The 56,533-nt window shown below is 63.2% G+C and carries 55 protein-coding genes (2 of these 55 only partly in view); 32 read left to right on the forward strand and 23 right to left on the reverse strand.

Annotated elements, in window-relative coordinates; genetic code table 11:
• Positions 1-817, reverse strand: partial view of a VCBS domain-containing protein gene (locus tag XH98_RS08610; protein WP_442868559.1) — the 5' end (the start) only. Its footprint begins 7,946 nt before the window's first position; only the first 817 of its 8,763 coding nucleotides appear in the window; it begins with the start codon at positions 815-817; its stop codon lies off the left edge, out of view.
• A gap of 614 nt (positions 818-1,431) precedes the next feature.
• Between XH98_RS08610 and XH98_RS08615 the strand changes: the two genes are divergently transcribed.
• The 7 genes from XH98_RS08615 (at position 1,432) to XH98_RS08645 (ending at position 8,374) form a co-directional block, all read left to right on the forward strand.
• Complete coding sequence (locus XH98_RS08615) at positions 1,432-2,178, forward strand: transglutaminase-like cysteine peptidase (protein WP_271618361.1); 747 nt, start codon at positions 1,432-1,434, stop codon at positions 2,176-2,178.
• A 226-nt stretch (positions 2,179-2,404) separates the two neighbouring features.
• On the forward strand, positions 2,405-3,154 hold the full coding sequence (locus XH98_RS08620; protein WP_271599188.1) for an ABC transporter ATP-binding protein: 750 nt from the start codon (positions 2,405-2,407) through the stop codon (positions 3,152-3,154).
• The gene (locus tag XH98_RS08625) at positions 3,151-4,677 is read left to right on the forward strand and encodes a permease (RefSeq protein ID WP_271618362.1); all 1,527 of its coding nucleotides are present in this window, start codon (positions 3,151-3,153) and stop codon (positions 4,675-4,677) included. The genes XH98_RS08620 and XH98_RS08625 overlap by 4 nt, the downstream gene beginning before the upstream one ends.
• Positions 4,678-4,784: 107 nt before the next feature.
• On the forward strand, positions 4,785-5,600 hold the full coding sequence (locus tag XH98_RS08630) for an MBL fold metallo-hydrolase (protein WP_271618363.1): 816 nt from the start codon (positions 4,785-4,787) through the stop codon (positions 5,598-5,600).
• A 69-nt stretch (positions 5,601-5,669) separates the two neighbouring features.
• Complete coding sequence (locus XH98_RS08635) at positions 5,670-6,614, forward strand: EamA family transporter (protein WP_271618364.1); 945 nt, start codon at positions 5,670-5,672, stop codon at positions 6,612-6,614.
• A gap of 74 nt (positions 6,615-6,688) precedes the next feature.
• Positions 6,689-7,210 (forward strand): hypothetical protein, encoded by a 522-nt coding sequence (locus XH98_RS08640; protein ID WP_271618365.1) that lies wholly within the window; start codon positions 6,689-6,691, stop codon positions 7,208-7,210.
• Positions 7,211-7,321: 111 nt separating this feature from the next.
• A complete protein-coding gene (locus tag XH98_RS08645) occupies positions 7,322-8,374 on the forward strand; it encodes an amidohydrolase family protein (protein WP_271599119.1) in 1,053 nt (350 codons plus the stop codon).
• 80 nt (positions 8,375-8,454) lie between these two features.
• Here XH98_RS08645 and XH98_RS08650 read toward each other — a convergent pair whose 3' ends face one another.
• Positions 8,455-8,910 (reverse strand): cupin domain-containing protein, encoded by a 456-nt coding sequence (locus tag XH98_RS08650; protein WP_271618366.1) that lies wholly within the window; start codon positions 8,908-8,910, stop codon positions 8,455-8,457.
• 232 nt (positions 8,911-9,142) lie between these two features.
• Between XH98_RS08650 and XH98_RS08655 the strand changes: the two genes are divergently transcribed.
• Complete coding sequence (locus XH98_RS08655) at positions 9,143-9,697, forward strand: hypothetical protein (RefSeq protein ID WP_271618367.1); 555 nt, start codon at positions 9,143-9,145, stop codon at positions 9,695-9,697.
• A gap of 162 nt (positions 9,698-9,859) precedes the next feature.
• Here the strand turns inward: XH98_RS08655 and XH98_RS08660 are convergent, their stop codons facing one another.
• Both XH98_RS08660 and pcaB read right to left on the reverse strand, forming a co-directional pair.
• Positions 9,860-11,116 (reverse strand): aminopeptidase, encoded by a 1,257-nt coding sequence (locus XH98_RS08660; RefSeq protein WP_271618368.1) that lies wholly within the window; start codon positions 11,114-11,116, stop codon positions 9,860-9,862.
• A gap of 112 nt (positions 11,117-11,228) precedes the next feature.
• Positions 11,229-12,590, reverse strand: coding sequence for a 3-carboxy-cis,cis-muconate cycloisomerase (gene pcaB, locus XH98_RS08665; RefSeq protein WP_271618369.1), 1,362 nt, complete (start codon positions 12,588-12,590; stop codon positions 11,229-11,231).
• Positions 12,591-12,899: 309 nt separating this feature from the next.
• On the opposite strand from pcaB, the gene XH98_RS08670 reads away from it, so the two are divergent.
• Complete coding sequence (locus XH98_RS08670) at positions 12,900-14,459, forward strand: winged helix-turn-helix domain-containing tetratricopeptide repeat protein (RefSeq protein WP_271618370.1); 1,560 nt, start codon at positions 12,900-12,902, stop codon at positions 14,457-14,459.
• 51 nt (positions 14,460-14,510) lie between these two features.
• On the opposite strand, the gene XH98_RS08675 is transcribed toward XH98_RS08670, so the two are convergent.
• Entirely contained in the window at positions 14,511-14,933 is a 423-nt protein-coding gene (locus XH98_RS08675; protein WP_271618371.1) for a GFA family protein, read from the reverse strand.
• A gap of 101 nt (positions 14,934-15,034) precedes the next feature.
• The gene (gene mddA, locus XH98_RS08680; RefSeq protein WP_271618372.1) at positions 15,035-15,823 is read right to left on the reverse strand and encodes a methanethiol S-methyltransferase; all 789 of its coding nucleotides are present in this window, start codon (positions 15,821-15,823) and stop codon (positions 15,035-15,037) included.
• Between the two features lie 134 nt (positions 15,824-15,957).
• Here mddA and XH98_RS08685 point away from each other — a divergent pair, with 134 nt between their 5' ends.
• The 7 genes from XH98_RS08685 to XH98_RS08715 all read left to right on the forward strand — a co-directional run bounded on the left by XH98_RS08685 (position 15,958) and on the right by XH98_RS08715 (position 23,529).
• Positions 15,958-17,508, forward strand: coding sequence for a winged helix-turn-helix domain-containing tetratricopeptide repeat protein (locus tag XH98_RS08685; RefSeq protein WP_271618373.1), 1,551 nt, complete (start codon positions 15,958-15,960; stop codon positions 17,506-17,508).
• Positions 17,509-17,710: 202 nt separating this feature from the next.
• Positions 17,711-19,261, forward strand: coding sequence for an ABC transporter substrate-binding protein (locus tag XH98_RS08690; RefSeq protein WP_271618374.1), 1,551 nt, complete (start codon positions 17,711-17,713; stop codon positions 19,259-19,261).
• A 200-nt stretch (positions 19,262-19,461) separates the two neighbouring features.
• Positions 19,462-20,433 carry an ABC transporter permease gene (locus tag XH98_RS08695; RefSeq protein WP_271618375.1) on the forward strand — a complete coding sequence of 324 codons (972 nt, stop codon included), beginning with the start codon at positions 19,462-19,464 and terminating at the stop codon, positions 20,431-20,433.
• The gene (locus tag XH98_RS08700; protein ID WP_271618376.1) at positions 20,430-21,269 is read left to right on the forward strand and encodes an ABC transporter permease; all 840 of its coding nucleotides are present in this window, start codon (positions 20,430-20,432) and stop codon (positions 21,267-21,269) included. The genes XH98_RS08695 and XH98_RS08700 overlap by 4 nt, the downstream gene beginning before the upstream one ends.
• A 2-nt stretch (positions 21,270-21,271) precedes the next feature.
• Entirely contained in the window at positions 21,272-22,891 is a 1,620-nt protein-coding gene (locus tag XH98_RS08705) for an ABC transporter ATP-binding protein (RefSeq protein ID WP_271618561.1), read from the forward strand.
• Positions 22,892-23,158: 267 nt separating this feature from the next.
• Complete coding sequence (locus XH98_RS08710; protein ID WP_271599107.1) at positions 23,159-23,323, forward strand: hypothetical protein; 165 nt, start codon at positions 23,159-23,161, stop codon at positions 23,321-23,323.
• Positions 23,320-23,529 (forward strand): hypothetical protein, encoded by a 210-nt coding sequence (locus XH98_RS08715; RefSeq protein WP_057746117.1) that lies wholly within the window; start codon positions 23,320-23,322, stop codon positions 23,527-23,529. Before XH98_RS08710 ends, XH98_RS08715 begins: the two co-directional genes overlap by 4 nt.
• 20 nt (positions 23,530-23,549) lie before the next feature.
• Here XH98_RS08715 and XH98_RS08720 read toward each other — a convergent pair whose 3' ends face one another.
• The gene (locus XH98_RS08720) at positions 23,550-23,837 is read right to left on the reverse strand and encodes a hypothetical protein (RefSeq protein WP_271618377.1); all 288 of its coding nucleotides are present in this window, start codon (positions 23,835-23,837) and stop codon (positions 23,550-23,552) included.
• 202 nt (positions 23,838-24,039) lie between these two features.
• Here XH98_RS08720 and XH98_RS08725 point away from each other — a divergent pair, with 202 nt between their 5' ends.
• The 3 genes from XH98_RS08725 to XH98_RS08735 all read left to right on the forward strand — a co-directional run bounded on the left by XH98_RS08725 (position 24,040) and on the right by XH98_RS08735 (position 27,619).
• The gene (locus XH98_RS08725; RefSeq protein WP_057746824.1) at positions 24,040-24,360 is read left to right on the forward strand and encodes a hypothetical protein; all 321 of its coding nucleotides are present in this window, start codon (positions 24,040-24,042) and stop codon (positions 24,358-24,360) included.
• 224 nt (positions 24,361-24,584) lie between these two features.
• The gene (locus tag XH98_RS08730) at positions 24,585-25,310 is read left to right on the forward strand and encodes an outer membrane protein (protein WP_271618378.1); all 726 of its coding nucleotides are present in this window, start codon (positions 24,585-24,587) and stop codon (positions 25,308-25,310) included.
• Between the two features lie 167 nt (positions 25,311-25,477).
• Positions 25,478-27,619 (forward strand): methyl-accepting chemotaxis protein, encoded by a 2,142-nt coding sequence (locus XH98_RS08735; RefSeq protein ID WP_271599104.1) that lies wholly within the window; start codon positions 25,478-25,480, stop codon positions 27,617-27,619.
• A 402-nt stretch (positions 27,620-28,021) separates the two neighbouring features.
• Here the strand turns inward: XH98_RS08735 and XH98_RS08740 are convergent, their stop codons facing one another.
• From XH98_RS08740 to XH98_RS08750, 5 genes are all read right to left on the reverse strand, one after another.
• Positions 28,022-28,384 carry a hypothetical protein gene (locus XH98_RS08740; protein WP_271618379.1) on the reverse strand — a complete coding sequence of 121 codons (363 nt, stop codon included), beginning with the start codon at positions 28,382-28,384 and terminating at the stop codon, positions 28,022-28,024.
• Complete coding sequence (locus tag XH98_RS41025; RefSeq protein ID WP_220005567.1) at positions 28,348-28,878, reverse strand: GNAT family N-acetyltransferase; 531 nt, start codon at positions 28,876-28,878, stop codon at positions 28,348-28,350. Before XH98_RS41025 ends, XH98_RS08740 begins: the two co-directional genes overlap by 37 nt.
• A gap of 128 nt (positions 28,879-29,006) precedes the next feature.
• Positions 29,007-30,716 carry a peptidase domain-containing ABC transporter gene (locus tag XH98_RS08745; protein WP_220005568.1) on the reverse strand — a complete coding sequence of 570 codons (1,710 nt, stop codon included), beginning with the start codon at positions 30,714-30,716 and terminating at the stop codon, positions 29,007-29,009.
• 93 nt (positions 30,717-30,809) lie between these two features.
• Positions 30,810-31,568, reverse strand: a complete 759-nt coding sequence (locus XH98_RS41030; RefSeq protein ID WP_220005569.1) for a helix-turn-helix transcriptional regulator — start codon at positions 31,566-31,568, stop codon at positions 30,810-30,812.
• A gap of 92 nt (positions 31,569-31,660) precedes the next feature.
• Complete coding sequence (locus tag XH98_RS08750) at positions 31,661-32,014, reverse strand: hypothetical protein (protein WP_271618380.1); 354 nt, start codon at positions 32,012-32,014, stop codon at positions 31,661-31,663.
• Positions 32,015-32,259: 245 nt separating this feature from the next.
• Between XH98_RS08750 and XH98_RS08755 the strand changes: the two genes are divergently transcribed.
• The 5 genes from XH98_RS08755 to XH98_RS08770 all read left to right on the forward strand — a co-directional run bounded on the left by XH98_RS08755 (position 32,260) and on the right by XH98_RS08770 (position 37,030).
• Positions 32,260-32,403: a hypothetical protein gene (locus tag XH98_RS08755; RefSeq protein WP_220005571.1), complete on the forward strand. Its 144-nt coding sequence runs from the start codon at positions 32,260-32,262 to the stop codon at positions 32,401-32,403.
• 62 nt (positions 32,404-32,465) lie between these two features.
• The gene (locus XH98_RS08760; RefSeq protein WP_220005572.1) at positions 32,466-34,058 is read left to right on the forward strand and encodes a hypothetical protein; all 1,593 of its coding nucleotides are present in this window, start codon (positions 32,466-32,468) and stop codon (positions 34,056-34,058) included.
• A 47-nt stretch (positions 34,059-34,105) separates the two neighbouring features.
• Positions 34,106-35,068 carry a phosphotransferase enzyme family protein gene (locus XH98_RS08765; RefSeq protein WP_271618381.1) on the forward strand — a complete coding sequence of 321 codons (963 nt, stop codon included), beginning with the start codon at positions 34,106-34,108 and terminating at the stop codon, positions 35,066-35,068.
• Positions 35,068-35,592: a GNAT family N-acetyltransferase gene (locus XH98_RS41035; protein ID WP_442868560.1), complete on the forward strand. Its 525-nt coding sequence runs from the start codon at positions 35,068-35,070 to the stop codon at positions 35,590-35,592. The genes XH98_RS08765 and XH98_RS41035 overlap by 1 nt, the downstream gene beginning before the upstream one ends.
• Positions 35,593-35,968: 376 nt before the next feature.
• Positions 35,969-37,030: an MBL fold metallo-hydrolase gene (locus XH98_RS08770; protein WP_271618382.1), complete on the forward strand. Its 1,062-nt coding sequence runs from the start codon at positions 35,969-35,971 to the stop codon at positions 37,028-37,030.
• 149 nt (positions 37,031-37,179) lie between these two features.
• Here XH98_RS08770 and aroQ read toward each other — a convergent pair whose 3' ends face one another.
• The gene (gene aroQ, locus XH98_RS08775; RefSeq protein WP_271599096.1) at positions 37,180-37,611 is read right to left on the reverse strand and encodes a type II 3-dehydroquinate dehydratase; all 432 of its coding nucleotides are present in this window, start codon (positions 37,609-37,611) and stop codon (positions 37,180-37,182) included.
• 339 nt (positions 37,612-37,950) lie between these two features.
• On the opposite strand from aroQ, the gene hemA reads away from it, so the two are divergent.
• Both hemA and XH98_RS08785 read left to right on the forward strand, forming a co-directional pair.
• Positions 37,951-39,180, forward strand: a complete 1,230-nt coding sequence (hemA, locus tag XH98_RS08780; RefSeq protein ID WP_271599095.1) for a 5-aminolevulinate synthase — start codon at positions 37,951-37,953, stop codon at positions 39,178-39,180.
• Positions 39,181-39,335: 155 nt separating this feature from the next.
• Complete coding sequence (locus XH98_RS08785; RefSeq protein ID WP_271618383.1) at positions 39,336-42,845, forward strand: PAS domain-containing hybrid sensor histidine kinase/response regulator; 3,510 nt, start codon at positions 39,336-39,338, stop codon at positions 42,843-42,845.
• A gap of 25 nt (positions 42,846-42,870) precedes the next feature.
• Here the strand turns inward: XH98_RS08785 and XH98_RS08790 are convergent, their stop codons facing one another.
• A complete protein-coding gene (locus tag XH98_RS08790; protein ID WP_271618384.1) occupies positions 42,871-43,902 on the reverse strand; it encodes an alpha/beta fold hydrolase in 1,032 nt (343 codons plus the stop codon).
• A 508-nt stretch (positions 43,903-44,410) separates the two neighbouring features.
• Positions 44,411-45,082 carry a response regulator gene (locus XH98_RS08795; protein ID WP_057746103.1) on the reverse strand — a complete coding sequence of 224 codons (672 nt, stop codon included), beginning with the start codon at positions 45,080-45,082 and terminating at the stop codon, positions 44,411-44,413.
• Between the two features lie 303 nt (positions 45,083-45,385).
• Between XH98_RS08795 and XH98_RS08800 the strand changes: the two genes are divergently transcribed.
• Positions 45,386-47,089, forward strand: coding sequence for an MFS transporter (locus XH98_RS08800; protein WP_271618385.1), 1,704 nt, complete (start codon positions 45,386-45,388; stop codon positions 47,087-47,089).
• Positions 47,090-47,155: 66 nt separating this feature from the next.
• On the opposite strand, the gene XH98_RS08805 is transcribed toward XH98_RS08800, so the two are convergent.
• The 3 genes from XH98_RS08805 to XH98_RS08815 all read right to left on the reverse strand — a co-directional run bounded on the left by XH98_RS08805 (position 47,156) and on the right by XH98_RS08815 (position 48,793).
• Complete coding sequence (locus tag XH98_RS08805; RefSeq protein ID WP_271599091.1) at positions 47,156-47,629, reverse strand: secondary thiamine-phosphate synthase enzyme YjbQ; 474 nt, start codon at positions 47,627-47,629, stop codon at positions 47,156-47,158.
• Positions 47,630-47,770: 141 nt separating this feature from the next.
• Positions 47,771-48,289, reverse strand: coding sequence for a hypothetical protein (locus XH98_RS08810; protein WP_271618386.1), 519 nt, complete (start codon positions 48,287-48,289; stop codon positions 47,771-47,773).
• 42 nt (positions 48,290-48,331) lie between these two features.
• A complete protein-coding gene (locus XH98_RS08815; protein WP_271599192.1) occupies positions 48,332-48,793 on the reverse strand; it encodes a hypothetical protein in 462 nt (153 codons plus the stop codon).
• On the opposite strand from XH98_RS08815, the gene XH98_RS08820 reads away from it, so the two are divergent.
• From XH98_RS08820 to XH98_RS08840, 5 genes are all read left to right on the forward strand, one after another.
• A complete protein-coding gene (locus tag XH98_RS08820) occupies positions 48,674-49,048 on the forward strand; it encodes an AtpZ/AtpI family protein (protein ID WP_220006779.1) in 375 nt (124 codons plus the stop codon). The two genes, XH98_RS08815 and XH98_RS08820, sit on opposite strands and share 120 nt — an antisense overlap.
• Before the next feature lie 114 nt (positions 49,049-49,162).
• Positions 49,163-49,912: a F0F1 ATP synthase subunit A gene (locus tag XH98_RS08825; protein ID WP_271599089.1), complete on the forward strand. Its 750-nt coding sequence runs from the start codon at positions 49,163-49,165 to the stop codon at positions 49,910-49,912.
• A 53-nt stretch (positions 49,913-49,965) separates the two neighbouring features.
• Entirely contained in the window at positions 49,966-50,193 is a 228-nt protein-coding gene (locus tag XH98_RS08830) for a F0F1 ATP synthase subunit C (protein ID WP_018643436.1), read from the forward strand.
• A 61-nt stretch (positions 50,194-50,254) separates the two neighbouring features.
• Positions 50,255-50,821 (forward strand): F0F1 ATP synthase subunit B family protein, encoded by a 567-nt coding sequence (locus XH98_RS08835; protein ID WP_271599088.1) that lies wholly within the window; start codon positions 50,255-50,257, stop codon positions 50,819-50,821.
• Positions 50,822-50,826: 5 nt separating this feature from the next.
• Positions 50,827-51,312, forward strand: a complete 486-nt coding sequence (locus XH98_RS08840) for a F0F1 ATP synthase subunit B family protein (protein WP_271618387.1) — start codon at positions 50,827-50,829, stop codon at positions 51,310-51,312.
• A gap of 263 nt (positions 51,313-51,575) precedes the next feature.
• Here the strand turns inward: XH98_RS08840 and XH98_RS08845 are convergent, their stop codons facing one another.
• From XH98_RS08845 to XH98_RS08865, 5 genes are all read right to left on the reverse strand, one after another.
• A complete protein-coding gene (locus tag XH98_RS08845; RefSeq protein ID WP_271599086.1) occupies positions 51,576-52,226 on the reverse strand; it encodes a hypothetical protein in 651 nt (216 codons plus the stop codon).
• A gap of 134 nt (positions 52,227-52,360) precedes the next feature.
• The gene (locus XH98_RS08850) at positions 52,361-52,948 is read right to left on the reverse strand and encodes a GNAT family N-acetyltransferase (RefSeq protein ID WP_018316343.1); all 588 of its coding nucleotides are present in this window, start codon (positions 52,946-52,948) and stop codon (positions 52,361-52,363) included.
• Between the two features lie 57 nt (positions 52,949-53,005).
• Positions 53,006-54,295, reverse strand: a complete 1,290-nt coding sequence (locus tag XH98_RS08855) for a M16 family metallopeptidase (protein ID WP_057746075.1) — start codon at positions 54,293-54,295, stop codon at positions 53,006-53,008.
• Entirely contained in the window at positions 54,292-55,710 is a 1,419-nt protein-coding gene (gene thrC / locus XH98_RS08860; RefSeq protein WP_271618388.1) for a threonine synthase, read from the reverse strand. Before thrC ends, XH98_RS08855 begins: the two co-directional genes overlap by 4 nt.
• Before the next feature lie 438 nt (positions 55,711-56,148).
• On the reverse strand, positions 56,149-56,533 hold the 3' portion of the coding sequence (locus XH98_RS08865; RefSeq protein WP_057746069.1) for a response regulator transcription factor. 275 nt of this gene lie beyond the right edge of the window; only the last 385 of its 660 coding nucleotides appear in the window; the start codon falls outside the window, past its right edge — the gene reads right to left on this strand; the stop codon is at positions 56,149-56,151.

A 56,533-nucleotide genomic window follows, 5' to 3' on the forward strand; every position in this document is an offset into this window, starting at 1 on the left:
GCTTGTCGAACAGGATGTAGGAGCCGGTGGTGCCGTTCGGCTCGACCAGCACCTGGAAGTTCGCCTGCGGCTGCGGGTCGCCGCCACCTGAGGGCACGACGAACGCGATCTCGGTCAGCACCGCCGTGCCGCGAATGCCCATGGTGGCGACCGGCGTGTCGACCTTCATGTCGCCGTGCTTGGCGGTCTCGCCGGCGACGAAGGTGATGGTGCCCGCGACCAGGCTGAGCAGCGAGGAATTGTTCGACCCGTTGGGGTCGTAGACCATCTCGTTCAGCACCATCCGCGCGTTGGCGGACAGGCCGAACACGGTGCCGTCGATGAAGGTGATGCCGAGCGTCGAGTCCGAGCCGGTCGAGACCACGTCGCCCTTCTCGACGTTATCGCCATTGTTGAGGATGACCGAGACGCCGTTGCGGACCACGGTCGCACTGCCGGTCAGCTTGGTGACGTGACCGATGACCTGCGCCGCGGCGGCGCCGGGCGCAGCCTGCGCGACCTGAACGTAGCCGGTGAGCGCGCTGACGATGTCGCCGGTAAGATGGGCGCCGTCGGGCGAGGCGATCGCCGCGCGCTTGTCGCCCCTGAAATAGTCGTGAACGACGAAGTCGTGACCGTCGTGCGAGAGCACGAGATCACTGCCGGTGCGTTTGAACTCGCCATGGAAGATCAGATTGGGGTCGGCAATGACCACCGCGCCGTCAGGCACGTGGCCATGCGCCGTGGCGGTAAAGGATTCAACATGGCTATCGGCGGACGAACGGGAACCCTGGCCATCCAAGGTGAGCCCGGCGCCAAATTTGCCAGCGTAATTCAACCGGGCACCATGAAAAGGGTTAAAATCTAAGTAAGTATCGACCGCTTAAGCTTGCATAGCATTACCAAGTCCTTAGCGAAACCATCTATTGCTTGTGTGGTTTCGTGTCACTTGGCGGCGGAGGCCTATGCCTACGGCGACATCCAAAGATAAAATGAAGTAAGACTTACAGAGATTTCGAGTAAATCGTCGCACGCCCAAGTCCATCTTCCACTAGATTACGTATTCGATGGTATTAACCATACATCGGATACTTATGTCATCTTTTCTTCGCGGCACCCCGGGCCATACTGTGGCAAATACGGAGCTAAATCTGTGACCTAACTAACAGAACCCGTAAAATAGCTGGTCATTAGCCATGGAAGCAGAGAATCGCTTCCCGCAACTTCCGACTGCACTCCTGTTGATTTCGCGGCGGCGTCTCTCGTTGCCCGGGCCTGTAAGATTTTACGGAGTCCGGGAAGGAGCGGTTGAGCGTGCTCCCCGCCAGTCGGCCCCCTGCCGCGCGCGTTAAGCAGAACAAAACGCCCCGTCTCGCACCATCTTCGCGAAAGCAACAAAGCCCGGCGCGTCCAGGTCAAGAGGGACCCGTCGAAGCCGGACAGGGATGTCAGATGAAGACCGCTGCTCGCTCGCGCGCCTGGCGCGCTATCCTTATGCTGTGCGGATTGATCCTGCTCGGATCGGCCGCCGATCTTCGCGCAGCCAATTTGCTGTCGCCGGGCGCGGGCGCGCTCATACGCAAATCAGCCGAGCCGTTCGGCGTGTTCGCCTTCGCCATTTCGAGCGGAGGCATGCGGCAGAAATGGCTTGGACTGAAGGAGAAGCTCGACGACGACATGGTGCAGCTGGTGCTGTGCGACGGCGATCGCGACAATTGCGCTTCGCCCGCGGCGCTGAAGCTGCTCGCCATCGTCGACGAAGCCCGCACCCGCGACGGCCGCGCGCGGCTCGGCGAGACCAACCGCGCCATCAACCTCGCCATCCACGCCGAGAGTGACGGCGCCGAAGATATCTGGAGCTCGCCGCTGGAGACCTTCCAGCGCGGCGCCGGCGATTGCGAGGATTACGCCATCGCCAAGCTGGCCGCGTTGCGGCTTGCCGGCGTCGCCGCCGAGGACCTCCGCCTCGTCGTGGTGCGCGATATCAGGAGCGGCGAAGGCCATGCCATTGCCTCCGCAAGGCTCGACGGCCACTGGCTGATGCTGGACAACCGCCGCATGGCGATGGTCGAGGATGACGACGCGCGCAACTATCAGCCGCTGTTCGTGCTCTATCAGTCCGCCGTGCTGAGATATGTCGGCGAGCCCGTGCGGCTCGCGGGCGTCGACAGCCAGCACGTCTCGACCGAGGCACATTGATCCAGCTCGCAGTCCGGTAACTACATCCAAGGCCTGCCCGCTCAAGGTGACCGAGGAAGGTGCAGCGATCCTGCGGGATCCGGTAGGCCCTCTTTACGGATCGCTGCCGCGCTCCCATTTGCAGATGACCTCGCAAGTGACCGCATTTGCGGCAGCGCGATTCAGGAGGCCGAAACATGTTCGGGTCATGGTCGCGACCGATGCAAAACCTGTTGGTGTGGCCGTCATGAAGCCGGACAGCTCGGCGCTCGAAGTCCGAGGGTTAACGAAGCGTTTTGACCGCTTGGCGGTCGACAACCTCGATCTCACCATTCATGCCGGCGAATTCTATGCGCTGGTCGGCCCTAACGGTGCCGGCAAGACCACCACGTTGCGCATGGTCGCGGGCCTGCTCAGGCCCGATGAGGGCGGCGTTTCGATCTTCGGCATTGATGCGCTCGCGAATCCCGTCGCGGCCAAGCAGGTGATGGCATGGGTCTCGGACGAGCCGATGATCTATGACAAGCTCACACCGCTTGAGTACCTCGAATTCGTCGCCGGCCTCTGGGGCATTGCGCCTTCAGCGTCGAAACCGGTCGCCGAGGAGCTGGTGAGCTCGCTCGGGCTTGAGCCGCACCGGCACGAGCGCTGCGAAGGTTTCTCCAAGGGCATGCGCCAGAAGGTGGCGCTTGCCGGCGCACTGGTGCACGATCCCCGCCTCATCATTCTCGACGAGCCGCTGACGGGCCTCGACGCCGTCTCGGCCCGCAATGTGAAGGGGCTGCTCGGGATGCGCGTCCGGGCCGGCTGCACCGTGATCATGACGACGCATATTCTCGAGGTCGCCGAGCGCATGGCCGACCGCATCGGCGTGATTGCCGCGGGCCGTCTCGTCGCGGAGGGCACGCTGACCGAGCTGCGCCAGCAGAACGGCCATGCCGACACCAGTCTCGAAGATCTCTTCATCGCCCTGGTGACGCTGCAGGACGCGGCATGAGCTCGGCGACCGCGCTCTCCTGGTTTGCCCGTCACGAGCTCCGCCTCGCCTGGCGCGAATGGTTCGCCATGATGACCGGTGGCCGGCGCCGGCGCGCCCGCGCCGCCATGATCGGGCTGTTGTTCTTCGCCGCACTGCTGCATGTCCCGGCCTGGGCGGTGATCGGCCGCTTCGCCAATCTGCAATTGCCGCTCGACAAATCCTCGCTGATCGTGATCTCGGCGACGATCTTCCTCGCCTGGACCCTGATGGTCTCGCAGGCGATCGAATCGGTGACGCGGGTGTTTTACGCCCGCGCCGATCTCGATCTCATCATGTCCTCGCCGGCAACGCTCGCCAATCTGTTCTCGGTGCGCATCGCCGCAATCGCACTCACCGTCACGATGATGGCGCTGCTGTTCTCGACGCCGTTCATCGACGTGCTGTTGATCGGTGGCGGTGTGCGCTGGCTTGCCGCCTTCGGCGTGGTCATCGCGATGGGCCTCTCGGCCGCGGCGATCGCGATCGCCGTCACGATTCTCCTGTTCCGCCTGATCGGTCCGGCGCGAACGCGCTTCGTCGCCCAGATCCTGGCTGCGATCATCGGTGCGGGCTTCGTGATCGCGCTCCAGGTCGCGGCGATCGTCTCCTACGGCACGCTGTCGCGCTTCACCATCCTGACCTCAGGCGCCCTCGCCGCCCACGCGCCCGACATCGACAGTATCTGGTGGTGGCCGGCGCGAGCCACCATGGGCGATGTCAAGGCGCTGCTGCTGCTTCTCGCGCTGGGGCTGATGTTGCTCGGATGCGTGATGGCGATCTTCTCGGGCCGCTTCGCCGACACCGCAATCGACGCTGCCGCTTACGGCACGTCCGGCCGCAAGCGCGCGAAGGAACGTCCGTTCCGCGGCGGCTCGCGGCAACAGGCGCTGCGGCGCAAGGAGTTCGTGCTGCTCTGTCGCGATCCCTGGCTGATCTCGCAGACCCTGATGCAGCTGCTCTATCTGGTGCCGCCGGCGCTGTTGCTCTGGCGTAGCTTTGGCGACAGCTCCGCGGCGCTGACGCTGATCACGCCCGTGATCGTGATGGCCGCGGGTCAGCTCGCCGGCGGGCTCGCCTGGCTGACGATCTCGGGCGAGGACGCGCCGGACCTGGTCGCGACCGCGCCGCTGACGCCCTCAAGCGTCATCCGCGCCAAGATCGAAGTGGTGCTGATCGCGATCGCAATCATCTTCTGCCCGCTGGTGGCCGCGCTGGTTTTTGCTTCACCATTCCAGGCGGCCATCACGGCCACCATGATCATCATCGGCGCGGCCTCCGCCACCGCGATCCAGCTCTGGTTCCGGGTCCAGGCCCGGCGCAGCCAGTTCCGTCGCCGCCAGACCTCGTCGCGGCTTGCGACCTTTGCCGAAGCCTTCTCCTCGATCGGCTGGGCCGCCACCGCCGCGCTGCTGCTGACGCTGCCGACCGCCGGCATCGTCAGCGGCCTGATCACCGCGGGCCTGGTGGCGATGACCTGGAAGTTCAGTCCGAGGCGCGATTAAAGGCAGGGGCTGACGGTGCGACACTGACGCGCTGTTGATTGCGTCCTGTTGGCGACCCGCTGCGTTGCACGCTAGACTTTCCCCCGAGGTCATCGGGGATGCATTTCATGCGGCGACTTATTTCGGCGGCGATTGCGCTGTTGAGCGCGTGTCTCTCACCGGCCCTGGCCCAGCAGCCGCCTCAGCGCAGCGAATGCCTGGCGATGGCGAATGCTGCGCCCCGCGCCTTACCCGTCGCTTTCAGGCAGGCCGCCGCCGCGCCTGAGGTCGAGATCACCTATGCCGGTCACTCCACCTATTTCATCGACACGCCGGGCGGCGTGCGCATCGCGACCGATTACAGCGGCGCATATCAAGTGGGCCGGCTGCCCGATGTCGTCACCATGAACCGGGCGCACAGCACCCACTATTCGCTCAATCCGGACAAGCGCATTCCCCACGTGCTGCATGGCTGGGGCGAGGACGGCAAGCCGGCGGTCATTTCGGAGCGCATCGGCGATAGCTTCATCCGCAACGTCACGACCGACATCCGCCGCTATTTCGGCGACGATTCCGGCATCGACATGATCCGCGACGGCAATTCGATCTTCATCTTCGAGGTCGCGGGCCTGTGCATCGGGCACCTCGGCCATCTCCACCACAAGCTCGACGACAGCCATTTTGCCCAGATCGGCCGGCTCGACATCGTAATGGTGCCGATCGACGGCACCTACACCATGTCGCTCGATGGTGTTTCGGAGATCACCAAGCGGCTGCGTGCCTCGGTGGTGTTGCCGATGCACCGCTTCGCCACCCCGCTCGACGAGTTCATGCAACGCATCGGCCGGCAATTCGAGATCGACCGCCGCCCCGAGCGCTCCTTGCGGATCTCACGGGATACGCTGCCGACGACGCCGACGGTGATCATCCTCGACGGGGTCTGAGGCCGACACCGGAACGCATGACCCCGCTCCGACTTGGTTGCGTCGAGATCATCCTCGATCGGAGCAATCATGAGCAGAAGGTTCCTGGTCATCGGCGCGTTTGGCGCCATCTATTTGCTTTGGGGTTCCACCTATTTCGCCATCACGTTGGGATTGAAATCGATCCCGCCGTTCTTGCTGATGGCGCTTCGCTCGTTCTGCGGCGGCATCGTGTTGCTGGCCATGAGCGGCAGGCAGGTCGCGACTGTGCCGTTGCGGACGTGGATCAATGCGAGTCTGTGCGGGCTGCTCTTTTTCGTGGGCTGCCATGGCGTGCTCGCCTTCGCGCAGCAGTCGGTTCCTTCCGGCGTGGCGGCGATCGTGCTCGCCACAATCCCGTTCTGGATCCTGTTGATCGACGTCCTGTTTCCCGACGATCAGCGACCAAGGCCCCTTGCTCTGCTCGCACTAGTACCGGGCTTCTTCGGCGTTGGACTCGTCGCATGGCAGCACGTCGAGCAGGCCGGCATCAGCATGCTTCCCATCGTCTGGCTGCTGCTTGCGGCGCTGTCGTGGTCAACAGGGACGGTTCTGTCCCGACGCATGTCGAGCCAGGCGTCCGCCATTCTGCTGTCGGGGATGCAGCTTTCGGTCGGAGGCATGGTGTTGTTCGCAATCAGCTGGCTGTCGGGCGAGATCGGCGGCTTCAGACCGGGCGACGTCTCGCCGACGTCGCTTGCGGCCGCGCTTTGGCTGATCATCTCGGGCAGCGTGATCGGATTCGTTGCCTACAACTGGCTATTGGAGAATGTCTCGACCTCGCTGGTATCGACCTACACGTTCGTCAATCCTGTCATCGCCGTGCTGCTCGGCACTCTCGTGCTCGGCGAGCCGTTCTCTCGCATGATGCTGCTTGGCGCGGGGCTCGTCATTATCTCGGTGATCGTCATCTGGTGCGCGGAACGCCCAGAGAGTCATCGGACGAGCGACAAGGCTGGCCGGGGCGTCGGAGATCTGTCCTTGCACAAGACCTGAGCCATCGACGGCAATTTTCTCCAAGTCGGTTCTCGGCCGGTCGTGCTGATCTCCCTGGCCAACAGGAGATCGACATGACCGGCCTTGCCAGATTATTGCACGCGGATGGTCCCAACCCCGAACACGCGGCGGCGCTTCAGCTCTATGGCCGCTTCGTCGGCGATTGGGACGCCGAGATCACGGCCCACGGCGCTGATGGAACGGAGCACACCGCGCCCGGCGAGATCCGTTTCGGCTGGGTGCTGGAAGGACGGGCCGTGCAGGATGTCTGGATCATTCCCCGTCCCGCTGATGGCCCCGCCTTTCCGGTCGCCGGCAATTGGTACGGCACGACGCTGCGGATCTACGATCCCACCATTTCCGCGTGGCGGATTTCCTGGTTCGATCCCGGGCGCTGTGTGTTCCGACAGCAGATCGGCCGCCCGCGCGGCGAAGACATCGTGCAGGAGGGCACGACCGAAGCCGGTGACCTGACGCGCTGGAGTTTTACCGAGATCACCACGGACTCCTTCCACTGGCTCGGCGAGGTCAAGCCCGCGGCGGAGGCCGATTGGCGGCTGGTGGTCGATGTGAGGGCGAGGCGGCGCAAGGGCTGAGCGGAACATTGCTGCGCTCGCCACGGAGGGCGCGGTTGCACAAGCCGCGCTGCCGCGCAGTCAAATGAGGTGGTAGGCTCCCGTCACAAAAACATGAGGGAGCGAATGTCGATGGCTGCAAGCGGTCTGCCCGCCAACACCAGCGGGCTCTTCGTCGAACCGCGCGAGGACTGGCTCGCGCAGCATCAGGAAGAGATCATCGATCCCGCCAGGCCGATCGTCGATCCGCATCATCATCTCTGGAATCGCGGCCATCGCTACCTGATCGAGGAGATGGCCGCCGACATCTCTTCCGGCCACAACATCATCGCCACCGTCTATGTCGATTGCCGCTCGATGTACCGCGCGTACGGGCCCGAGGCGTTCCGACCCGTCGGCGAGGTCGAGTTCGCCAACGGCGTCGCGGCGATGAGCGCGAGCGGCGGTTACGGCAGGGCGGCGATCTGCGCCGGCATCGTCAGCCATGTGAACCTGCTGCTCGGCGATGCGGCAAGGCCCGTGCTGGAGGCGGAGATCGCCGCCGGCAATGGCCGCTTCCGCGGTATCAGGCATTCGTCCGCCTGGGACCAGGACCCGGTCGTCGCCGGCATGTATGCGAACCGGCCGAAGGGATTGTTGCAGGATCCGGCCTTCCGCAGGGGCTTTGCCTGCCTTGCGCCGCTTGGCCTCAGCTTCGATGCCTGGCTGTTTCATCCGCAGATCGGCGAGCTCACCGAGCTGGCGCGCGCCTTCCCCGACACCAGGATCGTGCTCGACCATTGCGGCGGCCCGGCCGGCGTCGGCCGCTTTGCCGGACGGCGTGAAGAGGTGTTTCCAGAGTGGCGCGCTTCGATCCGGGAGATCGCCCGTTGCGAGAACGTGGTGGTGAAGCTTGGCGGGCTCGCGATGTGCCTGCTCGGCTACGACTTCCATCTGCGCGAGAGGCCGCCGTCATCGGAAGAGCTTGCCGCGGCGTGGAAGCCTTATGTCGAGACCTGCATTGAGGCGTTCGGGCCGACGCGCGCGATGTTCGAAAGCAATTTCCCGCCCGATAAAGGCCAGTGCAGCTACCAAGTGATCTTTAACGCTTTCAAGCGCATTGCGGCACCGATGAGCGAGGCGGAAAAGACGGCGCTGTTCTCGCGGACCGCGACCGACTTTTACCGGCTCGAACTGCCGTCATGACGCGAAAGAGGGGCCGGGATGTTGGTCCCGTCCCCTCTTCCGTCGTGGTCGCTGGGAAGCGTCCTTGAATTTGATGAAGACTAGCCGGCACCCATGAGCGTCGCCGGACGGCGTTCGCCGGGCGAGAGGAACATGCGCTTCAACTTGTTGACGACGCGGATCATGAAGCCGATGACGGCCGGGTTGGTCTTGCGGCAGAAGGCGATCTTCTTGACGTGGCCCTCGACATGCCATTTGGCATGCGCGCCGTCGCGGAAGAAGATGACGTCGCCGACGCCATAGCGCTTCGGCGGCAAGCCATCGCTTTCGAGCACGATCGATCCTTCCAGGATCATGATCGTCTCGTCGAAATCATAGTACCAATTGAAGCGGCCTTCGGTGCAGGACCAGATGATGGTCGAGGAGGTGCCATCCGAGCTGGTCGAGAGGATGTGCGAGCGCGACACCGGGTTGCCTTCGATGATCCAGGCCGGCTCGATCGGCCGCAGCTCGAGATCGACATTGCAACTACCAATTTCAATCGATGCCTGCGACATCCGTTTCCCAAGGTACAATATGATTAACCGGGTTTAATCCCGGATTGTTTCGAAAGATGATGGGAACGCTAGTCCCCGGTTTTTAATTCTTCCTTACGCGCGCACCGACAATCCACCGCAAGTTGCAGAGGCGAACCTGTTAACGTCCGGATTCCCCTGCAAATTCGCGCACATGAACCGGTCTTTTGCGGGGTGCGACAAAATGCGCGGAAAGAGCGAATAGGAGCCCATGATGCCCCTGACCCCGGAGGTTCTGACAGCCCAAGGCGAGGTCGCCGCCTGGCTCGAGAGCCTTGATGTCTCGTTCGCAGCAGACGAAGAGCTCTGGTTCAGCATCGACGGCATCGAAAGCCCCCGGCAGATCGGCAGTGACGCCTCAGGCGGCGCCTTCGTGCTGCTGCCGTCGCAACATGTGCTCTACGTCTCATCGGACGGTCGCGCGGGTATCATCGCCGAGAGCTTCGAGGCGTTCATCCAGCTCGTCGTTGCCCGCCCCTATTGGCTCGACATCCTCAAATTCTCCGCCGGCGGCGATCTCCAGCAGATGCGGCGCGCGGCGGATGCGCTCGAGGCGACACTCGAGGACGAGGACGACGTCAACGAGGCGAGAGAGGAAATCCGGGGGCGCCTCGGTCTGCCGGAGGCGAATGATCCGGTCGGCGCGCTCTACGAGGCGGTCGCGGCGTCCGACGCCATCGTGCGCGCCACCGACGGCAGCCCGTTCACGACATTGTTCAACCGCTTCACCATCGACAACAACCCGATGCTGCGCAACGCGGCAGCGTGAGACGCTTGATGCTTGTGTTTGGGCGTGAACCTTCCACGACCGTCATGGCCGGGCTTGTCCCGGCCATCCACGCCTAGCGGTACGAAGAACGCGGATGCCCGGGCGTAGGCAAGCGGAAGCGACGCCGTCCTTCGGACGGCTATGCCCGGGCATGACGAGCCGCTACTTCGCCCACTCGCCCTTGCGGAATACCGGCACCTTGCTGCCGTCGGCCAGGATGCCGTCGATGTCGGTCTCGGCCGAGCCGATCATCCAGTCGATATGGATCAGGCTCTGATTGCCGCCTTGCGCGGCGATCTGCTGCGGCGTCAGCTGGGCACCGTTGATGAAGCACTTCGAATAGCACTGGCCGAGCGCGATGTGGGATGCCGCGTTCTCGTCGAACAGCGTGTTGTAGAACAACAGGCCGCTCTGCGAGATCGGCGAGGAATGCGGCACCAGCGCCACTTCGCCGAGCCGGCGCGCGCCCTCATCGGTGTCGAGCACCTTGTTCAGCACCTCCGCGCCGCGTGAAGCCTTGGCATCGACGATCTTGCCATCCTCGAAGCGCACCGCGATGTTGTCGATCAACGTGCCCTGGTAGGACAGCGGCTTCGAGCTCATGACATGGCCATAGACCCGCCGGCAATGCGGCGTGGTGAAGACCTCTTCGGTCGGAATGTTGGCATTGCAGCTGATGCCGTTCTTGGACAGCGAGGCGCCGCCTTCCCATTCGTGGCCATCGGCGAGACCGATGGTGAGGTCGGTGCCGGGACCGGAATATTGCAGCGCCCGAAAACGCTGGCCGTTGAGCCAGTTGGTGCGCTCGCGCAGCACCGCATTGTGGCTCGCCCAATTCGCCATGGCGTCCTCGCGATCGACGCGGGACGCCGCGAAGATCGCATCCGCGAGCTTGCCGATCGCAACCTCTTCGGGATCATTGGGGAAGACCTGCTTCGCCCAGGACGGGCTCGGATAGGCGATGATATTCCAGTTGGTGTCGAAATTGACGATCTTTTCTAGCGCCGGCTGATAGGCCATGGAATTGGCCTTGCTGGCGCGCGCGACCTTGGAAGGATCCTCCCCCGACAACAGCATCGGATTGTCGCCGACGATGGCGAGCCGCGCGGTGTTGTCTGAGAACGCCTTCGCCATGCCCTCGTAGAGCCAGTTGGCGGCGCGATCAAAGCTGTTGTCCTGGCCGTAGCGGTAGCGCGCCAGCGTCATCTCTTCGTCGGAGAGGATCGGCGTCACGATACCGGCACCGGCCTTGTAGGCGTGGACGGCGATGCGCCGCACCAGCGGCAGCGCGATCGCAGGCGCCGTCAGAAGAAGATCCTGTCCCGGCCGCAAGCCCAGTCCCACCTTCACCGCCACCTCGGCCAGCCGGTCGAGTTTCACGGGATCGATGGAAGTGGCGGAATTGCGTTGATCGGTCATGCCGGGCCCTCTGTCGGAATCTCTCATTCAATCTAAGTCTAGCATCACGAGACACAAGTGTGCGAGCGCCTTGCGAGGCCTTAAAGATACGCAGTTTCACGCATCTTGGTTTTCAACGCGTTGCCGATCGCAGCACCCGATCGACCATTTCAGGCGCAAGGCCGAGGTAATTTTTCGGTGAAGTGAGGGCCTCGATTGTGGCACGATCGATCCTGACGGAGACGCGGGGATCGGACGACAGCGCGTCCGCAAGGGTCAGACCGTTCTCATTGGCCAACCGGCAGGCATCGTAGACCACGTCATGCGCCTCCTGCCGTCCCATCTGCGGCGCCAACCCCATCATGGCCGCTTCGGCCACAATCAGACCGCGACTAAGGGCGAGGTTGTCGTTCATCCTGGCCTCGTCCACGATGAGGCCGGCGAGCGCGAACTTCGCCTGGTGCAGGGCGCCTGCGGTGAGCACGAAGCCTTCGGGGATCGCCATCCATTCGGCGTGCCAGGGACCTGTGGCGCGTTCGAAATCCTGTACCATGGCATCCAGCATCAGGCCCGCCTGCTGGCGCACGGCCTTGCTTGCTGCCAGCATCAGCTCCGACGAGATCGGGTTGCGCTTCTGCGGCATGGTCGAGGAGGCGCCGCGCCCCTTGACGAAGGGCTCGTAGACCTCGGCGAACTCGGTCGAGGCCATGATCATGATATCGAGCGCGATCTTGCCGAGCGAGCCGGTGACCAGCGCGAGGAAATTCACCGCTTCCGCAAAACCGTCGCGGGCGACGTGCCAGGTCGAGGCGGGAACACCGAGCTTGAGCTCGGCGCAGAGCGCCTCCTGCACCTCGAACCCCTTGGCGCCGAGCGAGGCCAGCGTGCCGGCCGCGCCGGCGAACTGGCCGACCAGCACGCGCGGCTTCAGTTGAACGAGACGTTCGGCATGGCGGTCGAACATCGCAAGCCAGATCGCGGTCTTGTAGCCGAAGGTCACCGGCAGCGCCTGCTGGAGATGGGTGCGGCCAGCCATCGGCGTGTCGCGATGGCGCTGCGAGAGGTCCGCGAGGATCCTTCGCAGCTCGGCGATGTCGCGCTCGATGATCTCCAATCCGGCGCGCAGCTGCAGCACCACGGCGGTGTCCATGATGTCCTGCGTGGTCGCGCCCCAATGCACGTAACGGCCGGCCTCGCCGCACTGCTTCACCATCTGATGCACCAGAGGCAGGATCGGATAGCCGACGATGTCGGTCTCCTGCCGCAACAGATCGAAGTCGAGCGCCGTGACGTCGGTCCGCGCCGCGATCTGGTCGGCGGCAGCTTGCGGGATCACGCCGCATCGCGCCTCCGCCTTGGCCAGCGCCACCTCGACCTCGGCGTAACGCGCGACGAGCGCGACGTCGGAAAATACCTCACGCATCGCAGGCGTGCCGAAGGCATCGCGGAACAGCATGGAATCGAGCACGGTGGTCGAGGCGGGAAAAGCGGGCATGGGCGTTTCTTTGCAGCTGTCGTTGTGAGTGGGAGGTAGCTTACGCGGCCGGCGCTGCCCGGCAATGGACATTCACGGTTTGACATGCACCAGAGCCGGGTCGGCGAAGCCGGGACGACCATCTCGAGATTGTGCGCCGCCGCCTCGATCACCTCTCGTTCAAGCTGTATTCCTCCGCGCAAATGGCATAGCAGCCATCCGGTGTCGCGGTGAACCTGATCGACCTCCCGGCCGACTCACAGGCTTCAAGTCGAAATCCATTTTGATTCATCATTGCCCTGAAGTCGCCGTGAGGTCCGAGTTTTCGACGTGCAGTTTCTGTTCCGGGACCATCTTCTCGACACCGACTTGCGCGAACTGAGCCGCGAGCAGGTCCCCGTTGCCGTGGAACCGCAGGTTTTCGATCTCGTGGTCCACCTCATGGAGAACCGCGACCGGGTCGTCAGCAAGGACGAGCTGATCGACAAGATCTGGCACGGCCGCAGCGTCTCCGAATCGACCTTGACGAGCCGGATCAATGCCGCGCGCAAGGCGATCGGCGACACCGGGGCGAACCAGGCGCTGATCCGCACCATTGCGCGAAAGGGCTTTCGCTTCGTCGGCAGCGTCGAGACCAAGTCCAGAGGCGCGACGGTGGAATCGCGCGGCAGCGTCACGCCGTCGCACGCGGCTCCTGCGCTGCCCGATCGCCCCGCGATCGCCGTGCTGCCCTTCACCAATATGAGCGACGACCGCGAGCAGGACTATTTCTCCGACGGCATCAGCGAAGACATCATCACCGCGCTGTCGAAACTACGCTGGTTCTTCGTCGTCGCCCGCAACTCGTCCTTCGTCTACAAGGGCCGGTCCGTGCATCTCGACGAGATCGCGCGCGAGCTCGGCGTGCGTTACGTGGTCGAGGGCAGCGTGCGGCGAAGCGGTGGCCGCGTCCGCATCTCCGCCCAGCTCAACGATGTGTCGACCGGCGGTCATCTCTGGGCCGAGCGCTACGACCGCGAGCTTGCCGACATCTTTGCCGTGCAGGACGAGATCACTGACGCCATCGTCGCCGCGATCGAGCCGCAGCTTTACGCCGCGGAAAATTTTCGCGCGCAGCAGAAGCCGCCGGGCAGCCTCGATGCCTGGGACTTCGTGATGCGCGCGCTGTCGCATTACTGGCGCGTCACGCGCGAGGACAATGCATCGGCGCAGAGGCTGCTCGAGCAGGCGATCGCGATCGACCCGGCCTATGGCAAGGCGCTGGGCCTGCTCGCGACCAGCCACATTTTTGGTGCGCATATGGGTTGGGCCGATATGGCCGCGACCGTGCCGGTCGCCGAACGCGCGGCGCTTGCCGCGGTAGAGGCCGATCGCGAGGACGCCTTTGCCCATCTCGGCCTCGCCTATACTTATCTGTTCCGCCGCCGCTTCGACGACGCGCTGGCCGAGTTCGAGCTTGCCTTGCGGCTCAATCCGAACTGCGCGATGGCGCACGCCTTCTACGGCGTGACGCTGTGCTACGCGGGACGATGGCAGGACGGCGATGCGGCCGCGCGCCGCGCGCTGCGGCTGAGCCCGCGCGATCCGCTCGCGGCGACCTATTGCGGTGTCGCCGCCTATGCCCAGTTCATCGGCCGCAACTACGAGGGCGCCATGCAGATGGCGCGGGAATCAATGCGACAGCGGCCCGATTTCGTCGGCGCGCACCGCGTGCTGACGGCCGCCGCCGGCATGTCAGGCGATCCCCTCCTGGCCGCCGCTGCGCTGGAAGGATTGCACCGCGCCCAGCCCGGCATCTCGCTCGCCTGGATCACGCGGGAGCTGCCGATGCTGCGCGAAGAGGACCGCGCGCATTATCTGGAAGGTTTTCGGCGCGCGGGGATGAGGTAGCGAAGGTCTCTCCCCGCTTGCGGGGGAGATCTAGCGTGAGGCGGGAGCCCCCTACTCCTGCATCATCTCGCCGCTGCCGCCGAACTCAGCGGGAAAATCCTTCAGCTTGGGCAGGCCGTCGCGCATCGGCAGCACCGTCTCGGAATAGTTGACGTGGACGCCGGGAGCAAAGGCGAGCGTCGGGACAGTTGCCGTGAACACGTCGATCAAATCGAGCGGCGGGTGATTGGTCATCAGATGCCCGCCGCACTTCCTGCAATATTTGCGCTGGCTGAGCGGGGTCTTGGCGAAGGTCTCGACATTCTGTGCGCCTTCGGTGATGCGCACGGCTTCGGGCTTCCACAGGCTGAAGGCGTTCACCGGCCCGCCCGACCAGGCGCGGCAGGAGCGGCAATGGCAATAGCCCATCGCGGCCGGCTCGCCCGTGACCTCGATGGTGACCGCGCCGCAGAAGCAGTGTCCGACATGTTTCATCTTGGTTCTCCTGAGATGGATTGGGATAGAAATTCTTGGCTTACAAATGAACCGCTGCCACGCATCCTCCGTTCGGCGGACACGTGGCAGAGGACGCACGGCTAAACCGACCGGTGCCAGGGAATAAGCATCGACACCCGTTGTTTGTACTGCCGGTATTCGTCGCCGAAGAGGTCGACGAGATCGTGCTCCTCCAGCGCGATGCCGACGAAGATGTAGGCCGTGGTCACGGCTGCGAACAGCAGATGGCCAGCAGTCATGGTCGGTGCCGCCCAGAAGGCGATGATGAAGCCGAGATAGATCGGATGACGGACGAATTTGTAGAACAGCGGCGTCTTGAATCGCGGCGGCTCCACCTCCTTGCCGACGAGATGATTGGTCACCTGATGCAGTCCGAACAATTCGAAATGATTGATGACGAAGGTCGAGGCGAACACCAGCGCCCAGCCCGCGAAGGACAGCGTGACCAGCGTCACGGCAAGATCGGGGCTTGCGACGTCCCATACGACCGACGGCAACGGACGCCACAGCCAGAACAGCAGGAGCAATGACAGGCTCGCGAGCAGCACATAGGTCGAGCGCTCGACCGGCTTGGGGACGAATTGCGTCCACCACGCCTTGAAGCGCGGGCGCGCCATCACGCTGTGTTGAACGGCGAACAGCATCATCAGCACGAGATTGATGATCACTGCTTCGGCGGTCGGCGTATCGGTACCGGTGTCGATGGTCTTCGGCACCACCAGCCCCATCACAAAGCCGATGGCATAGAGAATGGTGACGAAAAACACGAGATACGCCGCAATTCCGTAAAGAAAGGCCGTGAACTTGAAAATGCGTGAGCCCGCAATCTCCGGGCCGATGGAATGAACCTGATGATCGAGTTGGGTCATAGAAAGCTCCGTTGTGCCGAGGCATCGGCACGGTTTGGTCTCTGCACCATGCCGGACCGGACTGCGGAAGACTTTCGCGGAGGGTTGATTTTCGCCTGAGACGACTTTGATTTTTGCTTGAGACGACCAAAAACGTGCGATTTTTCTTTGAAAACAACGTGCTCGACGGCGACCTGCGCGAACTGACCTGCGCCGGGACGACCGTGCCGTTGCAGCCGCAGGTGTTTGACCTCTTGCTTTACCTCGTTGCGGAGCGCGCCCGCGTCGTCAGCAAGGATGACCTAATCAGCCAGATCTGGAGCGACCGCATCGTCTCGGATTCGGCGCTGAACAGCCGGATCAACGCCGCACGCAGGGCGCTCGGCGACGACGGCGCGACGCAGCGGCTGATCAAGACGATTCCGCGGAAGGGCTTTCGTTTCGTCGGCGATGTCCGGGAAGAAGTGGTAACCAGGCCCGTACCAGCCGAGGCAGGGCCAGTTTCCCCCCGCGTCGCGACCGACCGTCCGGGCATCGCCGTCCTCGCCTTCGAGAACATGAGCGGCGATCCCGCCCAGGATTATTTCGGCGACGGCATCAGCGAGGACATCCTCACCGCGCTGTCGAAGCAGCGCTGGTTCATCGTGATCGCCCGCAACTCGTCTTTCACCTACAAGGGGCGTGCGGTCCACATCAAGCAGATCGCCGAGGAGCTCGGCGTCCGTTACATCGTCGAGGGCAGCGTGCGCAAAGTGGACAACCGCGTGCGTATCACCGCGCAGCTCAACGACGCCAGCAGCGGCGGTCATCTCTGGGCCGAGCGCTACGACCGCGAGCTGGTCGACGTGTTCGCCGTGCAGGACGAGATCACCGAGCGGATCGTCGCGGCGATCGAGCCGCAGATCCACGCCGCGGAGAATTTTCGCACGCAGCGCAAGCCGCCAGCGAGCCTGGATGCCTGGGACCTGCTGATGCAGGCGCTCTCGCACTACTGGCGGATCACGCCGCAGGACCACGCCGCGGCACAGAAGCTGCTCGAGCGCGCGCTCGCTATCGATCCTGATTACGGCCAGGCGCTGGCGGTGCTGGCGGCAAGCCACATGTTCGGCGTGCATCTCGGCTGGGCGGAGCTTGCCGCGACGGCGCCGATCGCGGAGAACGCCGCGCTCGCGGCGATGCGCTGCGACCATGAGAATGCCTGGGCCCATGCCGCGCTCGGCAGCGTCTGCTTCTCGACCCGGCGGCTGGCGGACGCGCTGTCAGAGTTCGAGCAGGCGCTCGCGCTCAATCCCAACTTCTCGCTCGCGCAAGGCTACTACGCGCTTGCGCTGTCCTATGCAGGGCGATCCTCCGACTCGTTCGAGGCGGCGCAGAAGGCGATCAGGCTCTCACCGCGCGATCCATCGTTGGCGATCTATTACGGCATTGCCGGCTATGCGCGCTTCACCGAGCGGCGCTATGACGAGGCCATTGCACTGGCGCGCGAGGCGATCCGCCACCGTGGCGAACTTACCGGCGCCTATCGCGTGCTCGCGGTCTCCGCCGGCATGACCGGCGACAGCGCGCTGGCGGACGTGGCGCTGGGCGAGCTCCGCCGCACCCAGCCCAATATCTCACTGGACTGGATCGCGACGCAGCTGCCCTGGGCCAACGATGCCGATCGCCAGCACTATCTGGAAGGATTTCGGCGCGCGGGACTGAGGTGACCAAGGCAAGGCTCCCGACGCGAATATCAGGACGCGCTGTACATTTTTTGTGCTGACACTGTCGAGACTTTCATCTTGCGGCGGGGAACGGGACCGTGGGAGCCTCGCGCCCGGATGGGGACTTGGGAAGGGCCGGCCGTCGCTTAGTGCGCGAAGATGTCGCGAAGCGTTTGCGGCCGGTCGCGCTTGAGAAAGATACGACATGTCGAAACGAGTGTTGCTTGGTCTCCTCCTGGCCTGTGGCCTCACGGCCTCGGCGCTGGCTCAGGAGCCGAAGGCGGGCGGCGTGATCAATGCCGTGATCCAGCCGGAGCCGCCCGGCCTGATGCTGGCGATGGTTCAGAACGGTCCGGTCCAGATGGTGTCGGGCAACATCTTCGAGGGACTGTTGCGCTACAGCCCCAAGCTCGAACCGCTGCCGGAACTCGCCGAAAGCTGGAACGTCAGCGAAGACGCCAAGACCTATACGTTCAAGCTCCGGAAGGGCGTCACCTGGCACGACGGCAAGCCCTTCACCTCCGCCGACGTGCTGTTCTCGATCGAGATGCTGAAGCAGACCCACGCACGCGCCCGCGCCAATCTGGTGCAGGTCGACAAGGTCGAGGCGCCCGACGACACCACCGTCGTCTTCACGTTGAAGCAGCCGTTCGGCCCGTTCCTCGGCATCTTCGAGGTCGGCTCGATGCCGATGGTGCCGAAGCATCTCTATGAAGGCACCGACTGGAAGACCAATCCTTACAACAACGCGCCCGTCGGCACCGGCCCCTTCATGTTCAAGGAATGGCAGAAGGGCTCGTTCATTCGCCTGGTCAAGAACCCGAACTATTACGAGAAGGGCAAGCCCTATCTCGACGAGATCTACTGGCAGGTCATTCCCGACGCCGCCGCGCGCTCGGTGGCCTATGAGACCGGCAAGGTCGACGTGCTGCCCGGCGGCTCGGTTGAGAATTTCGACGTGCCGCGGCTGTCCAAGCTGAAGGACACCTGCGTGACCGGTGCCGGCTGGGAGTTCTTCTCGCCGCTGGCCTGGCTGTGGCTGAACAATCGCCAGGGCCCGCTCGCGGACAAGCGGGTGCGGCAGGCGATCATGTATGCGATCGACCGCGACTTCGCCAAGGACGTGATCTGGAACGGGCTCGGCAAGGTCGCGACCGGCCCGTCGGCCTCGACCATCAAGTTCTACACCGGCGACGTGCCGAAATACCCCTACGACCCGGCCAAGGCCAAGGCGCTGCTGAAGGAAGCCGGCTACAAGGGCGAGAAGATCCGCCTGCTGCCGCTCGCCTATGGCGAGACCTGGCAGCGCTGGGGCGAAGCGGTGAAGCAGAACCTCCAGGACGTCGGCATCAACATCGAGACCATCGCCACCGATGTCGCCGGCGGCAACCAGAAGATCATGGACTGGGATTTCGATATCGCCTTCACCTATCTCTACCAGTATGGCGATCCCGCGCTCGGGGTGGGGCGCAACTACGTCTCCAGCAACATCGCCAAGGGCCAAGTCTTCAACAACGCCGAGGGCTACGTCAATCCCGAGATCGACAAGCTGTTTGCCGACGGCGCGGTCGCAACACCTGATAGCAAGCGCAAGGAGATCTACGACAAGGCCCAGAAGATCCTGGTCGAGGACGTGCCGGTGGCCTGGATGCTCGAGTTGCAATTCCCGACCATCACGCGCTGCAAGGTCAAGAACCTGATCACCACGGGGATCGGGGTCAATGACGGCTTCAAGGACGCGTGGCTCGACAAGTGAATGGCGGTGCCCACCTCTCCCGGAGGGAGAGGTCGGATCGCATCGCAGATGCGATCCGGGTGAGGGCTTACGCTTTCTCATCGAACCTGAGCTCGCGGAACCTGAGCCCCCTCACCCGCGCCTGCGGCGCGACCTCTCCCCGTTGGGGAGAGGTGTTCGTCCCGGCGAGACCGTCTCCAACTAACTGCATACGAGTATAGATGCTCTCCTTTGTCGCCCAGCGTGTCCTCAAGGGCGTGATCGTCCTGCTTGCGATCGTGGTCCTCAATTTCTTCCTGATCCGGCTGGCCCCCGGTGACCCCGCTGTGGTGATGGCGGGCGAGGCCGGGGCCAGCGACCAGATCTTCGTGCAGCAGCTCCGGGAAAAATTCGGCCTCGACAAGCCGCTGCCCGAGCAGCTCTTCATCTACGTCAAGGGTATCGCGACCCTCGATCTCGGCTTCTCCTTCCGTCAGCAGGCACCTGTCGCGAAGCTGATCGCGGAGAGGCTGCCGGCGACGCTGCTGCTCACGCTCACCGCATTTGCCATCTCGCTGGCCCTCGGCGTTCTGTTCGGCACCTTCGCCGCCCGCTTCGCCGGGACTTTCCTCGACACCGGCATCACCATCTTTGCGCTGATCTTCTACGCCACGCCGATCTTCTGGGTGGCGCTGATGGGCATCCTGCTGTTCTCGGTCACGGTCGATTGGCTGCCGAGTTTCGGCTACGAGACGGTCGGCGCGAACTTGCCCGGCCTTGCTCATGTCATCGACGTCGCAAAGCACCTGATCATGCCGGCGATGACGCTCGGCCTGTTCTTCATGGCGACCTACACCCGGATGACGCGCGCCTCGATGCTGGAGGTGAAGCGGCTCGATTTCGTCAAGACCGCGCGCGCCAAGGGCCTCTCGGATTCCGTCATTCAGCGCCGCCACGTGCTGCGCAATGCGCTGCTGCCCGTGGTGACGCTCGCCGGCGTGCATGCCGGCACGCTGATCGGCGGCGCCGTCATCACCGAGACCGTGTTCGCCTGGCCCGGCATCGGCCGGCTGATGTACGACGCGCTCCTGCAGCGCGACTATAATCTGCTGCTCGGCGTCTTCGTGACCTGCTCGGTCATGGTGCTGATCTTCAACCTCATCACCGACCTGGTCTATCGCCTGGTCGACCCGCGCATCGAATTCGCATCATGAAGCAGTTCTGGACATCGATGCTGAGAAGCCCGAGCGGCGTCATCGGGATCATCATCCTGCTGCTTGCGATCTCGATCGCCGTGTTCGGGCCGCTGCTGTTCCCGAATTCGCCCTGGCGCATGGTGCAGCGGCCGTTCCTGCCGCCCTTCACGCTTTCGACCGTGCCGCTCGGCACCGACGCATTGGGGCGCGACGTATTCGCCGGCATGATCTTTGGTGCGCGAGTCTCGCTGCTGGTCGGCCTCATCTCGACGCTGGCCGCGCTGGTCGTCGGCGTTCCCATCGGCGCCATGGCCGGCTATTTCGGCGGCAAGGTCGACGACGCCTTGATGCGCTTCACCGAATTCTTCCAGACCATTCCGAGCTTTGCACTGGCGATCGTGCTGGTCGCGATCCTGCAGCCCTCGATCTATTCGATCGTCGCCTCGATCGCGGTGGTGAGCTGGCCGCCAGTGGCCCGCCTCGTCCGCGGCGAGGTGTTGTCGCTGCGCACGCGCGAATATGTCCAGGCGGCCGTGGTCACGGGCCAGAGCAACAGCTGGATCATCCTGCGCGAGATCCTGCCCAATGCGCTGTCGCCCGTGATCGTGCTGGCCTCGCTGATGGTCGCGACCGCGATCCTGTTGGAATCCTCGCTGTCGTTCCTTGGCTTGGGCGATCCCAATCTGATCTCCTGGGGCTACATGGTCGGCGCCGGCCGCACCGTGATCCGCCAGGCCTGGTGGATCACCGTGTTCCCCGGCGTCGCGATCCTGATCTCGGTGCTCGGGTTGAACCTGATCGGCGAAGGCCTCAATGACGCGCTCAATCCGCGGCTATCGCGGGAGGGACGCTGATGATGACCGCCCCGCCCGCCGTCTCGATCAAGAATCTCAAGATTGCGCTGCCTGAGGGCGCCGAGCGTCCCTTCGCGGTCGATGGCGTCTCGCTCGACTTGCGACCCGGCAAGATCGTCTGCGTGGTCGGCGAATCCGGCTCCGGCAAATCCATGTGCGCGCATGCGCTGATGGGCCTGCTGCCGGACACCGTTTCGGTGACCTCTGGTGAGATCCAGTTCGAAGGCCGCGACCTGCTCAAGCTCGACGACGACGGCTGGCGCGATTTGCGCGGCCGCCGCCTCGCGATGATCTTCCAGGAGCCGATGACCGCGCTCAATCCGTTGATGCGGATCGGCGACCAGATGGCGGAGATGTTCGAGGCGCACGGCCTGCTGACGCCCAGGGAGCGACGCGCAAAGGCGTTGTCGCTGGCGCGTGAGGTCGGCCTGCCCGATCCCGAGCGTATCGTGCGGGCTTATCCACACCAGCTCTCCGGCGGCCAGCGCCAGCGCGCCATGATCGCGATGGCGCTCGCGCTCGAGCCGGCCGTGCTGGTCGCAGACGAGCCGACCACTGCGCTCGACGTCACCACGCAGGCGCAGATCCTCAAGCTGATCCGCAACCTCCAGCGCAACCGCAACATGGCGGTGATGTTCATCACCCATGATTTCGGCGTGGTCGCAGATATCGCCGACCAGGTCGTGGTGCTCCGCCATGGCAGGGTCGTCGAGGAAGGCCCGGCTGCGACCGTGTTCAACGATCCGCAGCACGATTACACCAAAGCGCTGCTCGCCGCCGTGCCGTCGATGCACCCGCCGAAACGTGCAGCGCTCGACGATCAGGCCAAGGCCGTCGAGGTGATCGGGCTGGACAAGACTTACGTCACCTCCGGCGGCTGGTTTCGCGAGGACCGCCGCGTCGATGCCGCGCGCGCAGTCAATTTCAATATCCTCAAGGGCGAGACGCTGGGCCTCGTCGGCGAATCCGGCTCGGGCAAATCGTCGGTGGCGCGGCTCGTGATGCGGCTGATCGAGGCCGACCGCGGCACAGTGCGGATTGGAGACACCGATCTCACGCAGCTCTCGGGCAAGGCGCTGCGCGCTGAACGCCATCGCATCCAGATGATCTTTCAGGATCCATTCGCCTCGCTCAATCCGCGGCGCAAGATCGGCAACATCATCGCCGACGGCCCGATCGCGGCCGGCATTGATCCGAAGGTCGCGTTCGACCGCGCCCGCGATCTCCTCAAAATGGTGGGCCTGGACGCCGGTGCGCTCGAGCGCTATCCGCACGAATTCTCCGGCGGCCAGCGCCAGCGCATCGGCATTGCGCGCGCGCTCGCGCTCGAGCCCGAGATCATCGTCGCCGACGAAGCCGTCTCGGCGCTCGACGTCTCGGTGCAGGCGCAGGTGCTCAAGCTGCTCGAAGACCTCAAGGCGCGCCTCGGCCTGTCGATGCTGTTCATCACCCACGACCTGCGCGTCGCAGCGCAAATCTGCGACCGCATCGCGGTGATGCAGCGCGGCGCCATCGTCGAGCTGAAGCCGACGGTGCAGCTGTTCACCTCGCCGGAGCATGCCTACACGCGCGAACTGCTCGCGGCGGTGCCGGGGCAGAAGGAACGCGCGCCAGCCGCGTGAGGCGCGGTTCCATCCGGTATTCCGGTCCGCCTAAAGCGCGATGAGATTGGGTTGAATCGTCATCGCGCTTTAGCTCTTTGTTTGAGCATGATCTTTTCGGAAAACCGCTTCACACTTTTCCGGATCATGCTCTAGGAACGGATCGGTCACGGGTTTTTTATCCCCTGTGACTGCCTGCACGGCTGCAACGACGAGGCCGGCGCCCCACATTCGCATGGAATGATTTCCATCATCTGATGATGGATCTGACATCTATTGGAGACCGATATGGGCCAGATTGTTCAGTTTGTGTCGAAGTCCGAGCGCGAGCGTCTTCGCCTCATCCAGGAAGCGCGCGCGATCTACGACAGCATCTTCCCGCCGACCGATCCGGGCAGCGAGCAATCGGGCGGAGCCGATACGCGCCAGAGCGACAGGGGCAATCTCGCATGATCAAGATCGTCGCCGTGCTTTGCAGCCTCGCCTCACCGTCAAATTGCCACGAACAACTCGTCACCAGCTCCGACTTTGCGCAGGTCTCGGTTCAATCCTGCCTGATGGGCGCGCCGCAGCTTGCCGACTGGATGAACCAGCATCCGGCCGAACGCCTGGCGGCCTGGCGCTGCGTGATCGGTCAGCAGAACGGCCGCGGAATCTAGCGGCGCAGTCGCGCATGATTTCACTTTGGATTGGTATTGCTCCAGGTCGGAACCGCATTGGTGACGCCGACCGTCGGCCAACTGTATGCTCCTATCGACGGCGCCGTGACCGTGCCGACCGTTTGCCCTGATGAGCCGTAAGAGGGCCTCGGCTGGGCCGCGGTCACGCTCGGACTGCTATAAGTTGGCGCCAGCACGCGCGTGCTGTGGTGGCCGCTGGATCTCTGCTTCTTCGCTTCGGCTGCGAAAGGCGCTGCCACCAGGCTGGCGGAGACGAACGCCGCAATGGCGAATTTGATGCTTGTCATGGCCGATCCCTTCCTCGTCAGGGCCTGCTCTGCCATCTGTTCATGTATCGGACGATTTTCCAGAGCAGCACGTTCATAACTCCGTGCGCACACGGACGTGCCGGGACCGGCGCCGCGCGGACTGGCGCCGCGCGATACTCGCCTTCGGATCGACCCGAATCAGCGCTAGGGCATGGCACTGAGCTTTCCGGACGCGAGTGACATGACCGGCCCCGAACTGAAGCAACTCCGCAACGACCTCTCAGACGCCATCGAGCGGAAGCTCACCGCAGCCGATATGGCGAAGCTGTGCGCGCTGCCGGAGCAGGGGGGCGCCGACACCATCCGGCGCTGGGAGGTCAGCGGCCCAACGCTGGCCGCGACCAAGGTGCTGCGCGTGCTCGCGATGGCGAGCGAGCGCTATCCGATCCTGGAGAAGTTCGACATCTTCGATCGCCACGACGTGCGCGAGGAAGACCGCCCCGCCAAGCGCGCGGCCTTCCGCGCGCAGATGCGCGACGAGGTGCGGCGGCGGCTTGGTTAACGGAACGCGTGCGCTGGTTACCGCAGGCTGCGCGAATTAAGCCTTCCTTCACCACTTCTTAAGCCGCCATTAAGCACGAAAATCAATTGCAGCCCAATAAGTTAGGTTGGGGGCCGTTGTGCCACGCATGTGACAGCATTTTCCTCAAAAGCGAGCTATCTGCAAAACCAACGCGGCGCGGACTGCGCGCCTGCCGGGGACCTGAAGTGTTGGAGTTCGAGACGATGAAGAAGATTCTGTTTGCGACCGTTGCGCTGCTCGTGGTGGGCGCGTCCGCGCCGGCGATCGGTGCCGACCTCGGCGCCCGCCCCTATTACAGCAAGGCCGCGCCGGCCTATGCCGCGCCGATCTACAACTGGACCGGCTTCTACCTCGGTGCGCATGTCGGCGGTGCGTTCTCCAGCGACAATAATTTCAACGGCCTCTCCACCGGCAACAACGGCAACGGCCGTTTCCTCGGCGGCGTGCAGGCCGGTATGGACTGGCAGGTCAACCCGAACTTCGTGGTCGGCGCCGAAGCCCAGTATTCCTGGCTCTCCGGCAGCGTTGGCGCGGTGTTCCCGGGCGGCGTGGCCTACACCAACGATCAGCGTGGCCTCGGCTCGATCACCGGCCGTGTTGGCTACACCTGGGGCCCGGGCCTGGTCTACGTGAAGGGCGGCTACGCCTATTCCGACAATAATGAGAAGGTGACTGTTGGCGGCGTGCCGACCGGCTTCATCATCTCCGGCGATCACAGCAACGGCTATACCGTTGGTGCCGGTCTCGAATACATGTTCGCACCGAGCTGGTCGGCCAAGGCCGAGTACCAGTATTACAATTTCGGCGATGCGCACTTCACCGCGGGCCCGCTGGTCGGCACCGGCAACTTCACCACCGACGACCATACCTTCAAGGCCGGTCTCAACTACCGCTTCAACTGGGCCAGCCCGGTCGTCGCGCCCTACTGATCACGCCTCATCAACGCTTCTCGCTAACAAGGGCCGGCATCGCTGCCGGCCCTTGCTTTTTTCGCTCTGCGGAACTGCCAAGCATTTGTGCAACATGCTATTTTTTAACCCGCGCTGACGATACTGCGCAGCGAAAATAAGAGATCATTGCTGTGGGGGAATTTTCGATGGCGATCCGTCCGAGCTTGGGCCGTTTCAAGCCGCGCTTCAAAATGCCGAAATGGGGATTGCGGGGCAGCCTGATTGCGGCCTTCGCCGTGATCGCAGGCATGGGCCTCGTGATCGCAGCCGGCGCCGGCTTCGTGTTCAACCATCTCGGCTCGACCATGATGGATTTGAGCGGCCGCGACATCCCCCGCCTCGCCGCCAGCCTTCAGCTCGCCTCGCAAAGCGCGACGCTCGCAGCACAAGGCCCCGGCCTGCTCGCTTCTCCCAGCGATGACGCGCTGAACGATCGCACCAGGAACGTGAAAGAGATCCAGCAGCAAGCGATGGCCAAGCTCGGCGAGATCATCGAGCTTGGCGCAGACCAGCAGACCGCGAACGCGCTGCGCGACACCGCCAAGAGCATCGACGAGGCCACCCAGAGCCTGGTGTCGGCGGCGCGCGAACGGCTCGACACCGGCGCGCTGCACGACAAGCAATATGAAGCGCTGCGCAAGGCGCAGATCGCGTTCGTCGGCGCCGCCGGCCCCGCGATGCTGGATACACAGACGCGCCTGAACGCGATCCTCGGTTCGGCGGAAGTCTCGGCCGATGACGCCACCGAGGCGGCGCGCACCGTCGCCCAGGTCTCGACCATCTCCGCCAATGGCAATCTGATGGCCGCCGACATGATGGCAGCACTCTCGGCCAACAGCAGTGATACGCTCGAGGCGATCGAGAAGGAATTCAAGACCACCCGCGACCGCGTCAAGTCCAACCTCGAAGACCTCCCGAACATCCCCTCGATGCAGGCTGTGCGCAGCGCCGTGGAGAAGCTGTTCGCCTTCGGCGAAGGCAAGACTGGCGTGTTCAAGATCCGCCAGAAGGAGCTCGACTCCATCGACTACGGCCAGACCATCCTGGACGAGACCCGCAAGCTCAATGTCGGTCTCGGCATCAGCGTGCAGGCGCTCGTCGACGGCGTGCAGAAGGAGACCAATGCGTCGACCTTCCGGGCCCGCCAGGAGATCTCGCTCGCCACGACGGCAATGCTGGCCCTCGGCGGATTGACGCTGATCGGCTCGGCGCTGTTCGTCTGGCTCTATGTCGGCCGCAACATCCTGCGCCGTATCCGTGAGCTTCAGCGCGCCATGCAGCTGCTCTCCGCCGGCGACCTCGACACCGAGATCGTCCGCTCTCGTCAGAATGATGAGATCGGAGCGATGAAGGAGACGCTGACGGTGTTCCGCGACAGCATGATCGATGCCCGCGCGCTTGCCGGCGAGCAGGACAAGGATCGCGTAGCCAAGGCCGAGCGTGCCGCGCGCCTGGAAGCCAAGATCGCGGAATTCGAGGGCACGGTGCGCACCGCGCTCGACAATCTCGCGCGATCGGCCAATTCGATGCAGGCGACCGCGCAGAGCATGTCGACCACAGCAGACCAGTCCAACGCGCTGGTGAACGCGGTTGCCTCCGCCGCGGAGGAGACCTCGGTCAACGTGCAGACCGTGTCGTCGGGCACCGAGCAGCTGTCTTCGTCGATCGAGGAGATCAGCAAGCAGGTCGTCACCTCGGCTGCGATCGCCAAGAAGGCGGTGGATGAAGCCAGCGCCACCGACGCCACGGTGCAGAGCCTTGCCGACGGCGCAAGCCGCATCAGCGTCGTGGTCGATCTGATCCAGACCATCGCCTCGCAGACCAACCTGCTCGCGCTCAATGCCACCATCGAGGCGGCGCGCGCAGGCGAAGCCGGCCGCGGCTTCGCCGTGGTGGCCTCCGAGGTGAAGAGCCTTGCCAGCCAGACCGCGAAGGCGACGGAGGAGATCCGCACCCAGATCGCCAGCATGCAGCAGGTCACGACTTCGGCCGTCGGCGCCATCCAGGGCATCGGCCGGATCATCGGCGAGATCAACGACGTCACCACGACCATTGCGGCCGCGGTCGAGGAACAGGGTGCCGCGACCCGCGAGATCGCCCGCAACATCCAGCATGCTGCGGGGGGCACCAGCGAGGTCTCCAGCAACATCGTCGGCGTGTCCACGGCTTCGGCCGAGGCCGGCGCTGCGGCCACCGAAGTGCTGAGCGCGTCCGACGCGCTCCGCCGCGAGGCCGACATGCTGCGCGGCGAAATCGACGCGTTCCTCAACAATATGCGGGCGGCGTGAGCCGCCGTCCCGTAGCCCGGATGGTGCGAAAGCGCCATCCGCGCGATCCCCGCCCCTGCGCGCCCTCCCGTCCTTTGCCGGGCCGCCTTTCTGCAAAAACCGCAAAACAACCCCATGCACAGTAGAAGCGCGGCGCGGGTTCGTCTTCGTGACCAGCCGCGCGGTCCGTCGGCCACGATTCAGGTCGACGCAATTTCGCTTTTTACGAATACCGTTTGACCTGTCGGGCAAAACAGTGGCACTATGTCATGCTGACCATTTCGAAAGCGGCAAGCGGGTCCAGCTGGTCGCCCTCCGCGACGCAAGAAGTCTCGGCGCCGCTGCCAACGGAAACTTTGCCGCCTGGCTCGGCCTGCCCCCCCAAAAATCACTCGAGGGCCGGGAAGAACAGGCTCGGCGTGGTTACACGTGCCGGCGACGGCATGTGTTGATAGTGCAGATCGAAATAGCGGCTTGACCACGATCTGGATAGGAGGAGACCAGCCTCTGTGCCGCCCGCGACAGATAAGCAAACCAACGAAAGCCAAGACGTACCGCCGTGCGCGCCGCGGTACGCTCGAACTCAACCTCGTTGCGCGCCAGTTCGATCGCATCGACGAAGTCCTGAAAGGCGTGATCCGATCGCTTGATCGTGACGGATCCGATACACAGCAACCGCCGCCGCGCACTTTGTAGAGCGAAGACCCCGCGGGGATCTATCTGACGCAAATGTGGAGGGTTCGTCTGGTTTAGGACGATCGAGTCGGCACCACAGATACCAGCCAATGGAACTGTTCGTCACCCGACCTTCCTGTTACAAAATCCCGGGAGGGATCCCGAATTAATTTTAGTTTCTGCTCAATACGTTGAGACCTCACGTTGCTCGCTCGCCTATAGAAAAAGATATCTCGCAGCCGAAGCTCATCAACGGCATGATGAAGAGCGGCCTTGAGACTTTCCGTTGCGTAGCCATATCCCCAGGCCTTCCGGACAAACCGGCATGATACGTCAAAATGCGTGCCCAGAGGATGCTCCCTCCACTGTTGGAGCATGATCCCAGCGTAGCCTAAGAATTCACCCTCCGGACTTTCTACTGCCCATCTAGACACACCATGAAGCTGCAGAGCATGACGATATCTCTCGAATTTCTCTTGACTCTCGGTCGAGTCGATAGGCCCCCGAAGGTCGGCCATAACAGCTGGATCGCCATGCATCATCTGGAATGCTGCAAGATGGCGATCATGCCATTCGTGAAGTCTGAGATGAGGCGTTTCGATCATATACCATTCCTGTGAACTGTGAAGATTGGTCCACTTAGCTTCATTCAGTCAAAGCCCTTTGCTCCGCCGGTCCAAGTACTTTGTGACCTCATATTGTGCCAATCCGTAGTTTGAACTGTCCCGGCGGTTCAGACGCCTTCATGCACCATCGCAGACCCGCCTGGCTGACCAAGGCCGTAGGATCGCGTGTAGTCAGACCAGAGCGAGGCGTAAGATGGGCAGCCTTCCAACAATTGGCCGTGTGTACCAGATCCAACCAAACGCCCCTCCTGGAGCATCAGAATTCGGTCTGCGAACCGAGTCGCAGCAAGGTGATGCGAAATAAGAATGAGAAGCCTGTCTCGTGACCACTCCATCAAAGCCGCCTCCAACGCAACGGCTGCCTCCGCATCCAAGAAGGAGGAGGGCTCATCCATGATTGCGATCGGCGGATTTCTGACTATAGCGCGAGCGAGCGCGATGCGCTGGCGCTGCCCTCCCGAAAGATCGTTACCCCTAGACTCGAGTACAGTGTCGAGGCGGAGAGGGAGATCATTCACAAATCCCAACGCCCCGACTTTCTCAAGAGCCGCAATTATCTGTTCGTCGCCATTCGTTCCTGTTACATCGACGTTCTCTCGAATGGTCCCTCTGAACAAGAACGCATCTTGCGTCACTGTCCCCAGCGCGCATCTCCATGAGCGGGGAGAGTAAGATCTCAGATCTTCGCCGGCCACTAAGATGCGGCCCTCGTAATTGCGCTCCAACCCGAGTATCGTCCGAACAAGAGTGGATTTGCCCGACCCGTTTCTTCCTACAATGGCGACCGTCCCTCGCTCAGGAAAACGGTGCGATATGCGGTCGATCGCAGGTGGCCGGTCTGGCGCGTACGTTAGCGTCAAGTCGATCAGTTCAATTCCAGCAGACTCAAATGAACGATTAGTTGGCGCCATCTCGGCCTGGTCTTTCGGCTCGGTCCAGAGGTCTCGCAGCTTATGGACAGCAACATTTGCCTCTTGATACTGCCGAAGAACATCTGATGCAGTCATTACTGGGCCGACGGCTCGCGCCGAAAGTATTTGCAATGCTAATAACTCCCCAATTGTCAATGTGCCATACCTCATGCGTATGCAGCCCAGGCCTATGACGATAGCTGTAAGAACTCTCGCGCTCAGCTGCGCTCCAACAGCAACTGACTTGGAGTATTCTGATAGGTCCTCCGTTGCCGTGAGCACATCTTCCGTCACCGCGCACCATCGACGGTATTGGATGGTTTCGAGACCATGGGCCTTGACAGCAGAAAATGAGGCGATCGTCTCAGACAATATTCCCTGGCGGTTGCTATCGCTGTGGAAGCGTGCTTCTGCGGAGTTTTGGAGACGCTCGATGCTGCGCCTCAGCAATTGCGCGCTGATCACAGCAAATAATAGAACTATAAGTGCAATGATCGCATCGTAGTAGAACATTAGCGAGAGTGATATCGCTGCGGCTCCCACATCAAACATCGTCTGTGGCAGCTGCAGGATGACAAAAGCCCTCAAACGATCAAGCTGTTGAAGGCGATTAGTCAGTTGTCCGGGTGAAAGAGATCGGCTGTCTGCTCTTCGGCGAACGATTTGCAAAAATGCAGACCTCGACAGGCGCCGATCTATAAAGGTGCTCAGTTGCGCCACTAGAGTCCGCCGTCTCGATGCTGACAATGCCTCCACAACAATTCCAGTCGTTGCAGCGATTGCAAGCCATGCAAGATCGATCGACAGAGACCTCTGGCCGACTCGATCAATCGCATGCTGAGCGGCAATCGGTAACGCCAGCCCGCTGAGATAATTGAGAGCTGTGAGCGCAAGTACATAGCTCATCGCTCGCCTACGGATCGCGATCGTATTCGATATCCAGCTCCATCCAAACGCCCTACCCTGCCGCATGTCGAGCCTGTTCCCTCCACGAATATTTCAATCTTGTTGGGCCGAAGGCCCGGATCCAGTGATAAGACCCCACTCTATAGATCTCGCGATAGCTTGGTTGGTTGTCTTGCATGCAAGCTTCGCGCGCGCGGAGCGCATATAGAGACGTACCGCACTTTCCGAGACTTTGATCGTATCCGCTATCACCTTTGGCGCCATTCCGTGAGCGACGAGTTGAAGGCATTGCCGCTCGCGCCGCGACAAGCCGCGAGACGGTCGCGTTCGCCACTTGCAGATCGTGGCGACCCGGTCGTGGAGAAAAAACGCCACACAATGAAAATCCCTTAGGTAAGTTAAGCGCAGCTCGATCCATTCCAAAGGCTTGGCGCTTGAAGTAATCGTGAATAGGGCCTTCTCTCCGCACGCCCCGCAAATGGGTATCGTAAGACCCCGGGTCGCCTCTCTATAGAGGCGCGCTCGCTTAGATTGGCCATGCATCGTCTCAACGCGGCTCTCGAACTGCGACCACTCGAATGGCAGTCGGCTCTTGACTCCCCGAGCCACAACCGGGTCGCTTTTGAAGAGGTTCCACTCCTGGTAAGCGCGTATCCACGCGTCTCCGTAGGTCGACAGGAGGATTGGATGGCGCAGCTGCTCTGCGGGCACGTAAGCGGCGTGGTAGACGATGTTCGAAATCCGATACGGTTCGCGGATGTCGTCAAGCACCTGCGAAACGTCCTCCAGACTCTCGCAGTCCGCAATTTGACGAAGGGCCAATCCGACGACATTCGAATCCACTTGCGGCATGCCAGTTACACAGAGCTGCACTTTCAAACCTACGTGAGGGGCAGACCTCGATCACTGCCGCCGCGAAGATTCCGTTTCGAACTACAGGGGGCTCAAAGCCAGGCAATCGGTCGCTGGGAGGCGGCATGACCCAAAATCCCGGCGCTCACCGACGCGCTCGGCAATCTCATACGCTTCCTGCTTCTGCCGAGGCTGCCCTTCGACACAGTGGTGCCGCCTCTCGTCGAGCATTGGCCTTCGACGCGCTGATCGCCGACTAGGCCTTCGATAGCAGCACCGTTATCCCCGAGCGCGGCGCCAATGTCGTCATCTCTCAGAGTTCCCGTCGTGCACGGCTCCTCGCCATCGACGAGGAAATGTACAAATGGCAGCATCTCGTTGACAACTTCTTCGAAGGGCTCAGGGAGTTCAAACGCATCGCTATGCGCGCCGACAAGACCGATCAACGCTTCGCCTCCATGATCCACCTGGCCGCAGCCCTCATAAATTCCCGATGCGTCCCAACGGACCCTAGGCCGCACTTCTTGCCCCTTACATATAGCAATTTTGATAGATTGTCGTCCGTTAGTTTACACCACAAGGTTGAACCGGTAGCTCGATGGTGTGATCGGCTACTACTTGAGTCCACGGATGCCTAACGTATGCGACGTGCGCTTGAGTTGTGATGTGAATCGTTCAAGGAGAACTCGACATGAAGAAAACGATGGCGCGCCCCAATGAGCTGGAGAGCCGTTCGGATGCCAGGGACCTGCCCCTTCCGTTGACGCCGCCTCCAACTGTCAAGGGAGGCAAAACTTTTCTACCGAACGACAGCAAACTGTTGGGCTATTTCTAGGCTGGCTACTCGGTGTTCTGACTTGGAAGCCGCCCCTTGAGTGAGGGGCGGCGGAGTTATCAATGCTTAAAGCTGAACTGAGAATTGGCGATCTCGCGGACAACATTCCGACCGTAGCTGGTCAAGCGGTGTCAATTTCCGAAAGCTATATCCAGCCATTTGTACATGGCAATCTTGAGAGCGTTTTGGTTCGGAGTGCCGGCCAATGGTTCTTTGTCGTACGAGAGCGTTTGCAAACTGACGGCAAAGGCCAAGCCTGCTCTTCGATAACCGTGATTTCGGATGTCTCTGTTGATCGCTTTCAGCGACTTTATCAAGAATGCTTGAACTGGCCCCTCGACTTCATTTTGCTTGAAGTTGCCTACCGTGGCGGCCGATTGCGAGTTCGGGCCGGCCAGTTGGGAAGTTTGCCGATCTACTTCTCTGTGAAGGAGCGTTGTCGCTCCGTTACACTCTCCTGGGATTTCGCTGATTTTTTGCATGAGTCGCGCCTGCTTGATGCGGAAGTGCTTGCCCATCATCTGACGATGAAGGCGTGCTATTCTGCGCGGCAGCCCTGCCTTGGTGTAAATCTCCTGACTGCTGGCGCCAAACTCTATGTTGACGGAAGTGAAACGCGCTTCGAATACGGGTCGAATGAATTGCCGCCGTCTCCGCAAGCGTTGCCGAAGAACGTTGACGCAACCGACGAGTTCAGTCGTATACTGGGCAAAGCGGTCTTCTCGCGGGCATCGAGTATTGGCGGAAATGCGATAGAATTGAGCGGAGGAATGGATTCTGCCTGTGTCGCGATGGCCTTGGCTCAAGGTTTTGGCTCGATAACATGTGGAGGTATCCTACTCGGCGATGAAAGGAGTCCCGCGCAAAGTGGCAGAAGGAGCCAGCTTTTAGCTATTCTAAATTGCCGCGATTACACGATCGACATGCAGGCCCATGTACCAATTATCAACTTAGATCTCGGCCCGAATTGTCGCTTGCCACTCCTCTCAGAGCATTACCTTGAAGCGTTCGAGTCACTCTGGAATACGTTTCGTGCTGCCGGTTGCGATACGGTGTGGTCTGGAATAGGTGGCGATGAACTGTGTGTGTGCTACTCTGGAGAAGAAACAGAAACGGGATTTCCCCTTCTAAAACCCTTTGATGCTGCGGTCGAGCGAGCCGAGGGACTATTGACAAGGCGTGGCCTTGAGGCTGCTCGTTCTTCTTTCCTGTTTATGGCGCCGACTGGTGTGGTTCCGTCAACAACTCTGTTGGCCAATCTTTGCCAAGCACACCCGCTCGCGATCAGAGGGCTCTGGCCGGTTAATCCTTTGAGCGATCCCAAGCTGGTCAGATTTTCGGCAGAGCTCCCCTACGAATATCGATCCGACAAGCAAATCCTTCGCTCTTATCTGCACCATCGTACGCACCTCGCGCTATTTCCACGAAACTATGAGAAGGAGTCCTTCGAATTCATCTTGCCGACGGCGATCGCGAATCAAGCCGCCGAACTCTCATCACAACTAGAGTCTTGTGCGTTGGCCGACTTTGGATTGGTCTCTCAGGAGGCAGTCGTGGCTCTTCTGCACGAAGTGGCTGATACGCGGGAGTTTTCTGCGACAAGCGCCTTGGTGAGAGTGTTATGGGCAGAACGGTTCGCACGGCAACTCTGCTAGTCGGACGGGCTGGCCCATCTGGAAAACTCCATGCACGCGGAGTATCGATGATGAATCTCGACGAAGATCCAAGAGCTACAACGTACCTCAGCGACTTCTGTAAAGAGCACTACGGAATTGTCGGCGAGCTGACGACAGTCGTCAACGGCCTGAACTGGACGCTGGCCGTCGAAGCGCGCGACGGGCTGAAATACTTTGGGCGTGTCTACCGAGTGAGGGGGCGTTCCAAGGCAGATGTCCTGGCGGAGCATTCGATCCTCGGCGCCATTGTCGAAACGTCATTCCTTCGAGTGATCCGGCCGCTTCGGAGCCGAGACGGAAATACCGCGTTGGAGTTGGACTTCGGCACGAGAGGACGCCGCCTTTTCGCACTCTATCCGTGCGCGCCTGGAAGACCCATGGAATACACAACACACGATTTTCGAGTTTCCGGCCGCGCACTAGCGGAAGTGCATCAACAGTCCCACTTGACATCGCTCTCGCCAGATAGGCAGCTATATGACGCTAACGAACTAACAGCTGCGCTTGCTCAGATTGCGGGCCATTCTGCCGACGGGCGGGAAGTCTCTATCGAGTTGTCCGCATGCTTGGACGAATTGCGTCGCGCTGGCGCGGACCACGTCCTTCTGGGACGAGGACTCTGCCACGGGGACTTTCGGGTCAGCAATATTCATATCGACCAGGAGTGCGCCCATATCTTCGATTGGGACGATTGCGGCGTTGGGCCATATTGGGGTGACTTGGCCAAGATGGGTACTTGGCTGGATATCCTGAACCCTCCAGGAGTTCTAGATATTTGGAAAAACTTCACGGGTTCGTATGGTTTATGCTCGGAGGATCGAGCTGCTCGATTGGCGATCCGCTGGCTGGTTGCCACTGGCACAGTCATCAACGCGGCGAGTGTCTTGACACCTGAATTCAATCTTTCAGCTGAAACCCTACAAGTGCTGTTTGCGAGAACGATCGAAGCGACGAAGCGCGCCCGCGACGATACGTTGAGAATTGGGTAATGATCCAAATTCGCCGGGCCTGCGATTCCGACGCTGTTTGGCTAATCCAGCTTGTAACGGAGCCTAGCTTCAATCGCTGGATGGGCGGTGATGCTCAGCGAGGCGAACTCTTGGCCCTCGCGGTGCGAAAGAAACTTGAGCTCCACAATGTGGGCCGTGGATGCGTTCTGATTGCTCAGGATCAAACCGGGCCGCTTGGTTATGGTGCTTATCTTGATTCGATATCGACTGGGTACTCCTACGTTGAATACGGGGTCACCCCAAGCAAATTCCGCCGGGGTATTGGTGGGTCCATACTTGACGCCCTGATTGCCTCGGCAAGGCAAAGCGGATCCTTAGGGCTGCAGACCCTCTGTCATCCGGAGAATGTGGCGTCGATCAAGTTGTTATTATCCAGGGGCTTCGAACGTTCTGCGTTTGCCCATGATCCAACGTCGTTCAAGAGATACACGCTGTCCTATGCATTCGACTCAGACGATGGGCCGTCGCCTATCGAAGGCATCCCGCCGAGCTCCAGATCCTAACCAACCATCAATCGGAGTTGATGAATTGTGAAGAATTGTTGGGGTTGTAAACCGGAGCGGAGTTCCCTTCTATGCCGCCCGGGACGCTCCCGTGCTCCTCTCAATGCTCGACCAGATTTCGCATCGGGGCTCCGATAGAGAAGCGGTAAGCGACGTGCCAACTTGTTAGGAAAGCTTGCGATCGATCAAGCATTCCCATTGCGCGCCCCAATCTCGCGCAACCATCTCGGATTCCACGTTCGCGCCACGGATAACAGCGTTTTGGCAGGCTTCAACCGGCGCACGGAAAAATACCACCCGGAATGACCGCTATGCGGCTACCGGCTGGCCGTCTTTTCGGCTGGCGCCCCGCGCGCGCTGGGTTTAAGCCGGTGGCATGAACGCAAAAATAGACACCGTGCAGTCCTCGGCCGAGGCCCTGCGCTATCCCTGGGACCAGCATCCCGGCCACGACGAGGTCGTCGAGGTCAGGCCCGGCGTGTTGTGGGCGCGGCTGAAGCTGCCGTTCCGCCTCAACCATGTGAACATCTACCTGCTCGCCGATGGCGACGGCTATGCGATGATCGATGCCGGCTTCGGCAATGAGGAGACGATCGAGGCCTGGACCAAGCTGTTCGAGGGGCCGCTGAAGGGCGTCGACATCACGCGCCTGATCGTCACCCATTCGCACCCCGACCATGTCGGCCTCGCAGGCTGGATCGTCGAGCGGTTCAAATGCCCGCTGGTGATGTCGCAGGTGGAATATCTGCAATCGGTCTATCACCAGAACCGCGGTACCGAGGAGCGGCGCGAGGCGCAGCGGCTGTTCTTCCGCCGGCATGGCATGGACGAGTCGCTCACCGAAAAATTGCTCGGCCGCGGCCAGGATTATCTCAAGCGCGTCTCGGTGCTGCCGCCGTCCTACCGCCGCATCTCGCATGGCGACGAGGTCGTGATCGGCACGCGGCGCTTCAAGGTGATCACCGGCGGCGGCCACGCGCTCGACCAGGTGATGCTGTATTGCGCCGACGACAAGCTGTTCCTGTCCGCCGACCAGGTGCTGAGCAAGATCTCGCCGAATGTCAGCGTGTGGGCGGTCGAGCCCGACCAGAACTCGCTCGGCGAATATCTGGCCTCGCTCGCCAGCCTCACCACCACCCTGCCCTATGATCTCCTGGTGCTGCCCGGCCACGGCGTGCCGTTCTACGGCTTGAAGACCCGCATCAAGCAGCTCGCCGACCACCACGAGGAGCGCTGCCGCCTGATCGCGGAAGCCTGCCGCGAGGTGCCGCAGACCTCGCGCGCGCTGGTGCCTGTCGTCTTCAACAAGCACGTGCTCGACGAGCACCAGATGGGCTTTGCCGCCGGCGAGCTCGTTGCCCACGTCAACTACATGATCGTCGAGGGCCGGCTGACGGCCGAGACCAAGGACGGCGTGCTGCAGTTCCGGACGACGTGAGCGGTCACCGTCATGGCCGGGCTTGTCCCGGCCATCCACGCTCTCTGACGTGGAAGCAAGTTCGTGAATGCCCGGGCCTTCGCCTCGCCGAAGCGGCTTCGGCCGCGCAGGGGGGACCAGCCCGGGCATGACGCGTTCGCAGCAACACCTCACTTCATATTTGCGATGGCGTGCAGCGCCGCGATGTAGCCGAACGGCCCCAGCCCGCAGATCACGCCCGTTGCCACGAACGAGATCTTGGAGCGGCGATGATATTCGTCGCGGGCATGGATGTTGGAGATGTGCACCTCCAGCACCGGGCCCTCGAATATCTTGATCGCGTCCATGATCGAGACCGAGGTGAAGGACAGGCCCGCCGGATTGATGACGATGGCATCGGCATCCCGCCGCGCCGACTGGATCAGATCGACGAGCACGCCTTCATGGTTGGACTGGTGGAAGACGAGCTTGAGCCCGAGCTTGGCGGCGGCATCCTCACAGCTCGCATTGACCTCTGCGAGCGTCGTCGTGCCGTAGATGTGCGGCTCGCGGATGCCGAGCATGTTGAGGTTGGGGCCGTTGAGGATCATCACGCGCTTCATGAAAAGGTCCTTTCGGAGGCAAAAATCGAGCATGCTCTCCGGGCCAATGGCGCATGCGCTGCGAGAATCGGATGGGGTAGAGCCGGCGGCCGCGCTCTAGGAAAGCGTGTGCCGAACCGCGAAGGAAGCCCAAGCCTGACCGAGCCCGCATTCGGCTGATGCTGCAGAGCAACATTCCCTCTCGCGCGAACTTGATCGGGATCAAGTTTAAAATTGCACGATAGGGCATTTTGCCCAAAGGCCCCCCACGGCCAAATGTGGGATAGCGCATAGACATTGGAGTTGGAATAGCTCTAAGGATAAGCGCTGTTTTGGTTAGTTCCGTCTCAGGTTGCACCGATGGATTACGCTGAATTCTTCAATTCCGCCCTGGATCGCCTCCATACCGAGCGCCGCTATCGCGTGTTCGCCGATCTGGAGCGCACGGCCGGCCGGTTCCCGCACGCGGTCTGGCATTCGCCGAAGGGCAAGCGCGACGTCGTGATCTGGTGCTCCAACGATTACCTCGGCATGGGCCAGCACCCGAAAGTGGTCGGCGCCATGGTCGAGACCGCGACCCGCGTCGGCACCGGCGCCGGCGGAACCCGCAACATCGCCGGCACGCATCATCCGCTGGTGCAGCTCGAGGCCGAGCTCGCCGACCTCCATGGCAAGGAAGCCGCGCTGCTGTTCACCTCGGGCTATGTCTCGAACCAGACCGGCATCGCCACCATTGCCAAGCTCATTCCGAATTGCCTGATCCTGTCGGACGAGCTCAACCACAATTCAATGATCGAAGGCATCCGCCAGTCCGGCTGCGAGCGGGTCGTGTTCCGCCACAACGATCTGGCCGATCTCGAAGCGAAGCTGAAGGCCGCAGGCGAGAGCCGGCCGAAGCTGATCGCCTGCGAGAGCCTCTATTCCATGGACGGCGACGTCGCCCCGCTGGCCAGAATCTGCGATCTCGCCGAGAGGTATCATGCGATGACTTACGTGGACGAGGTCCACGCCGTCGGCATGTATGGCCCACGCGGCGGCGGCATCGCCGAGCGGGACGGCGTCATGCATCGCATCGACATTCTCGAAGGCACGCTGGCGAAGGCGTTCGGCTGCCTCGGCGGCTACATCGCCGGTAACGGCCACATCATCGACGCCGTGCGCTCCTATGCGCCGGGCTTCATCTTCACCACCGCGCTGCCGCCGGCGATCTGCTCGGCCGCAACCGCCGCGATCAAGCATCTGAAGACCTCGAGCTGGGAGCGCGAGCGCCATCAGGACCGCGCCGCCCGTGTCAAGGCGATCCTCAATGCCGCGGGTCTCCCGGTGATGTCGAACGACACCCACATCGTGCCGCTGTTCGTCGGCGATCCCGAGAAGTGCAAGCAGGCCTCGGACATGCTGCTCGAGGATCACGGCATCTACATCCAGCCGATCAACTACCCCACCGTCGCCAAGGGCACCGAGCGCCTGCGCATCACGCCCTCGCCCTATCATGACGACGGCCTGATCGATCAGCTCGCCGAAGCGCTGCTGCAGGTGTGGGACCGGCTGGGCCTGCCGCTGAGCGAGAAGTCGCTGGCGGCGGAGTAGGCCAGGACGACGATGGGGTTGGCACCTTAACGACAACCCCGGTTCCCGCCCGATCCCGGCATTTCGCTGTCGCCTCTACTCTCCCAACGCGCTAGATTTGCTGGGAAAATGAGATCGGGCACGGATTGTCGCGCCCAGGGAGACGCACGCTCGCCATGCTGCACGATTGGGGCGTGATTGCTACCGCCTTCGGCTATATTGGCTTCCTGTTCCTGGTGGCGAGCCACGGCGACCGCCGTTCGCCGGCCGGCCCCGGCCGCGCGTCCGGGCTGATCTATCCGCTGTCGCTGGCGATCTACTGCACCTCCTGGACCTTCTTCGGCTCGGTCGGCTTTGCCACCCGCACCTCGACCGACTTCCTCGCGATCTATGTCGGCCCGATCCTGATGATCGGCCTCGGCGCCGGCGTGCTTCGCCGCGTGATCCAGCTCGCAAAGGCGCACAACATCACCTCGATCGCCGACTTCATCGGCGCGCGCTACGGCAAGAGCCAGGCCGTGGCGGCGACGGTGGCGCTGATCGCCATCATCGGCTCGGTGCCCTACATCGCGCTGCAGCTCAAGGCGGTCGCCTCCTCGCTCGCAGTCATCCTGAGCGAGGACCAGGCGTTCTCCCATATCCCGATCCTCGGTGACATCGCGCTGATGGTGACGCTGGCGATGGCGGCGTTCGCGGTGCTGTTCGGCACGCGGCAGACCGACGCCACCGAGCATCAGCACGGCCTGATGCTGGCGGTTGCGACCGAATCCACCATCAAGCTGGCAGCCTTCCTCTCCGCCGGCATCTTCGTCACCTTCTGGATGTTCTCGCCGCACGAACTCATCGAGCGCGCGATGAAGACGCCGGAGGCGGTGCGCGCCATCGAGTATTCGCCGTCGATCGGCAACTTCCTCACCATGACGCTGCTGTCGCTGTGCGCGGTCATGCTGCTGCCACGGCAGTTTCACGTCAGCGTGGTCGAGAATTCCAGCGATGCCGAGGTCAGCCGCGCGCGCTGGCTGTTCCCGCTCTATCTCGTCGCCATCAATGTGTTCGTGATCCCGATCGCGCTCGCCGGCCTGATCACCTTCCCGTTCGGTGCGGCCGATCCCGACATGTATGTGCTGGCCCTGCCGATGGAGGGCGGCGCAGGACTTCTCAGCGTCGCCGTCTTCGTCGGCGGCCTGTCGGCGGCGACCGCGATGGTGATCGTCGAATGCGTCGCGCTCTCGATCATGGTTTCGAACGACCTCGTGGTGCCGCTGGTGCTGCAACGTCGGCCCGAGGGGCGCGCCGGCGGCACCGCTTTCGGCGACTTCCTGCTGCGCTCGCGGCGGCTTGCGATCTTTGCCATCATGGTGATGGCCTATTTCTACTATCGCGCGCTCGGCAACACCCAGCTTGCGGCGATCGGCCTGTTGTCCTTTGCCGCCATCGCGCAGCTCGCACCCGCCTTTTTCGGCGGGCTGTTGTGGCGGCGGGCGACCGCGCGCGGTGCCATCGGCGGCATGCTGGTCGGCTTCGCGGTGTGGTTCTACACGCTGTTCCTGCCGAGCTTCATGGACTCCTCGACCGCAGGCCTGCTGTTGCTCCAGCACGGCCCCTTCGGCATCGAGGCGCTGAGGCCGCAGGCGCTGTTCGGCGCCGATTTGCCACCGCTGATGCACGGCGTGGTCTGGTCGCTCTCGCTCAACATCCTCACCTATGTGCTGCTGTCGCTGGCGCGGCAGCCTTCGTCCATCGAGCTGGTGCAGGCCGATCTGTTCGTGCCCAACACGCTCGCGCCGATCGCGCCGAACTTCCGCCGCTGGCGCACCACCATCACGGTGCAGGACATCCAGGCCACGGTGGCGCAATATCTCGGGCCTGAGCGCACCCAGCACTCGTTCGAAGCTTTCTCGGCGCGGCGCAACATGCGGCTGGAGCCGGGAGCGCCCGCCGATTTCGAGCTGCTGCAGCACGCCGAGCACCTGATCGCCTCCTCGATCGGGGCCGCGTCCTCGCGCCTCGTGATGTCGCTGCTGCTGCGCAAGCGCACGGTCTCCGCCAAGGCCGCACTCAAGCTGCTCGATGATTCGCATGCGGCCCTGCATTTCAACCGCGAGATCCTGCAGACCGCGCTCAACCATGTGCGGCAGGGCATCGCGGTGTTCGACGCCGATTTGCACCTGATCTGCTCCAACCGGCAGTTCGGCGACCTGCTCAACGTGCCCCCGCATTTCATCCAGTTCGGCACGCCGCTGCGCGAAATCCTGGAATTCATGGGCGTGAGCGATCCCGCCGATCAATCTGGTCGCGAGGCGATGATCGAGCAGCGGCTGGTGGCCTACACCACCGACGGCGAACCCTATCTCGAACGCCTGCCGGAACGCCACATGGTGATCGAGGTGCTCACCAACCGCATGCCCGGCGGCGGCTTCGTCATCACCTTCACCGACGTCACGCCGACCTTCGAGGCGGCGGAAGCGCTGGAGCGTGCCAATGCGACGCTGGAAAAGCGCGTGCGCGACCGCACCGAAGAATTGACGCGCCTGAATTCGGAGCTGGCGCGGGCCAAGAGCACCGCGGAGGACGCCAGCATCTCCAAGACCCGCTTCCTTGCGGCGGCCAGCCACGACATTCTGCAGCCCCTGAATGCGGCGCGGCTCTATGTCACGAGCCTGGTCGAGCGCCAGCACAATGGCGAGGAGACGCGGCTGGTCGAGAACATCGATGAATCGCTGCAGGCGATCGAGGAGATCCTCGGCGCGCTGCTCGACATCTCCCGGCTCGATGCCGGCGCGATGGCAATCTCGATCTCGAGCTTCAAGATGGCCGATCTGATGCGCTCGCTGGAGATCGAGTTCGCCCCGATCGCGCGCGCCAAGGGCCTCGATCTCACCTTCGTGCCCTGCTCGCTGCCGGTGGAGTCGGACCGGCTGCTGCTGCGGCGGCTGCTCCAGAACCTGATCTCGAACGCGATCAAATATACGCCACGCGGACGCGTGCTGGTCGGCTGCCGCCGCCGCGGAGACTCGCTCGCCATCAACGTCTACGACACCGGCGTCGGCATCCCCGCGGTCAAGCGCGGCGAGATCTTCAAGGAGTTCCACCGCCTCGAGCAGGGCGCGCGGATCGCGCGCGGCCTTGGCCTCGGGCTCTCGATCGTCGAGCGGCTGGCGCGCGTGCTGGGCCACAGCATCTCCATCGACGCCAACAGGAGCGGCGGCTCGCTGTTTTCCGTGACGGTGCCGACGGCCAAGGCGGTGACGCTGACCGCGGCGGTGACCAGTGCAACGCCACTGGCGCGCACGCCGATCTCGGGCGCGCTGATCGTCTGCATCGAGAATGATGCGGCGATCCTCGACGGCATGCGGACGCTGCTGAAGGCCTGGGACGCCGAGGTGATCGCGGTCACCGATCCCGAAGGCGCGATCGCGGCGATCGAGGCGGCCGGCAAGCGCGTGACCGGGCTACTCGTCGACTATCACCTCGACCGCGGCAACGGCATCGCCGCCATCCGCGAGATTCGCCGCCGCTTCGGCGACTCCATCCCCGCGATCCTGATCACCGCCGACCGCAGCCCGGCCGTGCAAAGCGCCGCGCGCGACGAGAAGATCGCGGTGCTGAACAAGCCGGTGAAGCCGGCCTCGCTGCGCGCTTTGCTCGGGCAGTGGCGCACGCAGCAGATGGTGGCGGCGGAGTAAGGCCGGCCGCCGCCATCGACAATTCTCAAGCGCCAGCGTCGACATCGATCACGGCCTTGGCAAAGGCCTGAGGCGCTTCCTGCGGCAGATTGTGACCGATGCCGCCGGTGATCAGGCGATGATCGTAGCGGCCGGAGAATTTCTTGGCGTAGGCGCCGGGATCGGGATGCGGCGCGCCGTTGGCATCGCCCTCCATCGTGATCGTGGGCACGCTGATGATGGGAGCAGAAGCGAGCTTCTGTTCGATCTCCTCGTACTTCGCCTCGCCCTTTTCGAGCGCGAGTCGCCAGCGGTAATTGTGGATCGAGATCGCGACGTGATCCTTGTTGTCGAGCGAAGCCGCGCTGCGATCGAAAGTGGCGTCGTCGAACTTCCATTGCGGCGAGGCCAGTTTCCAGATCAGCTTGGCGAAATCATGCGTGTACTTCTCGTAGCCGGCGCGGCCGCGCTCGGTGGCGAAATAGAACTGGTACCACCATTGCAGCTCGGCCGCCGGCGGCAACGGCGCGCTGCCCGCCGCCTGGCTGGAGATCAGATAGCCGCTGACCGATACCAGTGCGCGGCAGCGCTCCGGCCACAGCGCGGCGATGATATCGCAGGTGCGCGCGCCCCAGTCGAAGCCGGCAAGGACGGCCTTCTTGATGTCGAGCGCATCCATCAGCGCGATGATGTCGACCGCCAGCGCCGCCGGCTCGCCGTTGCGCGGCGTCTCGCTGGAGAGGAAGTTCGTCGTGCCATAGCCACGCAAATGCGGGATGATGACGCGATAGCCGGCCTTGGCCAGGATCGGCGCAACGTCGATGAAGGCGTGAATGTCGTAGGGCCAGCCGTGCAGCAGGATCGCCACCGGTCCGGTGGCGGGACCTGCTTCGGCGTAACCGACGTCGAGGACGCCGGCATTGATCTGCTTGATCGTGCCGAAGGATGCGTTCGATGCTAGCGACGGCGCGGCTGACGTCTCGGCGTGCGCCAGGTCGATCACGCCGAGGCTGGCGGCAGCGGCTGTGGCTGCGATGCCGAGGAACCGGCGGCGATGCTGATCGATCATCTGTGTCATGGTCCTGGTTCCTTGTTAGTTGCTGACGTCGCTGTCGGACACGCATCTTGCGCTCATGAGCGCCTCGTTGCAGCTACGCAACTGACTATCAGCGTGTTACGCGGGACGCCCGTTTGGACTTGTGAGAAGTTGTGAGGCACTCCATCAAAAGCCCGTCATTGCGAGGAGCTCTTGCGACGAAGCAATCAAGAATCCCTCCGCGGAAAGACTCTGGATTGCTTCGCTGCGCTCGCAATGACGGAGCAAGAGGGGCATTGCAGTCCTCCAAATGACGCTGTCATTCCCCGGGCGCCGAAGCTTTTAGCGTAGGCGGCAGGCGGGAAATCCAGTACGAGGCGGCCTCTCGGCTCAATCATTGATTGCGCTTCCACCTTCGCTCTGCGGCTTCGGCGGACAAGTCGCGCGCCCGAAATGACGGTCGAGCCTTTTGCCCGGATTACGCTTTCCACCTTCGCTCTGCGAGCTACGGCGGGACAAGCCGCTCCATCCGGGCTACAGCAGCCGGTAGCTACCCCGTCGGCGTGCCCTGCTTCCACTGGCCGCCGGCGATCTTGGCGGCGGCGATCACGGCCTGGGTGCGGCTCTCGACGCCGAGCTTTTGCAGGATGGCCGAGACATGCGCCTTGATGGTCGCCTCGGAGACGCCGAGCTCGTAGGCGATCTGCTTGTTCAGCAATCCCTCCGACAGCATCATCAGCACCCGCACCTGCTGCGGCGTCAGCGTCACCAGGCGGTCGCGCAGCTTGGTCATGTCGGGGTCGGCGGCGGCCGTCAGATCGGTGTCGGCGGGAACCCAGACGTCGCCTTCCATCACCTTGAGGATGGCATCGCGCAGCGTCTCGACGCCAAACCGCTTCGGGATGAAGCCGGAGGCGCCGAAATCGAGCGAGCGGCGGATCGTGGCGCTGTCGTCGGAGGCCGAGACGATCACGACGGGGATCGCCGGATATTGCGCGCGCAGATAGATCAGGCCGGAAAAGCCGGAGATGCCGGGCATCGAGAGGTCGAGCAGGACCAGGTCGACGTCCGAAGTCTGTTCCAGGAGCTTGGTCAGATCGTCGAACGATCCGGCCTCGTCGATCTTCGCGGTCGAGAGAACGCCCGCCACCGCCTGCCGCAGCGCATCACGGAACAGCGGATGGTCATCGGCAATGACGAGATGGGTGGAGGGAGCGTTCATCGATCTCTTGCTGTCGTTGACGTCAGCGCCAGTAATCCTGATGGGCGCGATGGTCAATTCTTCCCCGCCCGGCCGTGGCATGCAAGAGCACATTATTCCTTTGCCGAAAGGGGGTTAATCCGCAAGCCGCCCGCGACCGCGCGGCACTATAAATCGGCACCGTCAGTCGCGCGTCAGTGCGGAAGGCCGAAAGTCGTATTGGGGCAGGTTTCACGCCGATGTTACCTTGGGGGCAAGACCTGGGTTGATCCGGCATGCCCGGACCGGGACGCGAGGAAACGAGATACGGGGAGCGCATTCACGATGTCCACACTAGCTGCAACGTCGGCTCGGTCGACCGGCATGACGAAGGATGAGCGGTTCGTCATCCTCGCATCGTCACTCGGCACCGTCTTCGAGTGGTACGACTTCTACCTCTACGGATCGCTGGCCGGCATCGTGGGCACGCAGTTCTTCACCATCGCCGGCGCCGACGGCAAGCCGATGTTCGATCAGGCGACGCGCGACATCTTCGCGCTGCTGGCCTTCGCGGCAGGCTTCCTGGTCCGTCCGTTCGGCGCAATCGTGTTCGGTCGGATCGGCGACATCGTCGGCCGCAAATACACCTTCCTCGTCACCATCCTCATCATGGGTCTGTCGACCTTCATCGTCGGCCTGCTGCCGGGTGCCGCGCAGATCGGCATCGCGGCGCCGATCCTGCTGATCGGCCTGCGCCTGCTGCAGGGCCTCGCGCTCGGTGGCGAGTATGGCGGCGCGGCGACCTATGTCGCCGAGCACGCGCCGCCCGGCAAGCGCGGCTATTACACCTCGTTCATCCAGACCACCGCGACGCTCGGCCTGTTCCTGTCGCTGCTGGTGATCCTGTTCACCCGCACCGCGACTGGCGAGCCGGGCTTTGCCGGCGCTCCGGGCGCTTATTGGGGCGGCTGGCGCATTCCGTTCCTGGTTTCGGTGTTCCTGCTCGGCATCTCGGTCTGGATCCGCTTGCGCCTCAACGAGTCGCCCGTGTTCCAGCGGATGAAGGAGGAAGGCAAGACCTCCAAGGCGCCGCTGACCGAAGCCTTCGCCAACTGGAGCAACGCCAAGATCGTGATCCTGGCGCTGGTCGGCCTGACCATGGGCCAGGCGGTGATCTGGTACACGGGCCAGTTCTACGCGCTGTTCTTCCTGCAATCGATCCTGAAGGTCGACGGCTACACCGCCAACCTGCTGATCGCCTGGTCGCTGCTGCTCGGCACCGGCTTCTTCCTGGTGTTCGGCGCGCTGTCCGACCGGATCGGCCGCAAGCCGATCATCCTGTCGGGCTGCCTGATCGGTGCACTGACCCTGTTCCCGATCTTCAAGATGATCTCGTCCAACGCCAACCCGGCGCTGGAAAAGGCCTATGAGACGGTCAAGGTGCAGGTGGTGGCGGATCCCGCAGGCTGCGGCGATCTGTTCAACCCGGTCGGCACCCGCGTCTTCACCGCGCCTTGCGACACGGCACGCGCCTTCCTCGCGCAATCGTCGGTGAAGTACACCACGGTTCCGGGACCCGCGGGCGCCGTGAAGATCCTCGTCAACGACAAGGAAGTGCCCTACACGGACGCCAAGACGTCGAACCCCGCGATCACCACGGCAGTGCAGGCGGCGGGCTATCCGAAGCCGGGTGACGCGGGCATCGTCAAGATGTCGAATCCGTTCGACATCTTCCGTCCGCAGGTGTCGGCGACCATCGGCCTGCTGTTCATCCTCGTGATCTACGTCACCATGGTGTACGGCCCGATCGCGGCGATGCTGGTCGAACTGTTCCCGACCCGCATCCGTTACACCTCGATGTCGCTGCCTTATCACATCGGCAACGGCTGGTTCGGGGGCCTGTTGCCCGCATCCGCTTTCGCGATCACCGCAGCGAGCGGCGATATCTACGCGGGCCTGTGGTACCCCGTCGTGTTCGCGGCCATCACGGCGGTGGTCGGCTTCCTGTTCGTCCCCGAGACAAAGGACGTCGACATCACCAAGTCCTGATCGCGCGTCGCGAGACGCCGACAAAGCCGGCCGCGGAGCGATCCGCGGCCGGTTTGCTTTTGGGCTCTAGTGATTGCTGCCGATGAATTGCAGCACGATCTCCCGGCGATGCGGACGGCTGCGGTGCTCGACGAGGTAGATCGCCTGCCAGGTGCCGAGCGCGAGCTTGCCGCCCAGGACCGGCACCTGCAGCGAGGTCTGCGTCAGCATCGTCTTGACATGCGCCGGCATGTCGTCCGGCCCCTCCGTGTCGTGTGTCCACGGCACGCTTTCCGGCGCGAGCCGCGACAGCGCGGTGGTGAGATCGACCAGCACGGACGGATCGGCGTTCTCCTGGATGGTCAGCGACGCCGAGGTGTGGCGGATGAACAGCGTCAGCGCGCCGTCGCTTGCGTGGGCCTCGTGGACGAATTTTGCGGCCTCGCTGGTGAGATCGGTGAAGCCGCGGCCCTTCGTCTGCACGGTGAGCAGCGATGAGACGATCGTGGTGGCTTGCACCGAAGATGGCGTGGAGCGGATGATGGATTTGGCCGATGTCATCGAAGGTCTCTCAACGCGCAAGGTGCCGTAGTGCCGTAGGGTGGGCAAAGCAGAGCGTGCCCACGAAATCCGTGCGACGATATCCAGATGGTGGGCACGGCGCGATGCGCCTTTGCCCACCCTACGGCACCGCGTGGTGTATCAAATCCTCCCCGACACGTCCTTCTGCACGCGGTTGGCCATGTCGATCAGGCGGCGCCAGGCCCTTTCCAGGAACGACATCGCGCGGTCGAGGTCCTGGTCGCTCGGCAGCGGAATCTCGAGCTTGCGCTCGCCCTCGGCGACCTTTGGCTCGGCCTTTTTCAGCGGGTCGGATTTCGGCAGCGCTTCGTCGATCTTGCCGGAGACTGTGGGCCCGGCGGCGAGCTGCCCCTTGAGCTTCTCGACCTCGGCCTGGAGGCGGCCGATCTCGGCATCGAGTGCAGAACGCTCGTCAGGCACGGTGTAGCAGGCCCAGCCGGCGCCATTCTTGCTGCAGGTCGAGACCGTGCCGGTGCGGGTGTCGAGCCGCAGCACGCCTTCGGGGATCGGCGTCATGGCATAGCGGCCATTTTCGCCGTCGGGCGCGGATTGCGCGGCAACCAGGCTGCCGCTGACCGCGGTCACCACGACGATGGCCGCCGCACACCATGATGTTGTGGATGGTTTTGCAGGTCTCATCGTGCTCTCCGCCACGCCGCGCAGGTGGCACATCATCGAATTCTACACCCCTGCGGCCGACCGCGCATCGCCGGCGCGCGCGAATCCGCCGCCTGAACCGCACCTTGCGGAATCAATGATGACGGCCATCCCTTTGATCCCGAGAGCGCGGCGAAATGTCGACTGCGGCGGCAGATCACGCGGCGAGCTGCTGCGGTGCGGCGTCACGCTGTGTGCAGCGCTTGCGCGCAGGTCGATATCTCCAGTAAAATCAGCTATATAGCTGATCACGACGCGATCGTGACTTGGCTTGACTTGATTATGTGCGGTCAGTATGGTCCGCGCGGCTTTTGAGGGTGGCGGGCGTAATTTCCATTCAACCGCAGCGTTTCGGGTCTTCGTGGCATGGCTCAAGACACGGGACACAACGGGAATGGAGATCGCGATAGATCGCCCGAGGAAGCTGCGCTTTCCGAACGGCTCGGAAGTCTCGACCAGCGGTTGTCCGAATTTCGCGGCCGCCACGTCAAGACCGAGCAACCCGCAGGTGACGGTGGAGACGGAGCGGCCAGAGCCTCGGCGATGGCGCTTGGTTTTCGGTTATCCTCCGAGTTGGTCGCCGGTGTCGCTGTCGGAGCGGGGATTGGCTGGGGTTTCGACCGCTTGCTGTCGACGTCGCCTTTCGGATTTATCGTGTTCCTGCTGCTGGGCTTCGTGGCCGGCGTGGTGAATGTGGTGAGGTCGGCGGGCGCAGGTCAGAACAGGCGTGGTGGTTCGTAAGGCCAATCCGCACACGGAGAGGAATTGTCGCGCCGGGATCCCCGGTGCGGGCCGGCCCGGCCGGCAGAATCGAGACACGCCGGCTCGTCCGGCAGACCAAGAGATGCCGCGCCGATGAAAATCGATCCGATCCACCAATTCAACATCGAGCCTCTCTTCACGATCGGCCATATCGGCCATCAGACGATCGCCTTCACCAATTCGTCGCTCTACATGCTGGTGGCCGTCGTCATCATCTCGCTCCTGATGCTCGCCAGCGGCACGCAGCTGGTTCCCGGGCGCCTGCAGTCGGTCGCCGAAATCTCCTACGAGTTCATTGCCGCCACGATCCGCGGCAACGCCGGCGCGGAAGGCATGAAGTTCTTCCCGCTGATCTTCTCGCTGTTCATGTTCATCTGCGTCTCGAATCTCGTGGGCATCATCCCCTACACCTTCACGATTTCGAGCCACATTATCGTCACCGTAGCGTTGGCGCTGCTGGTCTTCTTCACCGTGCTGATCTACGGCGTCGCCAAGAACGGCTTGAAATTCTTCAAGATCTTCGTTCCCCACGGCGTCCCCGGCTACATCCTGCCGCTGGTCATGTTCATCGAGATCCTGTCGTTCTTCCTGCGGCCGGTCTCGCACAGCATCCGTCTGTTCGCCAACATGCTGGCCGGCCACATCGCGCTGAAGGTGTTCGCGGGCTTCGTCGCCATGCTCGGCTTCTCGCTCGGCGCCATCGGCTGGGTCGGCGGCGTGCTGCCGCTGGCACTCACCATCGCGCTGTACGCCCTCGAGATCCTGGTCGCGTTCCTGCAAGCCTATGTGTTTGCGATCCTGACCGTCATCTACCTCAACGACGCCATTCATCCGGGACACTGAGCGGTCCGGGGAATTTCCACCCACAACCCAATCTTTCTTCCAAGGAGTCTAAAATGGATCCGGCAGCAGCAAAACTTATCGGCGCGGGCATCGCGTGCATCGGCATGGGCGGTGCGGGCGTCGGCGTGGGCGTGATCTTCGGCAACTACCTCGCCGCAGCCGTCCGCAACCCGTCGGCCGCTCAGGGCCAGTTCGGCAACCTGATCTTCGGCTTCGCCGTGACCGAAGCGCTCGGCATCTTCTCGCTGCTGATCGCGCTGCTTCTGCTGTTCGTTTTCTAAAGAACGACTTCTTCCGCGCCGCTTCATCCGAAGCGGCGCGTGACAGCAACAGGAGTACTCCATGGCCGAGAGTCATGGCGGGGCGAAAGCTCCGGCGACCGACGCCCACACCGAAGCCGATGGCGGTCATCACGGCGGCGGCTTTCCGCCGTTCGAGAGCAGCACCTTTGCTTCGCAGCTGGTGTCGCTCGCGATCTTCTTCGTCGCGCTTTACGTGATCGTGTCCAAGCTCGCGCTGCCGAAGGTCGGCGGGACGATCGAGGCGCGTCAGAACAAGATCGAGGGTGACCTCACCGAGGCGCAGGCGCTGAAGGATCAGTCCGAGGCGGCGCTGAAGGCCTATGAAAGCGAGCTCGCTGCGGCGCGCGCGCGGGCGCAGGCGATCGCCAACGAATCCCGCGACAAGGCGAATGCGCAGGCGGAAGCCGAGCGCAAGGCCCTGGAAGAGCAGCTGGCGGCCAAGCTCGCCGAGGCGGAGAAGACCATCGCCTCGACCCGCGCGACCGCCATGGGCAACGTCCGCAGCATCGCGGCCGATGCGGCAGGCACCATCGTGCAGCAGCTCACCGGCGTCGTTCCGGATGCGGCGTCGGTCAATGCCGCCGTTGATGCGTCCTTGAAGGGTTAGTCGATATGTTCTTCGATCCTGAAACCTGGGTCGCCGTCGCCTTCGTGATCCTGATGGTCGTATTCGGCTATCTCGGGGTCTTCAAATCGGCGATGGCGGCGCTCGACAAGCGCGCCGAGCGCATCAAGGCCGAGCTCGACGACGCGACGCGCCTGAAGCAGGAAGCCGCCAAGGTGCTGGCCGACTACAAGGCCCGCAGCGCCTCGGCGGAACGCGAGGCCGCCGACATCATCGCCAACGCCAGGAGCGAAGCCGAGCGCATCGCGACCGAGGCCAAGGCGAAGATGGAAGACTTCCTCGCCCGCCGTACCAAGACCGCGGAGAGCAAGATCGCGCTCGCCGAGGCCCAGGCGCTGGCCGATGTCCGCGCCGCAGCCGCGGAAGCCGCCGTGCAGGCCGCCTCCACGATCCTGTCGCAGTCGGTCAAGGGCCCGGTCGCCGACGATCTGCTCGCCAAGGGCATCACCGAGGTTCGCCAGAAGCTGAACTGAGGGGCGAACGCCTCATCCAATCAAAGCCGGCGCGATGAGCGCCGGCTTTTTTGTTTTCGACACCGCATCCGCAAATGCGATGTCATCACCCGCGAAGCGGGTGATCCAGTATTCCAGGGGCGGCAGTGCTTGAACCGAGGAGCCGCGGCTACTGGATGCCCCGCCTGCCGCCTTCGCTAAAGCTTCGGCGCCCCTGGATCTCAACCTCGGCGAAGCCTTGGCGTAGCCGGGTCGCGGGGCGTGACAGCTGAGATTGCGGCTACCTACTTCTTCTTCCGCGCCTTCGGCTCCGGCGAGAGCGCCTGCGGGTCGAAGCCGACATAGAAGATGTAGGAATCGGCGACCGCGGGAGACGGCAGCGGGTAGGACAGGTCCTCGGCGACGAAGGTGAATGGCACACTGGCGCCCTCGGTCATCTGGACCGTGGTGCGGTAGGCCTTCGAGGCGATCACCTTCTCGCCGACGCCGCCCTGGACCACGGCGACGCGCAAGGGAACTTCGACCGTCGCAGGCGCGCCGGCGGGGCCCGCGATGACGCGGCCCTGGATGCCGATATGCGCGGTGATTTCGCCGCCATTGCGGATGCATTCGCGCGCCATCTTGGAGATCGAGGCCTGGAAGCGCACGTCATTGCCGACCGCCGGCTTGCCGTTCGCACCGACGCCATAGGTCGACGCTCCGGCGCGCACCGTGACCTGCGGGCAATCATATTCGTCATCGGCCTGGGGCGCGCCTGGCGCGGGCGCCGGCTTGGGCTGGGCAGGCTCGTCGGATTTGCCGCCGAACAGGCTCTTGAAACGGTCGGTCAACGACTGCGCGGCGACCGGCGAGACCGCCGCCAGTGAAACCGACAGCGCCAGCGCGATCACCGGACCCCGCCGCAGCGCCTTCCGCAATGACCGAAGCTCATTCATGAACGCCTGTACTCCATGACAATATCCCGGCCAATCGCCGGTCGATCCCGCGCGTTATATCGCCAAAATCGGCGAACCCAAGGCGAGAAAACAAGGCAGGAAAAAAGGCTGAGCTCGCTGCGCGATGGCTCAGCTCAACCGCGGAAATCCTCGTGCAGCAGGCCGAACAGCAGATGGTCCTGCCAGACCCCGTTGATGCAGAGATAGCGGCGCGCCAGTCCCTCGCGGGAGAAGCCGCACTTCTCCAGCACCCGGATCGACGGCGCATTGGTGGGGATGCAGGCGGCTTCGACCCGGTGCAGATTGAGCTCGCCGAACAGCGTCGGCAGCAACACGCGCAGCGCTGCCGTCATATAGCCGCGATGGGCATGGGGCTGGCCGACCCAATAACCGATGGTGCCGGCCTGGACGATGCCGCGGCGGACATTGGCGAGCGTGATGCCGCCGACCATGGCGCCGTCGAGCTCGCGGAAGATCAGGAAGGGATAGGAGCGGTCCGCGGCGATGTCCTCGGAATAGCGGCGCAGCCGGCGGCGAAAGCCGGAGCGGGTCAGATCGTCCGACGGCCAGATCGGCTCCCACGGCGTCAGATAATCGCGGCTGGTCTCGCGCAAATGTGCCCATTGCAGGAAGTCCGACATCTGCGGGGCGCGCAGCAACAATCCGTTGCCGCGCGGGGCGAGAGCGGCAGGTCCACTGGAGGGCAGGCGGAACAGGGCCATGTGATGCTTCCCGGGGCGGACCTTCCGCCAAAGCGGCTCCTCATGCAGCCGCGCCTTTTAGTGAAGCCGAGCTTTGGCGCGCGCCCGGGTCAATCCTTCCGCAAAAGACACCGCCGTGTCCAGACCCCTGCCGCTGCCTAATGCGACAACGGCAGGGCGGCTGCGCGACAGCAGTGCCCGCGCCGCATCGCGGGTCGATTCGACGCTGACGGCATCGATCCGGGACACCAGTTCCTGCACCGTCTGCGGCCGGCCATAGGCCAGCACGTGCCGGGCGAGCTGCTCGGCGCGCGAGGAACAGCTCTCCAGCGCCATCAAGAGGCCCGCCTTCATCTGCGCCTTGGCGCGGGCGATCTCGGCCTCGGTCAGGGTCTCGACCGAATCATTCATGATGTCGACCACGACCTCCATCATTTCAGGCGCGTCGGCCGGATCGGTGCCGGTGTAGAGACCGAAGAAGCCGGTGTCGGTGTAGGGCGCGTGGAAGGTGTAGATGGAATAGCAGAGGCCACGCTTCTCGCGCACCTCCTGGAACAGCCGCGACGACATCCCGCCGCCGAGGATGTTGGTGAAGACCTGGAGCGAGAACAGCGACAGATCGGTCTGCGGCACGCCCTCCAGCGCCAGCGTCAGATGCGCCTGCTCGAGCTCGCGATGCACGACCTTGGTGCCGCCCTTGCCGAATTGGGCAGGCTGGGGCTTCGGCCCCGGCGTCGCATCAAAGCTCGCAAAGCGCTTCTCGGCCTCGGCGACCACCTGCTTGTGATCGACGGCGCCGGCCGCCGCCACCACCATGTCGGGGCCGCGGTAATGCGTCGAGAGGTAATTGCGCAGCGAGTCGCGATTGAAGCTCTTCAGCGTCTTGGCGGTACCGAGCAGCGAGCGGCCCATCGGCTGGTCGGGATAGCAGAGCTCGTTGAGATGCTCGAACACGACGTCATCAGGGGTATCCTGCGCCGCACCGATCTCCTGAACGATGACGTTCTTCTCGCGCTCGAGCTCGTCGGGCTCGAAGGCGGGATTGGCGAGGATGTCGGCGAGCACGTCGAGCGCGAGCGGCACGTCGGCCTTCATCACCCGGGCATAATAGGACGTGGTCTCGGTCGAGGTGCCGGCGTTGAGATCGCCGCCGACCGCCTCGATCTCCTCGACGATCTCGCGCGAGGAACGTCCCGTGGTGCCCTTGAAGGCCATATGTTCCAGCAGATGGGAGATGCCGTGCTCGTTCGGCTTCTCGTCGCGGCCGCCGACCCCGGCCCAGACCCCGAGCGCGGCGGTCTCCAGATGCGGCATGTTGTCGGTGACGACAGTCAGGCCGGACGCAAGCTTGGTGATCTCGACGCTCATCCGGCAACTCCCTGTTTTGCGGCGCGGCTGACCGACAGCACGAACCGCTCCACCTCGGCCTGATCGTTCTTCATCACCTTCATCTGTTCGGACTTGGTCATGAGACCGTCGAGCCAGGCCGGCAGAAGCGGCCGCTGGCCGCAGGCCGCCTCGACCGCATCGGGGAATTTGGCGGGATGCGCGGTCGAGAGCACGATGTTGGGGACGGTCGTGTCGGTGGTATCGCGATCGGCAACCGCAAGCGCCACCGCGGTGTGGGGATCGACCAGCTCGCCGGCCTCGCGCCAGGCGGCGCGGATCGCAGCCGCGGTCTCGGTCTCGTCGGCGCGGCCGGCGTCGAATTCTTCGCGGATCGCGGCGAGCGTGGCGTCGGGCAGGACGAAACGTCCCGATTGCTTCAGCTGATCCATCAGCCGCCGCACACTGCCCGCATCGCGCTTGCTCGCCTCGAACAGCAGCCGCTCGAAATTCGAGGAGATCTGGATGTCCATCGACGGCGATGCCGTGGCGTGAACCTCCCGCACCTCGTAGATGCCGGTCTTGAGCGTGCGGGCAAGGATGTCGTTGACGTTGGCGGCGATGCGCAGCGTGCGCACCGGAAGACCCATGCGCTTGGCGACATAGCCGGCAAAAATATCGCCGAAATTGCCTGTCGGCACGATGAAGTCCACCGCGCGCGCCGGAGCGCCGGCGGCAACCGCTGACGTGAAGTAGTAGACCACCTGCGCGACGATGCGTGCCCAGTTGATGGAATTGACGCCGGACAGCGAGGTCGCATCGCGGAAGCGATGATTGTTGAACATCCCCTTCACCAGCGCCTGGCAATCGTCGAAATTGCCCTCGATGGCGAGCGCGTGGACATTGGCCGCGCCCGTCGTCGTCATCATGCGCTGCTGCACCTCGGAGATGCGCTGGTGCGGAAACAGCACGATGAGGTCGACATTCTCCAGGCCTGCGAAGGCTTCGACCGCGGCACCGCCGGTGTCGCCCGAGGTTGCGACCACGATGGTGGTGCGCTGGCCGCGCTTGGCGAGCACATGGTCCATCAGCCGCGAGATCAGCTGCATCGCCACGTCCTTGAACGCGAGCGTCGGACCGTGAAACAGCTCCAGCACGAATTGATGCGGCGACATCTGCCGCAACGGCACCACGGCCGGATGACGGAAGGTGGCATAGGCCTCGTTCGCCATGCGGCCGAGCTCGGCGTCGGAAATCTCCCCGCCGACGAACGGACGGATCACGTCGACCGCGACCTCCCAATAGGGCCGGCCAAAGAAGCCGGCGATGGTCTCGGCTGGCAGAAGCGGCCAGGTCACCGGCACGTACAGGCCGCCGTCGCGGGCAAGCCCCGTCAGCATCACGTCGCAGAAGCCAAGCTCAGGGGCCTCGCCCCGGGTCGAGATATAACGAGTCAAACTGCCCTCCAAAGGCTGGCGCGGTCCCAGTCCGGGCCTTAAGCCTTTGATTTCACGATGTTCCTAGTTCCAAGCCAGAGGCTTTGCGGCACCATAGAGTGTTTTGGAGGGCCGCACCATGCCCAACGGAAAAAGGGCTGCGGCGAGGCCGCAGCCCTTCTCTTGGAAGGTCTGTCGTTGATGTGTGCAGACCCGGTTTCGTCGCTGGGGCGCCCGCCCCGAAAATCGCTGGTTCGAGCTATCGTTTCCTGTCACGAAATCGTCAAGGAGAAAACGGCGCGCAGCGCCAAATGTTCCGGTTTTTCCCGGTTGCCCCCGGCGCAGTGCCCGCGAGCGTCGCCGGGCGCGCGGCATCATTGCCGCTTTTTCCTAACTCTGCAGAAGGCGTGCGGCAAACCGGTCCGCCGGCCGAGCCGGCTGCATCCTGGGGCAGCCGGCTCAGCCCCTGACGGGTGAGTTCATCCCGATTTCCACCGCGATCCGAATCAGGTCGGAATGGTTCTTGGCCCCCAGCTTCTGCTTGAGAAGGGAGGTGGTGTTGGCGACGGTCTTGTAGGAGATACCGAGCGCCTCGGCGACTTCGACGATCTTGTGGCCGCGCCCGAGCAGGCGGAGAATTTCGAGCTCCCGTGGCGTCATCTGCGAGGCCGGATTCGCCTTGATCGCGGCGCCCGAGAAGGTTACCGCCTCCGCAAGCTGCGGCGAGATGAAATTGTCGCCGGCGACCACCTTGCGCACGGCCTTGAGCAGGATCCGGGGATCGTCGCCCTTGGAGACATAGCCCTGCGCCCCGAGCTCCACCGCGCGCACCACGAAGGCCGGA

The organism is Bradyrhizobium sp. CCBAU 51745 (genome assembly GCF_028128715.1).
Lineage (GTDB): Bacteria > Pseudomonadota > Alphaproteobacteria > Rhizobiales > Xanthobacteraceae > Bradyrhizobium > Bradyrhizobium manausense.

Bases quoted from the DNA above. Each gene is read 5' to 3' on its own strand.
- XH98_RS08645 (WP_271599119.1), top strand. From the start codon at position 7,322: ATGGCTGCAAGCGGTCTGCCCGCCAACACCAGCGGGCTCTTCGTCGAA.
- XH98_RS08625 (WP_271618362.1), top strand. From the start codon at position 3,151: ATGAGCTCGGCGACCGCGCTCTCCTGGTTTGCCCGTCACGAGCTCCGC.
- XH98_RS08720 (WP_271618377.1), bottom strand. From the start codon at position 23,837: ATGACAAGCATCAAATTCGCCATTGCGGCGTTCGTCTCCGCCAGCCTG.
- XH98_RS08805 (WP_271599091.1), bottom strand. From the start codon at position 47,629: ATGACATCGGCCAAATCCATCATCCGCTCCACGCCATCTTCGGTGCAA.
- XH98_RS08825 (WP_271599089.1), top strand. From the start codon at position 49,163: ATGAAAATCGATCCGATCCACCAATTCAACATCGAGCCTCTCTTCACG.
- XH98_RS08810 (WP_271618386.1), bottom strand. From the start codon at position 48,289: ATGAGACCTGCAAAACCATCCACAACATCATGGTGTGCGGCGGCCATC.
- XH98_RS08760 (WP_220005572.1), top strand. From the start codon at position 32,466: ATGCTTAAAGCTGAACTGAGAATTGGCGATCTCGCGGACAACATTCCG.
- mddA (WP_271618372.1), bottom strand. From the start codon at position 15,823: ATGACCCAACTCGATCATCAGGTTCATTCCATCGGCCCGGAGATTGCG.
- XH98_RS08725 (WP_057746824.1), top strand. From the start codon at position 24,040: ATGACCGGCCCCGAACTGAAGCAACTCCGCAACGACCTCTCAGACGCC.
- XH98_RS08710 (WP_271599107.1), top strand. From the start codon at position 23,159: ATGGGCCAGATTGTTCAGTTTGTGTCGAAGTCCGAGCGCGAGCGTCTT.
- XH98_RS08635 (WP_271618364.1), top strand. From the start codon at position 5,670: ATGAGCAGAAGGTTCCTGGTCATCGGCGCGTTTGGCGCCATCTATTTG.
- XH98_RS08650 (WP_271618366.1), bottom strand. From the start codon at position 8,910: ATGTCGCAGGCATCGATTGAAATTGGTAGTTGCAATGTCGATCTCGAG.
- XH98_RS08655 (WP_271618367.1), top strand. From the start codon at position 9,143: ATGCCCCTGACCCCGGAGGTTCTGACAGCCCAAGGCGAGGTCGCCGCC.
- XH98_RS08730 (WP_271618378.1), top strand. From the start codon at position 24,585: ATGAAGAAGATTCTGTTTGCGACCGTTGCGCTGCTCGTGGTGGGCGCG.
- XH98_RS08835 (WP_271599088.1), top strand. From the start codon at position 50,255: ATGGCCGAGAGTCATGGCGGGGCGAAAGCTCCGGCGACCGACGCCCAC.
- XH98_RS08715 (WP_057746117.1), top strand. From the start codon at position 23,320: ATGATCAAGATCGTCGCCGTGCTTTGCAGCCTCGCCTCACCGTCAAAT.
- XH98_RS08690 (WP_271618374.1), top strand. From the start codon at position 17,711: ATGTCGAAACGAGTGTTGCTTGGTCTCCTCCTGGCCTGTGGCCTCACG.
- XH98_RS08800 (WP_271618385.1), top strand. From the start codon at position 45,386: ATGTCCACACTAGCTGCAACGTCGGCTCGGTCGACCGGCATGACGAAG.
- XH98_RS08795 (WP_057746103.1), bottom strand. From the start codon at position 45,082: ATGAACGCTCCCTCCACCCATCTCGTCATTGCCGATGACCATCCGCTG.
- pcaB (WP_271618369.1), bottom strand. From the start codon at position 12,590: ATGCCCGCTTTTCCCGCCTCGACCACCGTGCTCGATTCCATGCTGTTC.
- XH98_RS08820 (WP_220006779.1), top strand. From the start codon at position 48,674: ATGGCTCAAGACACGGGACACAACGGGAATGGAGATCGCGATAGATCG.
- XH98_RS08765 (WP_271618381.1), top strand. From the start codon at position 34,106: ATGATGAATCTCGACGAAGATCCAAGAGCTACAACGTACCTCAGCGAC.
- XH98_RS08830 (WP_018643436.1), top strand. From the start codon at position 49,966: ATGGATCCGGCAGCAGCAAAACTTATCGGCGCGGGCATCGCGTGCATC.
- XH98_RS41030 (WP_220005569.1), bottom strand. From the start codon at position 31,568: ATGCCGCAAGTGGATTCGAATGTCGTCGGATTGGCCCTTCGTCAAATT.
- XH98_RS08620 (WP_271599188.1), top strand. From the start codon at position 2,405: ATGAAGCCGGACAGCTCGGCGCTCGAAGTCCGAGGGTTAACGAAGCGT.
- XH98_RS08640 (WP_271618365.1), top strand. From the start codon at position 6,689: ATGACCGGCCTTGCCAGATTATTGCACGCGGATGGTCCCAACCCCGAA.
- aroQ (WP_271599096.1), bottom strand. From the start codon at position 37,611: ATGAAGCGCGTGATGATCCTCAACGGCCCCAACCTCAACATGCTCGGC.
- XH98_RS08770 (WP_271618382.1), top strand. From the start codon at position 35,969: ATGAACGCAAAAATAGACACCGTGCAGTCCTCGGCCGAGGCCCTGCGC.
- XH98_RS08695 (WP_271618375.1), top strand. From the start codon at position 19,462: ATGCTCTCCTTTGTCGCCCAGCGTGTCCTCAAGGGCGTGATCGTCCTG.
- XH98_RS08630 (WP_271618363.1), top strand. From the start codon at position 4,785: ATGCGGCGACTTATTTCGGCGGCGATTGCGCTGTTGAGCGCGTGTCTC.
- XH98_RS08660 (WP_271618368.1), bottom strand. From the start codon at position 11,116: ATGACCGATCAACGCAATTCCGCCACTTCCATCGATCCCGTGAAACTC.
- XH98_RS08735 (WP_271599104.1), top strand. From the start codon at position 25,478: ATGGCGATCCGTCCGAGCTTGGGCCGTTTCAAGCCGCGCTTCAAAATG.
- XH98_RS08845 (WP_271599086.1), bottom strand. From the start codon at position 52,226: ATGAATGAGCTTCGGTCATTGCGGAAGGCGCTGCGGCGGGGTCCGGTG.
- XH98_RS41035 (WP_442868560.1), top strand. From the start codon at position 35,068: ATGATCCAAATTCGCCGGGCCTGCGATTCCGACGCTGTTTGGCTAATC.
- XH98_RS08850 (WP_018316343.1), bottom strand. From the start codon at position 52,948: ATGGCCCTGTTCCGCCTGCCCTCCAGTGGACCTGCCGCTCTCGCCCCG.
- XH98_RS08755 (WP_220005571.1), top strand. From the start codon at position 32,260: ATGAAGAAAACGATGGCGCGCCCCAATGAGCTGGAGAGCCGTTCGGAT.
- hemA (WP_271599095.1), top strand. From the start codon at position 37,951: ATGGATTACGCTGAATTCTTCAATTCCGCCCTGGATCGCCTCCATACC.
- XH98_RS08790 (WP_271618384.1), bottom strand. From the start codon at position 43,902: ATGACACAGATGATCGATCAGCATCGCCGCCGGTTCCTCGGCATCGCA.
- XH98_RS08840 (WP_271618387.1), top strand. From the start codon at position 50,827: ATGTTCTTCGATCCTGAAACCTGGGTCGCCGTCGCCTTCGTGATCCTG.
- XH98_RS08745 (WP_220005568.1), bottom strand. From the start codon at position 30,716: ATGAGCTATGTACTTGCGCTCACAGCTCTCAATTATCTCAGCGGGCTG.
- XH98_RS08785 (WP_271618383.1), top strand. From the start codon at position 39,336: ATGCTGCACGATTGGGGCGTGATTGCTACCGCCTTCGGCTATATTGGC.
- XH98_RS08705 (WP_271618561.1), top strand. From the start codon at position 21,272: ATGACCGCCCCGCCCGCCGTCTCGATCAAGAATCTCAAGATTGCGCTG.
- XH98_RS08615 (WP_271618361.1), top strand. From the start codon at position 1,432: ATGAAGACCGCTGCTCGCTCGCGCGCCTGGCGCGCTATCCTTATGCTG.
- XH98_RS08700 (WP_271618376.1), top strand. From the start codon at position 20,430: ATGAAGCAGTTCTGGACATCGATGCTGAGAAGCCCGAGCGGCGTCATC.
- XH98_RS08855 (WP_057746075.1), bottom strand. From the start codon at position 54,295: ATGAGCGTCGAGATCACCAAGCTTGCGTCCGGCCTGACTGTCGTCACC.
- XH98_RS41025 (WP_220005567.1), bottom strand. From the start codon at position 28,878: ATGATCGAAACGCCTCATCTCAGACTTCACGAATGGCATGATCGCCAT.
- XH98_RS08675 (WP_271618371.1), bottom strand. From the start codon at position 14,933: ATGAAACATGTCGGACACTGCTTCTGCGGCGCGGTCACCATCGAGGTC.